The following is a 57,076-nucleotide window of genomic DNA, read 5'->3' as shown; positions in this document are numbered from 1 at the left end:
CTGCGCTGGGTGCTGCCGCCATTCTCCCTGCGCCGGCATTTGCCACCCTCTCGACCCCCCGTCCGCGTATTTTGACGCTGAATAACCTGCATACCGGTGAATCGCTCAGGGCGGAGTTTTTCGATGGCAGAGGCTATATTCAGGATGAATTAGCAAGACTTAACCATTTTTTCCGTGACTATCGCGCGAATAAAATTAAGTCCATCGATCCAAATCTGTTCGATCATCTTTATCGGTTGCAGGGACTACTTGGCACCAACAAACCTGTCCAGCTTATCTCTGGCTATCGTTCCCTTGATACCAACGATGAGCTTCGCGCACGAAGCCGTGGTGTAGCGAAACACAGCTATCACACCAAGGGGCAGGCGATGGATTTCCATATTGAAGGTATTTCGTTAAGCAATATTCGCAAAGCGGCGTTATCTATGCGCGCAGGTGGTGTAGGATATTACCCACGTAGTAACTTTGTGCATATTGATACCGGTCCCGTAAGGCACTGGTAACGAAAGGAGCGTCATGAACTATCGTATTATTCCGGTTACCGCGTTCGCGCAGAACTGTTCTCTTATCTGGTGCGGGCAAACCCGGCTGGCGGCGCTGGTCGATCCTGGCGGCGATGCTGAACGTATCAAAGCGGTGGTGGCGGAGGCTGGCGTCACGCTGATGCAGATCCTGCTGACGCATGGCCACCTCGATCACGTTGGCGCCGCGGCTGAACTGGCGCAGCATTATGGCGTACCGGTTATTGGTCCGGAAAAAGAGGATGAGTTCTGGCTGGAAGGATTACCGGCGCAAAGCCGGATGTTCGGCCTGGAGGATTGCCAACCGCTGCGTCCGGATCGCTGGCTCAATGAAGGCGATGTGGTCAATGTGGGGAATGTGGCGCTGCAGGTGCTGCACTGCCCGGGCCATACGCCGGGCCATGTGGTCTTTTTTGATGACGCCTCCCGACTGCTGATCTCCGGAGACGTGATTTTCAAAGGCGGGGTGGGACGCAGCGATTTTCCGCGCGGCGACCATGGGCAGCTGATTGCGGCTATCAAGGAAAAGCTGTTGCCGCTGGGCGATGATGTGACCTTTATTCCCGGCCATGGTCCGCTGTCGACGCTGGGTGAGGAACGCCGTAATAATCCGTTTCTGCAGGATGAGATGCCGGTCTGGTAACAGACATGACGCGAACACATAAAAAAGGCCGCATTCGCGGCCTTTTTCTTTATACCGAATACTATCGCTTACAGTACGGCGACGATGGCTTCGCACAGCGGCGCCATATTGTCAGGCGTCATCCCGGCCACGTTGATACGTCCGGAAGCTACCGCATAGATGGCGAACTCTTCACGCAGGCGCAGCACCTGCTCTTTAGTCAGGCCGCTGAATGAGAACATGCCGTTCTGCTGGCTGATAAAGCTGAAGTCGCGGCTCGCGCCTTTCTCCTGCAGGGTATTGACGAACAGCAGACGCATACGCTGGATGCGCTGGCGCATATCGGTCAGTTCCTGCTCCCAGATTGCCCGCAGCGCATCGTTGCTCAGAATGGTGGCGACCACGGAGGCGCCGTGCGCAGGCGGGTTGGAGTAGTTGGCGCGGATCACCGACTTCATCTGACTGAAAGCGCGGTCTACAGTCTCCTGATCCGCGGCGACCAGAGTGCAGGCGCCGACGCGCTCGTTGTACAGGCCAAAGTTTTTCGAGTAGGAGCTGGCGACCAGCAGCTCTTTATGTAGAGCAGCAAAAGCGCGTAGCCCTTCAGCATCTTCTTCCAGACCGCGGGCGAAGCCCTGGTAGGCGAAATCGAACAGCGGTAGCCAGCCTTTTTCCACCGACAGCTGCGCCAGCTGCTGCCACTGATCGAGCGTCGGATCGATACCGGTCGGGTTGTGGCAGCAGCCGTGGAACAGTACCACGTCGCCCGCCTGGGCTTCGTTCAGGCTGGCCAGCAGACCATCAAAGTCCAGCGCGTGGTTAGCCGCGTCGTAGTAAGCGTATTCGCGCACTTCCAGCCCGGCAGAGGTGAATACGCTTTTATGGTTCGGCCAGCTCGGATTACTTACCCACACACGTTTCACGTCGGTGTTTTTGGCGAGGAAGTCTGCGGCGACACGCAGCGCACCGGTACCGCCCGGTGTCTGCGCGGTGCGGGCGCGTTTATCAGCGATAATCGCATTGCCTTTACCGAACAGCAGCTCCTGGGTGCAGCGACCAAATTCAGGAATACCATCGATGCCCAGATAGTTTTTAGTCGTTTCATTTTCCAGCAGATACTGCTCTGCTTTTTTGACGCTGGTCAGAACGGGCGTTTTACCGGTTTCATCCTTGTAAACACCAATTCCGAGGTTAATTTTTTCAGGGCGGTCATCGGCACGAAACAGATCGGCCAGACCTAAAATCGGGTCGGCTGGGGCGGCGGTAATGTTCTCAAACATGACGAGGTTCCATTGTGATTACTGAAGGGAAATCCGCTATCAGGTTAACGGGAGAATAACGAATTGCCAACCGTTTGCGACAAAAAGCGCGAAGGTTTTCGAAAGAGACGATCTTTGTCTCACGAATACAGAAAAGCAGGACCGAAGTCCTGCTTTGAAGGCATATCACGAAGGGGTGTACTGCAGATTAGAACTGGTAAACGATACCCACGGCCGCCTGGTCGTCAGTGGCGACACCAGCCGCTTTGGTGTAATCGTTGTCGTCCAGCTGGTTGAATTTATACGCAGCGTAGACGTTCATGTTCTTGTTAAAGTAGTACCAGGTACCCACTTCGATGTATTTAACCAGATCCGCATCGCCGCCGGAGAAGCCAGCACGCGACTGCAGGTCCTTGCCTTTGGTCTGTACGTAGCCGATGGACGGACGCAGGCCGAAGTCAAACTGATACTGTACAACTGCTTCAAAGTTCTGAGTTTTACCAGCGAAGTGGTTATCTTCTTCCGGAGTCATGTTGTAAGTCTGGGAGTACATGACGGCCGCATAGATGTTGTTAGCGTCATATTTTGCAGAGGTCGCCCAGGCTTCGGCTTTGTCGCCATTGCCGTCAGCTTTCTGATCCACGCTACGGTTAGAGCTGGAGTAGCCTGCAGACAGTGCGATACCGTTGTCGAACGCGTAGGTGGCTGCGGTGCTGAAGCCGTCGCCATTCTGCTTGCGAATCGCACGGTCGTGGTCGTTTTTACCCTGGTACTGCAGCGCGAAGCTCAGACCGTCAACCAGACCGAAGAAGTCGGAGTTACGGTAGGTTGCGACGCCGTTGGTACGACCGGTCATGTAGTTGTCGGTGTAGTTCCAGCCGTCACCGCCCCATTCAACCAGCATATCGGTTGCCGCTTCGACGTCGTAGATCGCGCCGTAGTTACGGCCATAGTCGAATGAACCGTATTCGCCCGCTTTCAGGCCTGCGAACGCCAGACGGGTTTTTGTGGTCTGGGAACCTTCAACATTGGACGCGTCCATGTTGTATTCCCACTGGCCGTAGCCGATCAGCTGATCGTTGATCTGAGTTTCGCCTTTCAGGCCGATACGGGCATAGGTGGTATCGTCGCTGCTGGTGTCGCCATTGGTGGTCCAGACGTGCTCGCCGACCATTTTTCCATAGAAGTCCAGTTTGTTGCCGTTTTTGTTATAGATTTCTGCAGCGTTGGCTGCACCGGCTACCAGCAGGGCAGGGATCACCACTGCCAGAATATTGCGCTTCATCATTATTTATTACCCTCATTAATATTTTTTATATGAACACGTGCCACTGCCGTCAATAAGTTCTGTCAATAAAAACTTACAGAACCATTGATGAGAGTTTGGTGTCTGAAGGCATCTTTCCATCCGCGACAACGTTTCGCTAGCCGGAAAATGCTACGAATATCTCATATGAGTAACAAAACGAAAAATCATGTAACTAAATGTGTATTTAACGGAACTTTGTGAGCTTAATCAAAATTCCGTTCCACCGGATAAGGGCAAACGCCATTACTTATCTATCTATATGAATTATTTATGATTAATTTGGCTAAGCGGCAATTCGTTCATTTTGTGTATTGAATTCGTATTCTTTTTATTCAGTCTCTGTCTTTGCAAGATGTGCGGGTAAAGGTCAAAAAATGAGCAAATTTATCAGCGGTTTTGCTCAGTTATGAACATAAAGTGCGATCTGCATCACCAGGATGCACCGAAACAGTGCGTAACATAATTGTGATTTCCGGATCTTGATGTTTAAGGTTGTTGAATTTTACTAACAGTAATTGACATAAAAAAAGGCCAGCTTGCGCTGGCCTTTCAGATTGATGTCAGAAAAATTTAGAATGTCGCGTTGCGCGGCGTCCGCGGGAACGGAATAACATCGCGGACGTTCTGCACGCCGGTCACGTAAGCGATGAGGCGTTCGAAGCCCAGACCGAAGCCGGAATGCGGCACGGTGCCGTAGCGACGCAGGTCGCGATACCACCAGTAGTCTTCTTTGTTAAGACCCATCTCTGCCATACGCGCGTCAAGCACGTCGAGACGCTCTTCACGCTGGGAACCGCCGATAATCTCGCCGATGCCCGGCGCCAGAACGTCCATTGCCGCGACGGTTTTACCGTCTTCGTTAAGGCGCATATAGAACGCTTTAATGTCTTTCGGGTAGTTTTTCACCACCACCGGCGCTTTGAAGTGCTCTTCGGCCAGGTAACGTTCGTGCTCAGAGGAGAGATCCACGCCCCAGTACACCGGGTTCTCGAACTGTTTGCCGCAGTTTTCCAGAATGGTGACGGCGTCGGTGTAATCCACCTGGGCAAAATCAGCGGTGATAAAGCGCTGCAGACGGTTGATAGCGTCTTTATCCACGCGCTCGGCGAAGAACTGCATGTCGTCCGCACGCTCTTCCAGTACCGCTTTGAAGACGTACTTGAGCATCGCTTCCGCCAGGCCGGCAACGTCGTTCAGGTTGGCGAAGGCCACTTCCGGCTCCAACATCCAGAATTCCGCCAGGTGGCGGCTGGTGTTGGAGTTCTCGGCGCGGAAGGTCGGGCCGAAGGTATAAATCTTCGACAGCGCACAGGCGTAGGTCTCGCCGTTCAGCTGGCCGGAAACGGTCAGGAACGACTCTTTACCGAAGAAGTCTTTGTCGAAATCGACTTTGCCCTGATCGTTACGCGGCAGGTTTTCCAGATCCAGCGTCGACACGCGGAACATTTCGCCGGCGCCTTCGGTATCGGAGGCGGTGATCAGCGGGGTGGAAACCCAGAAGAAGCCCTGTTCGTTGAAGAAGCGGTGCAGCGCCTGCGCCAGGGTGTGACGCACGCGGGCTACCGCGCCAATCAGGTTGGTGCGCGGACGCAGGTGCGCTACTTCACGCAGATACTCGATGCTGTGGCGCTTGGCCGCCATCGGGTAGGTGTCCGGGTCTTCCACCCAGCCGGTCACTTCCACGCTGGTCGCCTGGATCTCAAAGCTTTGACCTTGACCCTGAGAAGCTACGACTTTACCGGTGACAATCACCGAGCAGCCGGTGGTCAGACGCAGCACTTCCTGATTGTAATTGGGCAGAGAATTATTAATAACGGCCTGTACAGGATCAAAGCAGGAACCGTCATAGACGGCGAGGAAAGAAAAGCCAGCTTTAGAATCTCGGCGGGTACGCACCCATCCGCGGACCGTGACTTCGCTGTCAACGGCAACGCGGCCCTGGAGTACGTCGGCTACAGGCACAACGCTCATAATAATCTCTCTATGTAGTCCAATAAAAAAGTCTCTTCCCCCAACAGCGGGGGGATATCTATGTTACCTGTCATCTTCCATCAGACAAGTAGATTTCGCACAGGGAAGGGTGGATTTCGGAAATAAATACACCTCCGGGGCGTTCTTTGGCTCACCATTTCGACTTTTACACGACTTACTCGATAATGACCGTCATTTCCTGCTTCGCATTTTGCATCGACACGATGGTCCGGAAAGACTTGATATTTCCCGAGGCAAAAAAGAGTTCACGGGTTAGCGCTTCGTATTCCGCCATATCACGGACGTTGATCACGAGCAGGAAATCGAAGTCGCCAGTGACATAGTAGACCTGCTGCACTTGCGGACAGGTTACGAAACGCTGTTTATCCTCCTCAAGCAGATCGAGACGTTCATTCTCAATGGTCACCTGCACCATAATGGTGATTGGTCTTCCCACTTTACTGGCGTCCACTAAGCTAACACTGCCTTTAATCACCCCTGCATCCTCCAGTGCAGCGATACGCCGATTGACTGCCGAAGGAGACAGGCTGATCCGATCGGCGATCTCCCGTTGCGACAAGCGATTATTACGCTGCAAGAGCGTAAGAATTTTTTTATCCCATGCGTCAAGTTTCATCATATATCTCGTCCTGAAAGCCTGTGATCAACCTCACTAATGCAACGTTGTTGCGTGTGAATGATAAAACAGAGTGAAAATTGCGGCGCGATGGGCAACTTTGCGCCAATTAACCGCCGGGCGCAGTGTACCATCACAGGCAGTGGGAAAGCGGTATATCGCGACAAAAAGCCTCTCACATTCTGACTTAACCAATTTAAAGCGACCGTCCTGTCCCAGGCCGCACGGATCCGTGCACCCGTCGTTTAGGCGGAATGGTCGCAAATAACGTTATCGTCGCAGGACGATATGAAAATAGAGGTGCCTGAATAGTGGACACAATTAAATATCAACTTAACGCCCGGCGGCAGCCCTATGGCCAGGGAGCAGACTTGAGTCTGCTGAATGAAAGCGTGGGGAACGAAGTGCTGGCATTCCATCAAAAATTTCCTGATTACCGGGTCACGCCGCTGCGTAAGCTGGAATTTTTAAGCCAGCGGCTGGGGCTGGGATCGATCCATATAAAAGATGAAGCGCAGCGATTCGGTTTGAATGCGTTTAAAGGATTAGGCGGATCTTATGCGATGGGGAAATATCTCGCCGCTCTGCTTGAGCGAGATATTAATACGTTGAGCTTTGCCGAGCTTAATTCACCAGTGATTAAGGCGCGTATCAAGGACATCGTATTTGTGACTGCTACCGACGGTAACCACGGACGTGGCGTGGCGTGGGCGGCTGAGCAGCTTGGGCTGCGTGCGGTGGTGTATATGCCAAAGGGCTCGTCGCCGGTACGCGCGCAGAATATTCGCCGGCATGGCGCCGAATGCACGATTACTGAACTGAACTACGACGACACAGTTCGGCTGGCGGCCAAAACCGCGCGCGAGCAGGGATGGGTTCTACTCCAGGATACCGCCTGGCAGGGCTACGAGCAGATCCCCACATGGATCATGCAAGGCTATATGACCCTCGCTGTTGAAATCTGGCAGCAGCTGGCAGAAAGCGGAGCGCCGATGCCGACGCATCTGTTTTTACAAGCCGGGGTCGGGTCGTTTGCCGGTAGCATCATGGGATATTTCATCGAAAAGATGCAGCAGCAGGCTCCCACCATCATCATCGTTGAGCCGCACAAGGCGAACTGCCTGTATCGCTCGGCAACCATTAATGACGGACTGCCGCACAGCGTCGGCGGGGATATGTCAACTCTGATGGCCGGGCTTGCCTGTGGTGAACCTAACATCACCAGCTGGCCAATGCTCCGCGACCATGCCACCTGTTTTATTTCCACCGACGATTGTCTGGCGGCCAACGGCATGCGCCTGTTGGCCGCTCCGCGACCAGGTACTGACGAACCTTTTGTCTCCGGGGAATCCGGCGCTATTGGCACAGGAGTGCTTTATGCGCTGATGACTCAACCGGCGTATCGCGAGCTTGCCGAATCGCTGCGCCTGAATGCCGATGCACAGGTTCTGTTAATCAGCACGGAAGGAGATACATCACCCGATGTCTATGAAGACATCGTCTGGTTTGGCCGTAATGGTTGAGCGCTATCGACAATAACAAGGGGGCCATCTTACCTACCCTACAAGCCCTCGGTATGACAAGCGTTCTGACTCATAACGAAAACATACGCGCTTTCGCGTCATGCATAGAGAGAACCTGACTGATGAATACTGAAAATATAATTATCAATAAAGGATGTTCCGATCCCGCAAAGTGGCATAGCGAAGATACCGTTTGGGTCCTTGGCCTGTTCGGTACCGCCATTGGCGCCGGGGTGCTGTTTCTGCCGATTAATGCCGGAATTGGCGGCTTCTGGCCGCTGCTGATTGTTTTTGTCCTCGCTTTTCCTATTACTTATCTGGCTCACCGCGGTCTGGCGAGATTCATTTACTCTTCCAATACGCCGGAAAGCAGTATTACCGATGTTATTGGCGAGCATTTTGGCGCGCTGGCGGGAAAAGTATTTACCGTCATCTATTTCTTCGCCGTCTATACCATTCTGATTATGTATGCGGTGGCTATCACCAACACCGCGCAGAGCTTTATCACCCACCAGTTGGCGATGGCCGAGCCTCCCCGGTCGCTGGTGGCCATCGTTCTGATCCTCGGGCTGATGTTTATCGTCCGTTTCGGACAGCGTTTGATAATGCGGGTGATGAGCACCCTGGTTTATCCCTTCATCATCTCGCTTATTTTTATGGCACTTTTTCTGATTCCGCACTGGAACGGCGCAATTTTGCAAACCGTAAGCTTCAGCGCCACGGGCGATGGGCAGGGGATCATGTTATCCCTGTGGATGACCTTCCCGGTACTGGTGATGTCGTTTAACCACTATCCCATCATTTCGCCGATGGTGGTGCGCCAGAAGCAGCGTTACGGTCTGGTGCTCGCTGAGGGTAAATGTGCGCAGATCCAGCGCTACGGTATCCTGCTCATGACGGTGGTGGTGCTGTTTTTTGTTCTCAGCTGCGTGTTAAGCCTGTCGCCGCAGCAACTGGCGGAAGCCAAAGCCCAGAATCTGTCGATTTTGTCCTATCTGGCCAATCAGTACGATACACCGATTATTGCCTGGCTATCGCCGATTATCGCCTTTGTCGCTATTACTAAATCATTTCTTGGCCACTACATCGGCGCCTATGAATCGCTGCGCGACCTGATTCTGGAGGCCGCCGCCGCACGCGGTAAAAAACCAGGTATTCGCCTCGTCGACGCGGTCATCCTGGTGTTTATGGTGCTTACCTGCTGGTTCGCCGCGTACAAGAACCCCAGTATCCTCGGTATTATCGAATGCATCAGCGGCCCCACCGGGGCGGCAATTCTGCTGCTGTTGCCTATGTACGCCATTCATAAATTACCGGTGCTTGCCCCCTGGCGCGGTAAAGCGAGCAACGTTTTCGTCACCCTGATCGGTCTTATCACCGTATCTGCCATTTTTTACGGCATGTTCCAATAACCACCATTATTAGCGAGATGTTATATGAGTCATTATCTGCAGATTAACGGCCAACGGCTTATCGATTCCCTGTATGCACTTGGCGAACATGGTGCGCTGCCAGGCGGCGGCGTATGCCGCCTGGCAGCGACTGCCGAAGATAAAGCCGGCAGGGACTTTGTTGTAGCCCGCATGAAGGCGCTGGGCCTGAGCGTGTCAATTGATGCTATCGGCAATGTCACCGGCGTTTATCACGGCGAGGAGACGTTGCCGATGGTGATGATGGGGTCACATATCGATACCGTCGCCACCGGTGGGTTATACGATGGCAACTACGGCGTTATGGCCGGCCTTGAGGTGATTGCCACCCTCCAGGATGCCGGGATCCGCACCCGACGACCGTTGGCGGTAACCTTCTTCACTAACGAGGAGGGGGTGCGATTTCAGCCCGATATGATGGGCAGCGTGGTGTTTGCCGGCGAGTATCCGTTGGCGCAGGCGCTCGCGGCAAAAGATCTCGACGGTATCACGCTCGATGAAGCGCTGCGTAACATTGGTTATAAAGGCGAACGTCAGCCGGGAGATATGGCGGTAGATAGCTACGTTGAGCTGCATATCGAACAGGGACCAATTCTTGATAAAGAGCAGATTGATATTGGCGTGGTTACCGGCGTACAGGGTATTTCGTGGCAGGAATTTACCCTGAGAGGCGTATCGAATCATGCGGGTACTACCCCAATGTCCATGAGACGTGATGCCGGGCTGGCGGCTGCGAAAATCGCTGTTTTTGCCCGTGAGCTGGCGCTAAGCCTTGGTGGTAATCAGGTAGCTACCGTTGGACATTTCAGCGTGAAGCCTAATCTAATCAACGTCATTCCCAACCATGTCGTCATGTCAGTGGATCTCCGCAATACCGATAATGCGATCTTATGTCTGGCGGAGCAGCAATTGGCCGAATTTGTCGCGAAAACGTCGCAGGAAGAGGGCGTGGAGATAACCAGCCGCTCACTGGTGCGCTTTAATCCGGTCATTTTTGCCGATGAGATCGTCAATGCGGTGGAAGCCGAGGCGGAGCGTCAGGCGCTCAGTTACCGACGTTTGCCAAGCGGCGCCGGACACGATGCACAATTTATGGCGTCGGTATGTCCCGCCGGGATGATTTTTGTCCCCTGCGTCGATGGCATTAGCCATAACGTCAAAGAACATAGCGCAGCCAAAGATCTGATTGCTGGCGCCAATGTGCTGCTGCAGGTGGTTTTACAGCGCGCCCAGCGTATGGACTAATGTTTACAGGAGCAGAGAATGAATCAGCAACAGCTAAAGCAGCAGCTTATCGCCTGGCGTCACTATTTGCATGCCCATCCGGAAAGCGCCTTCGAGGAGCAGAATACTTCACGGTTTATTGCCGAAAAGCTCGAAGCTATGGGCATTGAGGTGCACCGCGATATTGGCAAAACCGGGGTGGTGGGGAGATTGAAATGCGGCGACGGGAAGGGCGTTATCGCTATTCGTGCCGATATCGATGCCATTCAATTGACCGAACAGGGAGACTGGTCTTACCGCTCCATGACCGCCGAGCGGATGCACGGCTGCGGACATGATGGTCATACCTGCATTGCGCTGGGCGCGGCGCAGTTGCTATTGCAGCGGCAGAATTTTAACGGCACGGTCTGCTTTGTTTTTCAGCCTGCTGAGGAACCTGGCTATGGCGCCAGAGCGATGATGGACGATGGCGTTATTGAACGCTTTGGCATAGAGGAAATCTACGGTCTGCATAATATGCCGGGTATGAAAGCCGGGACTATCGCCACGCGAGTCGGTGGCATTATGGCCAGTGAAGATAACTTTATTATTCGTATTAAAGGGCAGGGAGCGCATGCGGCGCGGCCGCATATGGCGAAAGATCCGCTGGTCATTGCGGCGGAAATCATCCTGGCTTTGCAGACAATTGTTTCGCGAAATGTTGATCCGAACGTGCCAGCGGTCATTTCCTGTACTGAACTGCACACCGATGGCATTCGCAATGCGATTCCGACGCACGTCGAAATCAAAGGGGATACGCGCAGCTTTGCACCGGAGGTACAGATGCTGCTCGAAGAACGAATGCGTACCATTAGCGAAGCGATTTGCGCGATGCACGGTGCGACGTGCCAGTTCAGCTATACCCATGAATTTGCGCCAACGGTGAACTGGCAGCAATGCGTTGATGTAGCGGTCACCGCTGCGATTAACGTGGTAGGGGCTGAGAAGGTGGACGGCAACGTCGCACAGATGATGATTTCGGAAGATTTTGGCGCTTTTCTGCAAAAAATCCCCGGCTGTTTCATCTTTTTAGGCAACGGCGATAGTTCAGATGCTCAGGGCAATACACCGTTGCATAATGCCTGCTACGACTTTAATGATGAGATATTGCTAACTGGCGCGGAGTATTTTGCCGAGGTCGTCAGAACCCGTCTGCCGCAGGAGTGATATTGATTGGCCCGATAGCAGAATGCCGTCGGGCCATGTTTTTTAGCTTGCCTTTTTAATCGGCGGCAGGTCGAAAGCCTCGCGCAGGGCGCGGACGAAGGCCTTATCGTGGCAGATGGTTTTCCCCGGGCTGTCGGAGAGTTTCGCCACCGGCTTGCCGTTACATTCCACCAGCTTAATCACGATATTGAGCGGTTTAACCTGCGGCAGATCGCAGGGTAAACGGGTGCCGATCCCAAAGCTGAGCTTCACCCGCGAGGCGAAGTGGCGATACAGATCGACGGCTTTCGCCAGGTCGAGATTATCGGAGAAGACCAGCACTTTGCTCAGCGGATCGATACCCAGCTTCTGATAATGGGCGATAGCTTTTTCTCCCCATTCCACCGGGTCGCCGGAATCGTGGCGCAACCCCTGATAGCGGGTGGCGAATTCCGGACCGAAATCGCGCAGGAACGCATCCATAGTGATGCAGTCGGTCAGCGCGATCCCCAGCTGGTCGGGATACTCTTCCAGCCAGGCGGCAAGGGCCGCCCGCTGGCTGCTGGCAAGGCTGGGGCTGATCTGCTGGTGGGCCTGGAACCACTCATGGGCCTGGGTACCCATCGGGGTTAAATTCAGACGGCGCGCCAGATCGTAATTGCTGGTGCCGACAAACCATGGTTCCTGCTGCAGACGCCGCACAATACCTTCCTGCACCTCGCGTGAAAAACGACGGCGGGTGCCGAAGTCCATCAGACGGAAGGCGCTCATGTCGAGGTCAGCGGTCATGGTGGCGAAGTCGCCTAGCTTATGTTCCAGCGTGTTGAGCGCCTGATCGACGCCCATCTCTGGTGAACGATAGCGATGGACCAACTCGCTTATCACCGCCAGCAGCGGGACTTCCCACATGATGGCTTCCCGCCATGGGCCGGTAAGGCGAATGTTCAGCTTACCATTGTCATTGCTGACCGTGACCTGGCTCGGGTCATAGCGAAAATCGCGCAGCCAGTTGAGGTAATCCTGGCGAAAAAAGGGAAGGGTGGACAGCCAGCGATATTCATCATCCCGCAGCCTCAGGTCGCGCATGGACTCCACCTGCTCGCGGATCGCGTCGGCATAGATGCCGAGCAGGTCGTCTCCGCGGCAGCGAAACTCCGCCGCCACATGCACATCGCCGTAGCGGTGGAAGACAGCCTGCTGCATGTGCAGCTTATAGGCATCCGTATCAAGCAGCGAGTGCAGTACAGGAGAAGTGAATTGTGTCATGGTGCGCAGTAGCATCCTCTCACTGGAGCGTTCCATCGAAACCAACGCGGAAAATGGAGGCGGAGTATACCTTTATTACCCGACTCTGTCCCGCGATGGCGAGCAATGGTGACGCTGACGGTCATTTGCGAGGCCTAGTTTAATATATTGAACATGGATCACACCACAAGCTTTGCGTCGGGTCGAGGGAATTTCGTGCCGCGAGTGTTAACAAAATGTAGCGATTTCCGTGTTTCACGTTGAAAAGATGAAGATTCTGCATAGCGCGATTGACACAACAGGAATAGACTGGGACGACACTTTACCGAAGATGCTAAAGGTTTTTTATGACACAACAGCCCCAAGCCAAATACCGCCACGACTATCGTGCGCCGGAGTATCTGATTAGCGATATCGATTTGACCTTTGACCTGGATGCCGCAAAAACCGTTGTTACGGCCGAGAGCAAGGTCTCCCGCCACGCGGCTGCGTCTGATGTGCCATTGCGCCTGGACGGCGAAGATCTGACCCTGATCGCTCTGCAGGTGAACGGCCAGCCGTGGAGTGACTATAAAGAAGAAAACAATCAGCTGGTGATCGGCGGCCTGCCGGAGCATTTCACCCTGACCATCGTCAATGAGATCAGCCCGGCGGCGAACACCGCGCTGGAAGGCCTGTATCAGTCAGGCGAAGCGCTGTGCACCCAGTGCGAAGCGGAAGGTTTCCGCCATATCACCTGGTATCTGGACCGTCCGGATGTGCTGGCGCGCTTTACCACCAAAATTATCGCCGATAAAGCGAAATACCCGTTCCTGCTTTCCAACGGCAACCGTATGGCGGAAGGGGAGCTGGAGAACGGTCGTCACTGGGTACAGTGGCAGGATCCGTTCCCGAAGCCGTGCTACCTGTTTGCGCTGGTGGCCGGTGATTTTGACGTCCTGCGCGATTCATTCCGCACCCGCTCTGGCCGCGAAGTGGCGCTGGAGCTGTACGTCGATCGCGGCAACCTCGATCGCGCGCCCTGGGCGATGACCTCGCTGAAAAACTCTATGAAGTGGGATGAGGAGCGCTTTGGCCTCGAGTACGACCTCGATATCTATATGATTGTCGCCGTCGACTTCTTTAATATGGGTGCCATGGAGAACAAAGGACTCAACGTCTTTAACTCCAAATATGTTCTGGCCCGTACCGATACCGCCACCGATAAAGACTACCTCGATATTGAGCGCGTGATTGGTCATGAATATTTCCATAACTGGACCGGCAACCGCGTCACCTGTCGTGACTGGTTCCAGCTCAGCCTGAAAGAGGGGCTGACCGTGTTCCGCGATCAGGAGTTCAGTTCCGACCTCGGCTCACGGGCGGTGAACCGCATCAACAACGTGCGCACCATGCGCGGGCTGCAGTTTGCCGAAGACGCCAGCCCGATGGCGCACCCGATCCGTCCGGATATGGTTATCGAGATGAACAACTTCTACACCCTGACGGTCTATGAAAAGGGTGCCGAAGTGATCCGCATGTTGCACACCCTGCTGGGTGAAGAAAACTTCCAGAAAGGGATGCAGCTGTACTTTGAACGCCATGACGGCAGCGCCGCCACCTGCGACGATTTCGTGCAGGCGATGGAAGATGCCTCTAACGTCGACCTGTCGCACTTTCGCCTCTGGTACAGCCAGTCCGGTACGCCAATCGTCACCGTGCATGACGACTATAATCCGGAGACCGAGCAGTATACGTTGACCATCAGCCAGCGTACGCCGCCGACCGCCGAGCAGGCCGAGAAGCAGCCGCTGCATATCCCGTTTGCCATTGAGCTGTACGATAACGAGGGCAAGGTGATCCCCCTGCAGAAGGGCGGTCACCCGGTACACCCGGTGCTTAATGTGACCCAGGCCGAGCAGACGTTTGTCTTCGATAACGTTTATTTCCAGCCGGTGCCGGCGCTGTTGTGCGAATTTTCAGCGCCTGTGAAACTGGAATACAAGTGGAGCGATCAGCAGCTGACCTTCCTGATGCGTCACGCGCGGAATGATTTCTCGCGCTGGGATGCGGCGCAGAGCCTGCTGGCGACTTACATCAAGCTGAACGTCAACCGCCATCAGCAGGGACAGCCGCTGTCGCTGCCGGTGCACGTAGCGGATGCCTTCCGCGCCATCCTGCTGGATGAGAAGATTGATCCGGCGCTGGCCGCTGAGATCTTAACCCTGCCGTCAGCCAACGAAATCGCCGAGATGTTCGCGATTATCGATCCGATCGCCATCGCCGCCGTGCGCGAAGCGCTCACCCGCACCCTGGCGAACGAACTGGCGGACGAATTCCTCGCGGTTTATAACGCCAATAAGCTCGACGCTATCGGGTGGAGCACGCCGATATTGGTAAACGTGCTCTGCGCAATACCTGCCTGCGCTATCTGGCGTTTGCGGAACCGACGCTGGGCGATAAGCTGGTGGCGACGCAGTATCACCAGGCAGATAACATGACCGACGCGCTGGCCGCCCTGTCGGCGGCGGTTGCCGCTGAGTTGCCGTGCCGCGATGCGCTGCTGCAGGAGTACGATGACAAATGGCATCAGGACGGTCTGGTGATGGATAAGTGGTTTATCCTGCAGTCCACCAGCCCGGCAGCCAACGTGGTGGAAACCGTGCGCGGTCTGCTGAACCACCGTTCGTTCAGCATGAGCAACCCGAACCGTGTGCGCTCGTTAATCGGCGCTTTCGCCAGCAGCAACCCGGCGGCGTTCCATGCTGAAGATGGCAGCGGCTATCAGTTCCTGGTGGAGATGCTGACCGAGCTTAACCAGCGTAACCCGCAGGTGGCGTCGCGCCTGATTGAGCCGTTGATTCGTCTGAAGCGTTATGATGAGAAGCGACAGGCGCTGATGCGCGCCGCGCTGGAGCAGCTGAAGGGGCTGGAAAATCTTTCTGGCGACCTGTTCGAGAAAATCAGTAAGGCGCTGGCGTAACGGTGGCATAACCCCGGGCTGCGGCGCGCCTTGCGCCCTGTCCGGGTTACCCGTTAGCGCGGTGATGTTGTCGGGCGGCGCGATGTTTACCCGACCTGGAATACACGGCTGATTTGGCGTTGGTAGCACGGCTGTGCAACGCGCGAGCCGGGGACATGTCGGATGACGATATGCCCCCGTTCAGACAGCAGACAGTTACGCCGGTCAGCCATGACTAAACAAACGCGGCGCACGCTCGCTGTCGCCGCGTTTCATCACCCGATCCAGTACTTCAGCCTCCAGCTCGGCCAGCTTCGCCGAACCGGTGCGCCGCGGTCGCGGGATATCCACGCTTAAATCGAGGCCAATCTTCTTCTCTTCAATTAACAGTACCCGATCGGCCATGGCCACCGCTTCACTGACGTCGTGCGTGACCAGCAGGACCGTAAAGCCATGCTCCTGCCACAGGGAGACGATCAGCTCCTGCATCTCCAGACGGGTGAGGGCATCCAGCGCCCCCAGCGGTTCGTCCAGCAGCAGCAGGCGCGGGCGATGGATCAGCGCGCGGGCCAGCGCAACGCGCTGCTTCTGCCCACCCGACAGCGCGGCCGGCCACTCCTGTGCGCGGCTTTCAAGTCCGACGCTGGCCAACGCCTGCAGGGCGGCGTCGCGCCAGGCGCCTTTTAACCCCAGCCCCACGTTATCAATCACTGTTTTCCACGGCAGCAGGCGCGCATCCTGAAACATCATCCGGGTGTCGTCCTGGATCGCCGCCAGGGGCGTCGCGCCAGCCAGCAGTTCGCCGGCGTTTGGTTTTTCCAGACCTGCCAGCAGGCGCAGCAGGGTACTTTTGCCGCCGCCGCTGCGGCCTACCACCGCCACAAACTGGCCGCTGGGAATATGCAGATCCAGCTCGTTAAGAATGGTGTTGTCGCCATAGCGTTTCGTCACCCCGTTCAGCAGCAGCGGGATACCTGGGTTGAGACGGGCAGTGTTCATGCGTTAGCCTCCTGAAGATGATACGCCGGATTCCAGCGCAGCCAGAGCCGTTCCAGCAGCTGGGCGCAGACGTCGGCCAGTTTGCCAAGGATGGCGTAAAGGATGATCGCCACTACCACCACGTCGGTTTGCAGAAATTCACGCGCGTTCATCGCCAGATAACCGATGCCGGCATTCGCCGAGATAGTTTCGGCGACAATAAGCGTCAGCCACATCAGACCAAGGGCAAAACGCACGCCGACCATAACTGAGGGCAGGGCGCCGGGTAATATCACGTGACGGAACAGGGCGAAGCCGGATAAGCCATAGCTGCGCGCCATCTCAACCAGCCCACGGTCAATATTGCGGATCCCGTGCCAGGTGTTGATATAGATCGGGAACAGGGTGCCCAGCGAGACAAGGAAGATCTTGGCGGTCTCATCGATGCCGAACCACAAGATCACCAGCGGGATCAGCGCCAGATGCGGGACATTGCGCAGCATCTGGATCGAGGTATCCAGCAGACGCTCGCCCCAGCGAGACAGGCCGCTGATCAGGCCGAGTATTAGCCCGATCGAGCCGCCGATGGCGAAGCCGACCAGCGCCCGCCATGAGCTGATGGCCAGATGCTGCCACAGCTCACCGCTGGCCGAGAGGGTCCAGAACGCTTTCAATACCCCCTCCGGCGAGGGCAGCACCCGCGTCGACAGCCAGCCGACGGACGAGGCCAGCTGCCAGACAATGACCGTCCCTACCGGCAGCAGCCAGGGGGCGAGGCGTAACAACAGGGGATGGGTTGATTTTGCCATCACGGTCTCCTCAGCTTTGCGCTACTTTACGCGGAATAAACTCGTTGGCGACCGCTTCCCCCTGCAGACGCAGGTTTTGCGGCTGCGGGATGGACGGCACCGCGACGTCAAGCAGGGGGAACAGCAGCTCTCCGACCCGGTACGCCTCTTCCAGATGCGGATAGCCGGAAAAGATAAAGCTATCGATACCCAGCGCGGCGTATTCATTGATCCTTTCGGCAACGGTGGCGGCATCGCCCACCAGCGCGGTCCCGGCGCCGCCGCGCGCTAAACCCACGCCAGCCCACAGGTTGGGGCTGATTTCCAGCTTATCGCGTCGCCCGTTGTGCAGGGCCGCCATCCTTTGCTGGCCAACGGAGTCGGTTCTGGCGAAAGCCGCCTGGGCGCGGGCGATCGTCTCGTCGTCAAGATGGGAGATAAGGCTGTCCGCCGCCTGCCACGCTTCCTCGTTGGTTTCCCTGACGATCACGTGCAGACGGATGCCAAAACGCACCTGGCGACCATGCCGGGCGGCTTTCTCTCGCACCTGAGCTATTTTCTCTGCCACCTGGGCCGGCGGTTCTCCCCAGGTAAGATAAAGATCGACCTGCTCAGCGGCCAGCTCCTGCGCTACCTCAGACGAGCCGCCGAAATAGAGGGGTGGACGCGGCTGCTGCAGTGGCGGAAACAGCAGTTTGGCGTCGCGAACGCGCTGATGCTTGCCGTTAAAGGTGACGGTTTCTCCCTCCATCAGCTTGCGCCAGATGTGGGTAAATTCAGCCGAGGCCTCATAGCGCTCGGTGTGGTCGAGGAAGACGCCGTCGCCTGCCAGTTCGGCAGGATCGCTGCCGGTGACCAGATTGAACAGCGCCCGGCCGTTTGACAGCCGGTCCAGGGTCGCCGCCTGACGCGCGGCCACCGTCGGCGATACCACGCTTGGCCTGAGAGCGACAAGGAACTTCAGCCGCTGCGTCACCGGGATCATTGAGGCCGCGACCAGCCACGCATCCTCACAAGAGCGTCCGGTCGGGATCAGCACGCCGGTGAAGCCCAGCCGATCCGCCGTCTGCGCGATTTGCTGCAGATAGCCATAATCGACCGGACGGGCACCCTCTTCGGTACCCAGATAACGACCATCACCATGGGTCGGTAAAAACCAAAACATATTCAGACTCATGATTTCGCTCCTTGTGTGGCGGTGGGCTGCCAGATGCGGGCCCGGATATCAACTTTTTTTGGCACCAGCTTGTTCTCGTAGAACAGGTCTGCCGTCTGCTGCTGGCGAGCGGCGGTTTCGGCGCTCACCGGGGTAACCGCGGTGGGGGGACGATGGTCCAGATAGCTGGCGATCACCGCCTCCGGTAAGCCCATCGTTTTCGCCAGCAGCGTAATACTTTGCGCGCGTTGGCTGTGGGTCAGGGCATCGGCCTGAGTAAAGGTGTCGAGTACGCCTTCAATGAAAGCGCCATTGCGTTCAGCGTAGGGCCGGGAAGCAAGATAGAAGGATCCCGTCTGTTTCAGATCGGTTCCGTCAGTGAGTACCCGGGCGCCGCCCTGCAGCAGCGCGGCGGAGTAGTACGGATCCCAGATGGCCCATGCGTCGACATTGCCCTGCTGGAAGGCGGCGCGCGCATCGGCGGGAGCAAGGTAAACCGGCTGAATATCGCTAAATTTCAGACCTGCGAGCTGCAGGGCGCGCAGCAGCAGATTGTGGGAGCTGGAGCCTTTCTGGAAAGCGACCTTTTTCCCTTTTAACTCAGCAACGTTATGAATCGGGCTGTCCTGCGCCACCAGGATCACCTCCGCCTTGGGCTTGGGCGGCTCCGCGCCGATATAGACCAAATCGGCGCCAGCCGCCTGGGCAAAGATAGGCGGAATATCGCCGGTACTGCCGATATCAATGCTGCCGACGTTCAGCGCCTCCAGCATCTGCGGACCGGCCGGGAACTCAATCCACGAGATATGGGTTTGCGGATAGCGCTGCTCCAGCAGCTGATGGCTCTTCGCCAGCACCATGCTGACGCTGCCTTTTTGGTAGCCGATGCGCAGAGCGTCAGGTACCGCCGGGGCGGCGTGACCCAGCGAAGAGAATAGCAGCAGTCCGCCCAGAGTCAGGGCGCGGAGAGGATTAAGCATGCTCCACCCCACGCAGAGATGTTAACGACGGCGCACGGCTGCTGGGGCGATGCAGCGCCTGCCAGAAGGTCTCCAGGGCGTCATCAAGGCGCCGCTGCAGATTCGCGGTAAACTGCGGCTTATGCTGGTAATCGGTCACCTGGCTGTCATCAGCGAAGACGCCATGGAGGATCTCCTGGGCCTTGAGGGCATTCAGCACTGGCTTCAGCGCGTAGTCCACCGCCAGCATGTGAGCGATGGTCCCGCCGGTGGCGAGCGGCAGCACGATTTTGCCCTCCAGCGCTCGCTCAGGCAGCAGGTCGAGCAGCGTTTTCAGCGCGCCGGAGAACGAGGCTTTATACACTGGCGTGGCGATGATCAGGCCATCAGCCCCGGCCAGCTGTTCATTGAGCGTCTGCAGCGCCGGGTTGTCAAAACGAGCGTACAGGAGGTCTTCCGGGGCAAAGTTCTGCAGATGCCAGTGGCAGACTTCGATATCGGCGGCGGTGAGCGTCTCTCTGGCGTATTCCAGCAAGGCGCTGGAACGGGAAGGGTAACGCGGGCTGCCCGCAAGCGTAATGACGCGCATCTCTCTCTCCTTATAACTAAATGTTTGCATTTATCTATAATTGATAACATTTATAGTGAGTGTGACAGAGGGCCATTATTTCCCTAAATGATTTATCCGCGGTTAGATAGCCGAAAAGCGCATAATGGCGCGCGGGGTAGGTAATCGTTTGCGCTGATGGGGGATTTTTTGTCGCAGGTCAATTCCCTTTCCGCAACAGATCGCACATAATACGCCCCCGGTTTGCACACCGGGAATCCAGGAGAGTTCATGTACTACCCCTTCGTTCGTAAAGCCCTTTTTCAGCTCGATCCTGAGCGCGCTCATGAAGTTACCTTTCAACAATTACGCCGTGTCACCGGGACGCCGCTGGAAATGCTGGTTCGCCAGAAGGTACCGGCCAGGCCTGTCACCTGCATGGGGCTAACCTTTAAAAACCCGCTGGGTCTGGCGGCCGGGCTGGATAAAAATGGGGAATGCATTGACGCGCTGGGCGCGATGGGGTTTGGTTCGATCGAGATCGGCACCGTGACGCCGCGTCCGCAGCCGGGCAACGATAAGCCAAGGATCTTCCGTCTGGTTGATGCCGAGGGATTGATCAACCGCATGGGCTTTAATAACCATGGCGTCGATAACCTGGTTGAGAATGTGAAAAAGGCGCATTTTGACGGCGTGCTGGGTATCAATATCGGCAAAAATAAAGATACGCCGGTTGAGCACGGGAAAGATGATTACCTGATTTGTATGGAAAAAGTCTATCCGTACGCCGGGTATATCGCCATTAATATCTCCTCGCCGAATACCCCAGGGCTGCGCACGCTGCAATACGGCGAAGCGCTGGATGATTTACTCTCCGGTATTAAAAATAAGCAGCTCGAGCTGCAGCAGAAGCATCAAAAATATGTCCCGGTCGCCGTAAAGATCGCGCCGGATCTTTTGCCTGAGGAATTGATCCAGGTTGCCGATAGCCTCGTGCGTCATAATATTGATGGCGTGATTGCAACCAATACCACCCTCGATCGTTCCCTGGTTCAGGGAATGAAACATTGCGATGAGACCGGCGGGCTTAGCGGTCGTCCATTACAATTAAAAAGCACTGAAATTATCCGTATGCTCTCCGCTGAGCTGAATGGCCGTTTGCCTATCATCGGCGTGGGCGGCATTGATTCGGTGATTGCCGCGCGGGAAAAGATCGCCGCCGGGGCATCGCTGGTGCAGATCTATTCTGGATTTATTTTTAAAGGTCCGCCGCTGATTAAAGAAATTGTTACCCACATCTAATCTTTTCCTCCTCTGAATCCCACCCAGGGCTTTATTTCCGGCCCTGGTTGTTTTATATTCCCTCACTGTTGCTTATTTAAACATTTTAGACTTTTCTTAATTTTAGAAAATATTCTGCGGTAAGTCGCAACAACTTTGCAGAGGCGTATGAAAGGGGACAGGGGGAAAAATGCGGATTAAACCTGACGATAACTGGCGTTGGTATTACGATGAAGAGCACGACCGCATGATGCTCGATCTGGCCAATGGCATGTTATTTCGCTCGCGCTTCGCCCGGCGCATGCTGACTCCGGATGCCTTTGCCCCTTCGGGATTTTACGTTGATGACGCCGCGCTCTATTTCTCTTTTGAAGAAAAATGTCGCGATCTCGAGCTATCGAAAGAGCAGCGGGCGGAATTAGTCCTTAACGCGCTCACCGCCATCCGTTTTCTCAAACCGCAGATGCCGAAAAGCTGGCACTTTATCGCCCATACCCATCACTGGCAGCCGAGCGGCGGCGACGCCGCCTGCGTTTGGCTGAGCGATACCGGCGAGCAGGTGAATTTACTGGTGGTGGAGCCGGGCGATAACGCCGCGCTCTGTCTGTTGGCTCAGCCGGGTCTCACCCTTGCCGGCCGCGTCATGCAGCTGGGCGATGTCATTAAAATTATGAATGACAGACTGCAGCCGGCGCAGAGCGCGGTCAGCTACAGTCTGGGGCAGGCGGTTTAAGGCGCCAGGCGTAGCGCTGTTTTCGGTACACAGCTGCAGGAGAGAATAGTGCCATCTCCGGCAACCGCGTTTTTCTTTAACGGACTCACTTCTCCCTCTTCCAGCCGGATGCGGCAGCTGCCGCAGATCCCCGCCCGACACGAATAGGGTACGCGAATGCCCTGTTGTTCCAGTTGCTCCAGCAGCACCTGCTGGTTATTGCCGGTAAACTGTTGACCCTGCCATTCGATGGCAACCGTAGCCTGCTGCTGCGCCTCGGGAGCCGGGGTATCGTCGCTTTCACCTGCCCCGTAGGCTTTCGCCGGGCCGCGGGTAAGGATTTCCACTTCATCTCCCACCCGGATCACCCCGCTGTAGCGGGCAATCAGGTTCTGGCCAAAATCGACATCGCCATTGTCCAGCGCGGTACGAAAACGCTTTAAGGTTTCCAGCGGCTCCCCGGCGGGATGCTTCTGACCGCGCTCCGGGCTGACGGTGGTAAAAATGCAGCGGCTGCACGGCTTAGCGACGTCAAACACCACCTCGCCGATGCGGATCACTTTCCAGCTATCTTCATCCCAGGCCGCCGCGCCGGTGACCACAAGGTTAGGGCGAAACTGTTCTATGCTTACGCTGGCCGGGCAGCGCTGTTGCAGATCGCGCAGGGAGGCCTCGTTAGCCAGCAGGTAAGGGTAGCCGTCGGCGAAGGAGAGCGGCACCGCATCATGGCGCTTTACCCGGCGGGTTAGCTGCGGCCCCAGCCAGCGCAGCTGGACATCGCGCTTGAAAAAGCCGCTGAGCCACTGGTTAACGGCGGCGGGCGCGATGAGGGCGGTAAAATGGTTGCCCCAGACTTCGGTCGGCTCGGCCTGCGTGGCGAAATCGCTAAAACGCACCACGGCGCTGCTGCCGTCCGGTGCGGTCAGGTGAAGGCCATCATGCAGCGGCGCCGGAATAAATTTCACCATTTGCGGAAACTGGCGAGCGGTAATAAAGGTCCCGTCGGTTTCGGTGACCATAAACAGGCGATCGAAGGCTAGGCCGCTGATATCAGCAAAGGCGTGGGTCAGGCCCATGCCGCGCATGGATTTAACAGGATGAATAAAAAGTCGCGATAGCGTTACCATACGCTGCCTCCGGGTTCCAAAAATAAGCCTATAACTTTATGACATAGGGCACATATTGGCTATAATGCGCACCAATTTTCTTTAAGTAAAAGTGACGATATGAATTCTCTGTTTGCCAGTACGGCTCGTGGGCTGGAAGAGCTGTTAAAAACTGAACTGGAAGGGCTTGGCGCGACGGACTGCCAGGTAGTCCAGGGCGGGGTCCATTTTCAGGGGGATACGCGCCTGCTGTATCAAAGCCTGATGTGGAGCCGGCTGGCTTCGCGCATCATGCTGCCGCTGGGCGAATGTCGCGTATACAGCGATCTGGATCTGTACCTCGGCGTACAGGCCATTCCGTGGACGGAGATGTTCAACCCTGGCGCCACCTTCGCGGTGCATTTTAGCGGCCTCAATGACGAGATCCGTAACAGCCAGTACGGCGCGCTGAAGGTTAAAGACGCCATTGTCGACAGCTTCACCCGTAAGAATCTACCGCGCCCGAACGTCGATCGTGAGTCGCCCGATCTGCGGATCAACGTCTGGCTGAACAAAGAGACGGCGCACATCTCGCTGGATCTGAGCGGCGAAGGCCTGCACCTGCGCGGCTATCGCGATGGTACCGGAATGGCGCCGATCAAAGAAAACCTCGCGGCGGCGATCGTCATGCGCTCTGGCTGGGTACCAGGTACGCCGCTGCTCGATCCGATGTGCGGCTCCGGTACCCTGCTGATTGAAGCGGCGATGCTGGCGACCGATCGCGCGCCGGGCCTGCACCGCGGCCACTGGGGCTTTGGCGGCTGGGCGCAGCACGATGACGCCATCTGGAAAGAGGTGAAGGCGGAAGCGCAAACCCGCGCTCGTCAGGGATTGGCAGCGTATGAGTCACGCTTCTACGGCTCAGACGTCGACGCGCGCGTAATCGAGCGCGCGCGCCGCAACGCCCGCCGCGCCGGCATTGGCGAGCTGATCGATTTTGACGTGAAAGACGTCGCCCAACTGAACAACCCGCTGCCGAAAGGCCCGTACGGGACGGTGATCAGTAACCCGCCGTACGGCGAACGTCTGGAAAGCGAGCCAGCGCTGATCGCTCTGCACAGCCTGCTTGGCCGGATAATGAAAAGTCAGTTCGGCGGCTGGAACCTGTCGGTATTCAGCGCTTCGCCGGAGCTGCTGAGTTGCCTGCAGCTGCGTGCCGACAAGCAGTTTAAAGCCAAGAACGGCCCGCTGGACTGCGTGCAGAAGAATTATCACCTGGCGGAGAGCGAAGGCGGCAAGCCGGCGATGCTGGCGGAGGATTTTGCTAACCGTCTGCGTAAAAACCTGAAGAAGTTTGAAAAATGGGCCCGCCAGGAAGGAATCGAATGCTATCGCCTGTACGATGCTGATCTACCGGAATACAACGTGGCCATTGACCGCTATGCCGACTGGGTGGTGGTCCAGGAGTATGCCCCGCCGAAAACCGTCGACGCGCATAAGGCGCGCCAGCGTCTGTTCGACATCATCGCTGCGATTATCGCCGTACTGGACATGGCGCCTAACAAGCTGGTGCTGAAAACCCGTGAACGGCAGAAGGGGAAAAACCAGTATCAGAAGATGGCGGAGAAGGGCGACTTTATTGAGGTACAGGAGTATAACGCGCGCCTGTGGGTCAACCTCACCGACTACCTGGATACCGGTCTGTTCCTCGACCACCGTATCGCCCGTCGCATGCTCGGCCAGATGAGTAAAGGTAAGGACTTCCTGAACCTGTTCTCCTATACCGGCAGCGCCAGCGTCCACGCAGGCCTCGGCGGTGCGCGATCCACCACCACGGTGGATATGTCACGCACCTACCTGGAGTGGGCGGAACGCAACCTGCGTCTCAATGGCCTGACCGGCCGCGCGCATCGCCTGATGCAGGCGGACGTGCTGGGTTGGCTGCGGGAGAGCACCGAGCAGTTCGATCTGATCTTTATCGATCCGCCGACCTTTTCCAACTCCAAACGAATGGAAGATGCGTTTGACGTCCAGCGCGATCACATTCGCCTGATGACCGATCTAAAACGTCTGCTGCGTAAAGGCGGCACCATTATGTTCTCGAATAACAAACGCGGTTTCCGTATGGATCATGACGGGCTGGCGGCGCTTGGCCTGAAGGCGCAAGAGATTTCGCAAAAAACGCTGTCGCAGGATTTTGCCCGCAACCGTCAGATCCACAACTGCTGGCTGATTACCGCAGCCTGAAAGGAATAAATAATGTCACTGATTAGTATGCACGGCGCCTGGCTTTCCTTCAGCGATGCGCCGCTGCTGGATAATGCCGAGCTGCATATTGAAGATAACGAACGCGTCTGCCTCGTCGGACGCAACGGCGCCGGTAAATCTACCCTGATGAAGATCCTCAACCGCGAGCAGGGGCTGGATGACGGACGCATCATTTATGAACAGGACCTGATCGTGGCGCGTCTGCAGCAGGATCCGCCGCGGAACGTTGCTGGTACGGTGTATGATTTTGTCGCCGAAGGGATCGCCGAGCAGGCGGCTTATCTGAAAGCCTACCATGACGTGTCGCATCAGGTGATGACCGATCCGAGCGACAAAAATTTAAATGAACTGGCGCGCCTGCAGGAGCAGCTCGATAACCTGGGACTATGGCAGCTGGACAGCCGCATTAACGAAGTGATTGAGCAGCTGGGCCTTGACGCCAATGCGCAGCTGGCGTCGCTGTCCGGCGGCTGGCTACGTAAAGCGGCGCTGGGCCGCGCCCTGGTCAGTGGGCCGCGCGTGCTGCTGCTGGATGAGCCCACTAACCACCTCGATATCGAAACCATCGACTGGCTGGAAGGTTTCCTGAAAACCTTTAAAGGCACGATTATCTTTATTTCGCATGACCGTTCCTTTATCCGCAATATGGCGACGCGCATTGTCGACCTCGATCGTGGCAAGCTGGTGACCTATCCGGGAAATTACGATCAGTATCTCCTCGATAAAGAAGAAGCCCTGCGGGTCGAAGAACTGCAGAATGCAGAATTTGACCGCAAGCTGGCCCAGGAAGAGGTGTGGATCCGTCAGGGTATCAAAGCGCGCCGGACCCGTAACGAAGGCCGAGTCCGCGCGCTGAAGGCGATGCGCCGCGAGCGCGGTGAGCGTCGGGAAGTGATGGGCAGCGCGAAGATGCAGGTTGAGGAGGCTTCCCGTTCCGGCAAAATCGTCTTTGAGATGGAAAACGTCAACTATCAGGTTGACGGCAAAGTGCTGGTGAAGAATTTCTCCGCACAGATCCAGCGCGGCGACAAGATCGCCCTGATCGGCCCCAACGGCTGCGGGAAAACCACGTTGCTGAAGCTGATGCTCGGCCAGCTGCAGGCCGACAGCGGGCGGATCCATGTTGGCACCAAGCTGGAGGTCGCCTACTTCGACCAGCACCGCGCGGAGTTGGATCCGGATAAAACGGTGATGGACAACCTGGCGGAAGGCAAACAGGAGGTAATGGTTAACGGTAAGCCACGTCATGTGCTGGGTTATCTACAGGACTTCCTGTTCCATCCGAAACGAGCGATGACCCCGGTACGTGCGCTTTCCGGAGGGGAACGTAACCGCCTGCTGCTGGCCCGGCTGTTCCTGAAACCCAGCAATCTGCTGATCCTTGATGAACCGACTAACGACCTCGATGTTGAAACGCTGGAGCTGCTGGAAGAGCTGATCGATGGCTATCAGGGGACCGTGATGCTGGTGAGCCACGATCGTCAGTTTGTCGACAATACCGTGACCGAGTGCTGGATCTTCGAAGGCGGCGGTCGTATTGGCCAGTACGTCGGCGGCTATCACGACGCCCGCGGTCAGCAGGCCCAGTCTTTGGCGCAAAAGCAGACGGTCGTTAAAAAAACACGGAAGTCGCTCAGCCAAAAGCAGAAACTGTCAAACGCGGCGGGAACAAACTAAGCTATAACCTGCAGCGCGAGCTGGAACAACTGCCGCAGAAGCTGGAGGCTCTCGAGGCCGAACTGCAGACGCTGCAGGATCAGGTTGCCGATCCCGATTTCTTCGGGCAACCGCACGATCGCACGCAGCAGGTGCTGGCGCAGCTGGCCGAAGCGGAGCAGGCGCTGGAAGCGGCCTTTGAACGCTGGGAATATCTCGAAGGATTAAAGAACGGCGCCTGAGCCGAGGAGTTGTCATGTGCGATCATCATCATGCTGCGCGACATATTCTATGTCCCCAATGTGATTTGCTGGTGGCTTTGCCGCAGCTTGAGCATCGCCAGAAAGCCGCCTGCCCGCGCTGCGGTACAACGTTAACCACCACGTGGGACGCGCCTCGCCAGCGTCCCACGGCGTATGCGCTGGTCGCGCTGTTTATGCTGCTGCTGGCCAACCTGTTCCCTTTTATCTATATGAAAGTGGGCGGCATCAGTAGCGAAATAGAGCTGCTGGAAATTCCCAACGTACTGTTTACCGAGGATTACGCCAGTCTCGGGACTTTCTTTTTACTCTTTGTTCAATTAGTGCCGGCGTTTTGCCTGGTCACCATTTTGCTGCTGGTTAATCGGGTCAGAATGCCTGCCGGCCTGAAGACGTTCCTTGCGCGAATTCTCTTTCAACTGAAAACCTGGGGCATGGCGGAGATCTTTCTTGCCGGCGTGCTGGTGAGCTTCGTCAAGCTGATGGCCTACGGTGATATCGGCATCGGTCTGAGCTTTGTTCCCTGGTGTATGTTTTGCCTGCTGCAGTTACGTACTTTTCAGTGCGTCGACCGCCGCTGGCTATGGGATGATATTGCCCTCATGCCGGCCATTACCCAGCCGCTGAAGGTCGGGGTGACCGGTATCCGTCAGGGGCTGCGCTCCTGTGCCTGCTGTACGGCGGTGTTGCCGGTCGATCAGACCGTCTGCCCGCGCTGTAACAGTAAAGGAACGGCGCGGCGCAAAAATAGCCTGCAGTGGACGCTGGCGCTGCTGGTGACGTCATTTATCCTTTATCTCCCTGCCAACATTATGCCGATCATGATCACCGATCTGCTGGGCGATAAAATGCCATCGACCATTATGGCCGGGGTGATTTTACTGTGGAGCGAAGGTTCATATCCGGTGGCGCTGGTGATCTTTATCGCCAGTATTATGGTGCCGACGCTGAAGATGATCGCTATCGCCTGGTTGTGCTGGAACGCCAACGGCAACGGCGCGCGAGATTCGGAGCGCATGCATCTGATCTATGAGGTGGTGGAATTTGTTGGCCGCTGGTCAATGATTGACGTTTTTGTCATCGCCGTGCTCTCTGCGCTGGTCCGCATGGGAGGGTTAATGAATATCTATCCAGCCATCGGCGCGGTCATGTTTGCGCTGGTGGTGGTGATGACCATGTTTTCAGCCATGACATTTGATCCCCGTTTACTGTGGGATCGTGAGCCAGATTCAAGCCATGAGGAAATACAACAACATGGAAAATAAGAGCGGAGAAGCGAAAGTGCAGAAGGTGAAGAACTGGTCACCGGTGTGGATCTTCCCTATCGTCACTGCGCTGATCGGGGCATGGATCCTGTTTTATCATTACAGCCATCAGGGGCCTGAGGTCACGCTGATCACCACCAATGCGGAAGGGATTGAAGGGGGAAAAACCCGGATCAAGAGCCGCAGCGTAGACGTTGGGGTGGTGGAGAGCGCGACGCTGACCGACGATCTCACCCACGTGGAAATCAAAGCCCGCCTCAATTCCGGGATGCAGAAGCTGCTGCACAACGATTCCGTCTTCTGGGTGGTAAAGCCGCAGGTTGGGCGCGAGGGGATCAGCGGTCTTGGGACATTGTTGTCCGGGGCCTATATTGAACTGCAGCCGGGAACGAAAGGTTCGGTGCCAGCGCAGTATCCGCTACTGGATTCTCCGCCGCTGGCCTCGCCGGATGCCAAGGGGATCCGTATTCTGCTGGAAAGCAGCAAGGCGGGCCAGCTGTCGCCGGGCGATCCGGTGTTATTCCGCGGCTATCGCGTGGGGTCAGTGGAAACCAGCACTTTCGACACGCAGAAACGTCGTATTACTTACCAGCTGTTCATCAATGCGCCGAACGATCGCCTGGTGACCACCAACGTTCGTTTCTGGAAGGACAGCGGGATCGCTGTAGATTTGACCTCGGCGGGGATGCGCGTCGAGATGGGCTCGCTGTCGACGCTGTTTGGCGGCGGGGTGAGCTTCGATATTCCTGAAGGACTGGACCTCGGGGAGCCGGTGGCGAATAAAACGGAATACCATCTGTTTGACGATCAGAAGAGCATCCAGGATTCAGTCTTTACCGAGCATATCGATTACGTCATGTTCTTCAAAGACTCGGTTCGCGGCCTGCAGCCGGGCGCGCCGGTGGAGTTCCGCGGTATCCGTCTGGGCACCGTCGGCAAAGTGCCGTTCTTTATTCCGGGGCTGAAGCAGCGTTTGAACGATGACTATCGTATTCCAGTGGAAGTGCGGGTTGAACCGCAACGGCTGATTAATCAGCTTGGCGGCGATCCGAATATTCGCGCCCACATTGACGATCTGATCAACCGCGGACTGCGCGGCTCGCTGAAAACCGGTAACCTGGTGACCGGCGCGCTGTATATCGATCTCGACTTCTATCCGAAGGCGCCCCCGCGCGGGAAAATACAGGAGTTTAACGGCTATCCGATTATCCCGACCATCAGCGGTGGACTGGCACAGATCCAGCAGCGTCTGATGGATGCGCTGGATAAGATTAATAACCTGCCGATTAATCCGCTGCTGGAGCAGGCGACCAGCACCCTGGCGCAGAGCGAGAAGACGATGCAGCACGTGCAGACCACGCTGGATAATCTGAATAAGATCACCTCCAGCCAGTCAATGCAGCAGCTGCCCGCCGATATGCAGACGACGCTGCGTGAGCTGAACCGTAGCATGCAGGGCTTCCAGCCGGGCTCTGCGGCCTACAATAAGATGGTGGCCGATATGCAGCGTCTGGATCAGGTGCTGCGTGAGCTGCAGCCGGTTCTGAAAACGCTAAATGATAAGAGCAATGCGCTGGTATTTGAGGCGAAGGATAAAAAAGATCCACAGCCGAAGGGAGCGAAATAATGAAAAAATGGTTACTGGCGGCAGCCGTATGCGTACTGACGGCGTGCAGTAGCGGCGGGGAAAGCAAGACATACTATCAGCTACCGGTTGTGCAGGGCGGCGCGCAGAGCGCCGCCAGTCAGGGGGCACGTCTGCTGTGGGTAGAGCAGGTCAGCATCCCGGATTATCTGGCGGGTAACGGGGTGGTCTATCAGACCACCGACGTGCAGTATGTGATCGCCAATAATAATCTGTGGGCCAGTCCGCTGGATCAGCAGCTGCGCACTACGCTGGTGGCAAATCTCAGCCAGCAGTTGCCCGGCTGGGTAGTGTCGTCCCAGCCGCTGGGGAGCGAGCAGGATACCCTCAACGTTGCGGTCAATGGCTTTCATGGTCGCTATGACGGGCGGGTTATCGTTAGCGGTGAGTGGCTGCTGAAGCATCAGGGACAGCTGATTAAGCGCCCGTTTAACATCGTCCTCAGGCAGGAACAGGATGGTTATGACGCGATGGTCAAGACCCTGGCGCAGGCGTGGAGCCAGGAGGCGGCTGCCATTGCCAGCGAGCTTAATCGTCTGCCATAAGTAAAATTCATCATAATGACCTGCCGCGCGGTTCACCTGGGCCGCGCGGCATTTTTTTTGCCAGGTCAGTTCGTTACCGGCGGCTGCGCCGAGCGAACAAAAAATGAACTCTTATATAGGTCACAAATATGACACTGGCGTGAATTTTGCGCATTGACGTTGCCTTCTTTTCGCGGTATTCGTAACCCGTGGCTGCACAATTTGCGACCACTGTTTTCTTTTCCACCAGATCAAAGAATGAGGGAAACGAGGCATGAAGAGACAAAAACGAGATCGCCTGGAACGGGCACACCAACGCGGATATCAGGCGGGTATCGCGGGAAGATCGAAAGAAATGTGTCCATACCAGAGCCTGAATCAACGCTCATGGTGGCTGGGAGGCTGGCGAGAAGCCATGGAGGACAGGGTACTAACGGCCTGACACTGTCTCTTTAAAAAAGAAGCCTCCGCATAGCGGGGGCTTCGCCTTTTAATCGCTACTGAATGTTATCAGAAAGCGGAAGTATCCTGGAACAGACCCACTTTCAGATCGTTCGCGGTGTAGATCAGACGATCGTCAACCAGCACTTCACCATCCGCAAGTCCCATAATTAGACGACGGTTAACAATGCGCTTGAAGTGGATACGGTAGGTGACTTTTTTCGCGGTCGGCAGAACCTGACCGGTAAATTTCACTTCGCCAACGCCCAGCGCGCGGCCTTTGCCTTCGCCGCCCAGCCAGCCAAGATAGAACCCGACCAGCTGCCACATAGCATCCAGGCCCAGGCAGCCCGGCATCACCGGATCGCCGATAAAGTGGCAACCGAAGAACCACAGGTCAGGATTGATGTCGAGTTCTGCCTCAACATAACCTTTATCGTAGTTACCACCGGTTTCGGTCATTTTGATGACGCGGTCCATCATCAGCATGTTTGGTGCCGGTAACTGCGGGCCTTTCGCGCCGAACAGTTCACCACGACCAGAGGCAAGAAGATCTTCTTTTGTATAGGATTCGCGTTTATCTACCATGTTTTCAGTAAGCCTTATTTTAAGTTCGGGACGCAGGATAGCTAACACGTGTAAGCTGAACAAGTCCGATCAGTTAGAACTTGTCCCACCTAACCAGCGTAGCGGCCACGGAAAACGATGGCGAGTCTCTTGCTGGGTCGCCTGCGCTATCCGCTCCTGAATGGTTTGTCGCAGCGTCTGTCCTTCACCGTCCCACATCAGCTGGGTCAACATCGGCAGCGCTTCGGTAATATCGTCAATGGCCCAGATAGCAAACTGGTTGTCGGCAACGGCCTGACGTAGCTCGTGGCTCAGGCTGAGATGACGAACGTTGGCGGCAGGGATAATCACTCCCTGTTTGCCGGTTAAACCGCGCTGCTGACAGATAGTGAAGAAGCCTTCAATTTTCTCGTTCAGGCCGCCGACCGGCTGCACGCGACCAAACTGGTCGACGGAGCCGGTGATCGCGATGCTCTGATTTATCGGTACATTGGCCAGGGCGCTGATTAAGGCGCAGAGTTCCGCCATGGAGGCACTGTCGCCATCCACTTCACTGTAGGACTGCTCAAAGGTCAGCGAAGCAGTGAAGGGAAGCTGCTGCTCCAGCTCCAGCTCGGACATCAGAAAAGCCTGCATGATCATCATGCCTTTCGCATGAATGTTACCGCCCAGCTCGGCTTTACGTTCGACGTCGATAAATTCGCCATCGCCAATGTGCACGACGCAGCTGATGCGTGAAGGTTCACCGAACGCGCGTGGATGACCGGGGAATTCGATCACCGACAGGGCGTTGATCTGCCCGACGCATTCGCCTTCGGTTTCAATCAGGATCTGTTCCTGCAGGATTTCATCCTGCATACGCTCCGCCAGGTAGCCTTCACGCCATACCCGGCGCGCCAGCATGGTCTGCATCGCTTCGCCGGTAATCTCCTCGCCTTCGCAGAAGGCGGCAGCCTCCCGCAGCTGGCGGGTTATCCATAGCGGACTGAGCGGCAGGGTCTCCTGGTCGCCGGTATAGCGCGTTCCCTCATCGATCAGCAGAGGCCAGGCATCGGCTGCCGGGCCCGGCAGCTCCAGCTGCTGCGCATTCTGCCATACCCACTGGCACCAGGCCTTTAGCGTGTCGGCGTCAGCAAACTGCAGAGTGTCTTCATACTCGCTATAGATCGCCTGCGCAGCCAGCTCCGGCTCCATTTCCTGGAAATCGGCCAGCGATTCGCGTTCGCCCACCAGGATGATTTTCAGACTCAGCGGCATGGAGGGAATGCTGACCGGCAGCGGACGCGATTCATCCATAGAAAGCCAGTCAAAGCGCTGACGAGTCACCATATTTTTCAGACGCACCCACAGCAGCGGTTGCGCCAGCAGTGTACGTAGCGAAAGCACAAGCACGCCGCCGTTGGCCTGATGGACCAGCCCAGGCTGGAGGGTGATTGCACCGTTAAACTGGCGTACGCAGCCAAACAGCTGTTCCGCTTCTACCCAATCGGCCATCACGACCGGGGCAGTGCTGGCGAAATTATCCTCAGCGCCCTGCGCCGGTGCGAGCGTCACCTGAGCGTCGGTTACCTTATAGCGGACGCCGTAAAGCGGTGCGGCAGGCTCGTGCAGAGTCCGGGTTTCAGCCGCCAGCCATTGCAGATATTCCGGCTCTTCAGGGGCTTTCACCAGCATGAAGGAGGAGACTGCCGGCGTGTACAGCAGCTGCTCAAGCCCATAGAACAAACGCGGCTGCAGATCGCCCGAGAGGGAGGGGGCCGGATGGGAAAGTTCAGCTTGAGCAAACAGCGCCTGGTAAGCTTCCAGATCAGGCGCAAGGTCGGTTCGGGTCAGTTTCGTAATGGTCAAAGTCGCTGTTTTTTAGTTAGATGTAAAGCGCGCAATTATACCTGATGCCGCGACCGAGCACACGGAGGATTATGGTTACCCTGATGATTACCCGGTCGCAGACTTCACGAATAATGATTTATATTCAGCACATCAGAAAAAAACTGATATCCTGAAATGAGTTACACGGTCACATTGAGATCGCAATGAAATATCAACAACTGGAAAATCTTGAAAGCGGCTGGAAATGGAAATATCTGGTAAAGAAGCACCGGGAAGGTGAGCTGATTACCCGCTACATTGAGGCCAGCGCTGCGCAAGCTGCGGTAGATGACTTGCTGACGCTCGAGAATGAACCTGTGCTGGTGCATGCCTGGATTGAGCAGCATATGAATCCGGCGCTGATGAACCGCATGAAGCAGACTATCCGCGCGCGACGGAAACGCCATTTTAACGCTGAGCATCAGCATACGCGTAAGAAGTCTATCGACCTTGAGTTTGTCGTTTGGCAGCGTCTTGCTGGCCTGGCGCAGCGGCGGGGCAAAACCTTGTCTGAAACCATCGTCCAGCTGATTGAAGATGCCGAGCACAAAGAGAAATATGCCAGCAAAATGTCGAGCCTGAAGCACGATCTGCAGGTACTGTTAGGGAAAGAATAGCCAGGTAGGATCGTCGACCCGCCTGCTGGTGGTTGCCCTGGCCGGGGGCTGCTTCACAGCTCTCAGCCGCTGAAGTGGGCGAGAGGGCATAAAAAAAACCCGCCGAAGCGGGTTTTTTTATCGGTTATAACTTAAGCCGCCGGCTGAGTTACAACTTCTTTGTAGCCTTTAACTTCGATCTCTACACGACGATCCGGAGCCAGGCAATCGATCAGGGCAGCGCGAGCTTTCACGTTGTCACAGGTGTTGCCAGTAACCGGGTTGGATTCACCCATGCCGCGAGCGGAGATTTTGCCAGCCGGGATGCCTTTAGCAACCAGGTAGTCAACAACGGACTGAGCACGTTTCTCAGACAGCTGCTGGTTGTAAGCTTCGGAACCGATGCGGTCGGTGTAGCCCAGAACAACAGCGGAACCGTCTTTCGGATCCATGTTGCTCAGCTGAGTGTACAGCTGATCCAGAGCCTGCTGACCTTCCGGTTTCAGGGTAGCTTTGTTGAAGTTGAACAGAACGTCAGACTTCAGGGTGAAGTGCTTGGTAGCCACTTCCGGAGCCGGAGCCGGAGCCGGAGCAACAACCGGTGCAGCATCTTCCTGACCGAAGCGGTAGGAAACGCCCAGGCTCAGCATGCCGTTATCAGGACGGGTACCCACAGTGCCCGCGTCGCCGATGTTGTTAACCCACTGGTATTCCAGACGGGTAGCGATGTCACGAGTAACAGCCCACTCTACGCCGCCAGCAAATACTGGGGAAACGCCAGTGTCGTGTTCGCTACGGGAAACGCCGGTAGAAGCGTAGTTGCCTTTGGAGTCAGCGCGCCAAACCATGCCGCCCAGACGGGTGTAGATGTCCAGATCGTCAGTGATCGGGTAACCCAGTTTAGCGGTCAGCTGAACGCCCTGAGCTTTGAAAGCACCGTTGTCAACGCTGCCTTTATATGCCATACGGCCCAGCCAGTCATAACCCATTTCGAAACCGAGGTACGGGTTAACCTGGTAACCACCGAACGCACCAGCACCAAGCTGATCGTTACGGGTCGGACCGTTGTTGTTCTGGAAACCGTTACCGTAGAAACCGGTGTCGTGATACTGGGACCAACCCAGTTTACCACCTGCATACCAGGTGTTATCTTTCGGAGCGGCCTGCGCTACGGTAGCGAAGCCAGCCAGTGCCACTGCAATCGCGATAGCTGTCTTTTTCATTTTTTGCGCCTCATTATCATCCAAAATTCGCCATGAAGTTACAAAAGACCTTACGGTTAAATCCTTCACCGGGGGCGTGACTTGTTGTTAACTATGCTGATACATGCAGCGTAAGCCGATCACCCCTGGCGATGTAAAGTCTACAACTTAGTTCGAAACTTACAAGTGTGAACTCTGTCAGGCATATGAAAAAAAAGGGTTGTGTACACAATATTTAACAAATATGGTTGATTTTCGTACACGAAAAAAAGACAGAAATCCCCGTGTGGCAGGCATTCCGCGAAAAAGACCATAAAAAACGCTGTACCTTTCCCAGCGGTAAAAAAAATTCCAGGAATAATCCTAATTTCACTCAATGATACAAATTTGAGTGAATTTTTAGCCCGCTGAGTTGTCTGCCGAGCGTGCCCTGATTTCGCACCGGGCGCATGATGAATCCCATCGCGGACCCTACCTGGGCAGCGTTAACGAGACGTTCGTGTTCGTCAGCGGTTAACTCCTCCGCCAGCCAGCAGATAACCACACTATAATTACCCGTGCGCAGGGCACGGATCATTGAGTCTATGGTATGGCTGGGAGAGAGCTGGCTAATTTGCATGACCTTGGACAGCGGCAGACCGGCGGACTGAACCCATTCGCGGCTGAGCTTTTGTTGCGGCGTGAGCCACAGCTGCCAGCGCGACTGTTGACCCAGCTGCTGTAATAAAGGTAGCAGCAATAACTGCGTCATCATGGGTTGATCTTCACGATAGACAATTTCACTGATCAGCCCATTGGTGTTCTGTTCGCCAGAACGATGAGCGTAGTGGCCTGCCGGAGCAGAAGCCTGTGCTGAACGGTTTGCGTGAGCTGAAGTAAACATAGTCTATCCCGCCTTTAGTTACTGTATGCATATACAGTATCTTCGCCAGGGGAAAAGATCAACCGCAATTTGCCATTTTGCTGCCGGGAATTTAATCGCTTCTCGTGGTTCCTTATCTGTCAAAAGAAGCCCCTGCATTATCCAATCCTTAACGCGCGCTAATGATTTCATTTCTCCCTGTCGATTGCTGCAACGCTTGCGATTTTCTGAAAGCGTCTCGCAAAACCGCATTCTGGTGAAAAAGTCGGCGAAAATCATCTTGCTGCTGCCCGGGAAGTCCCTTATGTTTTCTCTTAGCGGATCCGTTAACAACTTAAGTTTAATTACATGATTAACAAAGGAATGATCATGAGAAAACTAGTTTGTCCGCGGCTCCCGCAATTTCAGGCCTGCGTCTCACCGCTGGGTCAACTGCATACTCGTCCGCTCTTTGGCGGCTACAGCCTGGCTATTGATGATACGGTGTTTGCGATGGTGGCCGAGGGAAACATTTATCTGAAGGCCTGCGAGCAGAGCGCTGCTTATCGGGTGGAACATCGTAATCCTCTGTTAACGCTGCGCCGACACGGCCGCATAGTGCCGCTGAAGTATTATCAAATTGACGACACTTTATGGCGCGATGAGCAGCAGCTTTTTCGGCTATCGCTACTGTCGTGGCAGAGTGCGCAGCGCGAAAAGAACTACCGACGGGCGTCGGGCCGCCTGAAGGATTTACCCAATATCAGCTTTCATATGGAATTGCAGCTGATTCACGCGGGCATACCGGACGTTAGGACGTTGCGGGAAGTTGGTGCGCAGGAGGCATGGCTGAGGCTACGCGTAAATAATGCTTCTTTATCGCTGAGCGTATTGCTGGCGCTGGAGGGGGCGATTGCCGGGGTACATGCCGCCGCGCTCCCGACGCCACGGCGTCAGGAGCTTCTCGAATGGGCGGCTACCCGGTAGCGGAAAAGCCTTGTTATTCGGTTTGGGCGTGGACCCGTTGCTGCAGGCGGCAGATTTCAGGCAGCAGCGCCAGCAGCAGGCCAATCTGCTGTAAGACCAAGGGTTCCTTACTGTCCGCGCGCGGTTCCAGATGATGGATCCGGCTTTGCAGGCTGTTCAAAGCCTGTTGCACCCGCTGTTCATCCGCGGGGGTATGATGCAAGGCGTCATCCACATAACAGACTGCATCATCCAGCAGGGCGAGGATTTCCGGCGTGGACAGTTTTTCCCGATGCGCGCCAAGAGCGGAGATATAGCTGGTGAACGTGTGGTTAAGGCATAGCAGACGAAAGGCGGTTTCTCGCTGGGTGGCATCCGCGCGTGGTTCAGTCGATAAGTTCGAGACGACGGAGGCCAGCTCAGCATCACGGTTGTAGGCGTCACGACGCGCGACACGGTAGGCCAGCCGGTTGTCGCGGCCCTGATGATACTGCTCCAGAATCGCGTCCAGATAGCGGCAGTTCGCGTTCATTGCCCGGTCCAGCACCCGCGGCAGGTTGCGGAATTTCCAGTCCGGCCAGATGAAGCTGACCGCTGCCCAGGCGATGGCGCAGCCGATCAGCGTATCAATGATACGCGGCAGCGCGACTTCAAAGCCCTCGCCAAGCAGGTTAAAGCACAGCAGCACCAGCAGCGTAATAAACATCGTGGCATGGGCGTACTGCACGTTACGGAAGGCAAAAAACAGCACGCCGGTCAGGACGATCAACAGCAGTTGCCCTTCAACAGAGGGAACCAGCAGCAGGACCGGCAGGCCGATCGCCACCCCAACCAGCGTGCCGATAATCCTTAGCGCCAGGCGATGGCGGGTGGCGTTATAGTTCGGCTGACAGACGAACAGGCTGGTTAGCAGGATCCAGTAGCCATGCTGGAGCCCGGTAAACTGGATAAAGGCATAGCCGGCGCAGAGCACCAACGACATACGTACTGCGTGGCGGAAAAGGGCCGACTCTGGCGACATATTGCGCTGCAGGCGCAGCCAGATATCGCTCAGACCGCCGAGTCTGTCGTCGGCCAGCAGCGTCTCGGTATTACTCCCGGCAGGCGCGGTGGTTTGCACCGATTCAATGGTGGCCAGCTGAGCATCGATAGCGCGCAGGTTATTCAGTAAATACCCGAGGGCGTTGAGCTGCTCGTCGGATGCGCCGCCGGCGCGCACGCGCTCAAGTGCCGCATCGAGATGCATGAACGCCCGTTCAAAATGGGCATCATGCTGATAGGGTTCGCGTAACAGAATCGCCCGCGCCAGCTTCTGGCAGGCCTGCGCCTGCATCGAAAGCATACGCTGGAAACGGAACATCACATCGCTATAGCGAAATTGATCGCGTAGGGTTTGATACTGAATATGCGATGAGCTGGCGCGTTCATGAATATCCTGGGCCACAAAGTAGTACTGCAGGGTGCGGCGGGTGCCGCGCTGGCCCCGATCGCCTCGCAGTCGGGTTAGCAGCGAGACCTTGGTTTGGTTAAGCGTAGCTACCAGCTGGCCATTAGCGAGCGCCAGATCGTACAGCGGCGCCTGGCTCTCATCCTCAAGGTCAGGATCAAACAGCCGGGATTTGAGCTCAAGATAGCGGGCCAGCTGCTCATAGCTACGCGCCAGGTTGTCCTGCAATGGACGAATCGGAAAGATCAGGTGCCCGGACAGCGTCAGCAGGTTGTACCACACTGCCCCCGCCAGCAGGAACAACGGCTGCAGATACCAATGATCGTACAGCGTGACGCCGAGCATGGTGTAGATGGCGATAAGCAGGGCGCCGAAGGCAATGGTCGCATAGCGCTGACCGAGGCCGCCAAGCAAAATAAAGCCGATGGTAGACACGGTTAAACCAAGGGCAAACAGCGGCGGCCACGGAAACAGCAGCTCCACGGAGGCGGAGGCGATAAAAAAGCAAACCAAAGTAATGGCAAGATTACGCAGACGGCCAGCCAGACGGTCGTCAAGGTCGGTCAGAGCCGCAGCCACGACGCCGAGGGTGAGGGGGATGGTCAGTTTGACTTCGCCGATCCACCAGGGAAACAGCGTTGTGCCGCAGAGCGCGATAAAAATTCGTACGTTATAAAGCCAGGCGCTGTTCCAGGTGTAGCGGCGTAGCAGGGGGCTAATCATGTCCGTGTTCCGTTCGGTTACTGAAAGCGACGACGCGCATTGGCTTCACGCGCAGCACGCGCGGTTTCCACAGAAACGACCCGGCGACCCACCGGCCAGAGGGCGATGGCGGCGATTTTGAAATTCGCGATCCCCACCGGGATGCCTATGATAGTCAGGCACTGAGCTATACCGCTGAAAATGTGCATCAGGCAGAGCCACCAGCCGAAAAAAATGAACCACAGAATGTTCAGAACGGTACCGCCGGCGTTCAGTAGACCGTTTTTGCGCCCCGGCTCGAGCTCGTCAACATGAATCGCCTCGTTACCGTAGGGAAATAACGAAAGGCGAGTGATTTCCCAGCAGGAACGAGTCAGCGGCAGCGTGACAATCAGAATGATGCTGACCAGGGTGGCGAGTAGCCAGCCTAGAGTGGTGGCGAAACCGCCAAGGATAAAGTTCAAAATATTCAGAATGGTACGCATAAAGCCTCGGTTTTGCCCGGTGGATAATAAGACCTGATGATTGTAACGTTTTTTTGCGCTGGAGCACCTGGTCCGGGGCGGTTAAACTGAAAAACAATCCACCCTGATTGAAAATCGACATTATATGGAACTTAAAGCGACAACATTGGGCAAACGCATGGCTCAGCACCCTTATGATCGGGTGCAGCTACTGAACGCCGGGGTAAAAGTTTCCGGCGATCGTCATGAGTATCTTATCCCTTTCAATCAGTTATTGTCAGTGCATTGTAAGCGCGGTCTGGTCTGGGGCGAACTGGAGTTTGTGCTACCGGACGGGAAAGTCGTGCGTTTGCACGGTACCGAGTGGAGTGAAACGCAGCGCTTTTATCATCATTTACACACACTCTGGCAGCAGTGGAGCACGGAGATGAGCAATATCGCCGCCGGCGTGCTGAAGCAGCAGCTGGCGACGATCGAGCACACTCGCGCAGAAGGCAAGTGGCTAACCCGTCAGCAGGTGGCGGATGTTCAGGATAATATACGCCATGCGTTGACTGGTTTGCCGATGCCCACCAGTCGGCTTGATGCCTTTGATAACTGCCGGGAGCTGTGGCGGGAGTGTCAGCGCTGGTTAGGCGATATTGAAGCGACGCGTCTGGCCCATAACCAGGCCTTTACCGAGGCGATGCTGGAGCAATATCGCGAATTTTTTGATAGCGTTGAGTCGTCCCCGCTCAATGCGTCACAAGCGCGTGCGGTAGTGAACGGCGAGCGCTCCCTGCTGGTGCTGGCGGGAGCGGGCAGCGGTAAAACCTCGGTGCTGGTGGCGCGAGCGGGCTGGCTGCTGGCGCGAGGAGAAGCCGCGGCAGATCAAATTTTGCTGCTGGCATTCGGCCGCCAGGCGGCGCAGGAAATGGATGAACGGATCCGCGAGCGTCTGGCATCAGATGATATTACCGCGCGTACTTTCCATTCGCTGGCGTTGCATATTATTCAGCAGGGCAGCAAAAAAGTGCCCACTATCAGTAAGCTGGAAAGCGATACTGCGGCCCGCCACGCATTGCTGCTGAAAAGCTGGCAAAAGCAGTGCCAGGAGAAAAAAGCGCAGGCGAAAGGTTGGCGCCTGTGGCTGGAAGAAGAGATGGGCTGGCAACTGCCGGAGGGGGACTTCTGGCAGGACAAAAAGGTGCAGCGGCGGATGGCCAGCCGGCTTGACCGCTGGGTGAGCCTGATGCGCATGCACGGCGGCTCCCAGGCGGAGATGATTGCCGGGGCGCCGGAAGCGGTACGCGACCTGTTCAGTAAACGGGTGAAGCTGATGTCGCCTCTGATGAAAGACTGGAAAGCGGCGCTCAAGGCCGAGAATGCGGTCGATTTTTCCGGCCTGATCCATCAGGCGGTCAATATTCTCGATAAAGGCCGCTTCGTCAGCCCATGGAAACACATTCTGGTGGATGAATTTCAAGATATTTCGCCGCAGCGAGCCTCGCTGTTGGCCGCGTTACGCCGGCAGAATAGCCAAACCACGCTCTTTGCCGTCGGGGATGACTGGCAGGCGATCTATCGGTTCAGCGGGGCGCAGCTTTCTCTGACCACCGCATTCAACCACTATTTTGGCGAAGGGGATTGCTGTGCGCTGGATACCACCTATCGCTTTAACGGGCGTATCGGCGAAATAGCCAATGGCTTTATCCAGCAAAATCCGCATCAGTTAAGCAAACCGCTGAACAGCCTTATGGCAGGTGATAAAAAGGCCGTCACGCTGTTAGCCGACGACAAGCTGGACGATCTTCTGGATAAGCTGAGTGGTTACGTTAAGCCCGAGCAGCGCATCCTGCTGCTTGCCCGTTATCACCATCTGAAGCCTGAGGCGCTCAACAAAGCGGCGACGCGCTGGCCGCACCTGCAGCTTGATTTTATGACGATTCATGCCAGCAAAGGTCAGCAGGCTGACTTTGTCATTGTGTTGGGACTGCAGGAGGGGGAGGATGCGTTTCCGGCCCCGGCGCGCGAGTCGATTATGGAGCAGGCGCTCCTGCCGCAGCCGGAAGATTTTCCGGATGCGGAGGAGCGTAGACTGTTGTACGTGGCGCTCACCCGCGCTCGTCACCGGGTATGGCTGTTATTTAACAAGGCGCAACCTTCGCCGTTTGTCGAGATCCTGCAGGCGCTGGATGTGCCCGTGGCCAGGAAGCCGTAATCGCGGCTCGATTATTTCAGGCGCTCGGCAAGATAGCGTGGATAATCCGGGATCAGAATATCGAGCGGTTGACCGAAGTGCGGCGACTGGATAATAAAGTCAGCGGTGGAGACGTTAGTGGCGACCGGAATGTTCCAGACGGTGGCCAGGCGCAGCAACGCTTTGACATCCGGGTCGTGGGGAACGGCGTTCAGCGGATCCCAGAAGAAGATCAGCACGTCGATTTTGCCTTCTGAAATGAGGGCACCCACCTGCTGGTCGCCGCCCATCGGACCGCTCAGCATGGCATTAACCTCCAGGCCGGTAGCCCGGGAGACGAGATTACCGGTAGTGCCGGTAGCATACAAAATATGTTGCGCCAGCAGCGCCTGATGGCGAGCAACCCATTTCATCAGCATATCTTTGCAGTGATCGTGAGCCACCAGCGCGATATGTTTTTGCGCAGGCAGGGTACGTGTTGTCAGTTCCATATTTTCATTCCACATTTTGACCTGCAAACAGATTACTGAATGTGGCTGTCGCTGCAAGCATCGGGGATGAAAATTTTGCTGAATCTGTGGGTTAGGCTGGATGGCCCCCTGCTGCGGATTAGCATACACTTAGGTGAAATAGCAGGAGGAAACCATGAAAGAGAATGATATTGCTGGCATCCTGACCTCGACACGGACGATTGCGCTGGTCGGAGCCAGCGACAAGCCTGACCGTCCGAGCTACCGGGTCATGAAGTATCTGCTGGATCAGGGGTATCACGTTATCCCGGTTTCGCCGAAGGTGGCGGGCAAGACGCTGCTGGGACAACAGGGGTATGCGACGCTCGCCGACGTTCCGGAAAAGGTCGACATGGTTGATGTCTTCCGTAATTCAGAAGCGGCGTGGGGCGTAGCGCAGGAGGCGATAGCCATCGGCGCGAAAACGCTATGGCTGCAGCTGGGGGTGATCAATGAGCAGGCTGCGGTGCTGGCCAGGGAAGCCGGATTGAGCGTAGTGATGGATCGCTGCCCGGCCATTGAACTACCGCGACTAGGGTTGGCGAAATAAAATAAAACCCCGCGTTAGCGGGGTTTTATTTTAGTTGCGAAGGCGCGGCGCCTGCAGCTGCTGACGAATCGTTTTGGCCAGTTCGTCAAGGGACGGCTGTTCCGGGTGTTCGTCGCGGGTTTCGCTGCTCAGCTGCGCTTCTGCCAGATAGGTGTGAATCGGCTGGCCATCATCATCTTCCATCACCACATGGTACCAGGGCGCCGCGCGCAGTTCGTCATTGGCGGCAATTTCATCCTCTTCCGGCTCCGCGAGCGAATACTCGGGATCGACATCGACGATGACGCCCAGGTAGCCCAAGAGCGTATGGCGGACCTGTTGGCCGATACCGAATTTGCTGGCTATCATAGGCACCTCCTGGGAAACATGAATACTCCCTATATGAGGCTCATGTTTCGTTTTTCAAGTTACATGACGCGACAGGCAAACCCCTTCAGATACAGCCCTTCCGGGTAGGTTGCGATCACCGGGTGGTCGGCAGCCTGACGGAACTGTTCTATAAATTGTACATCACGCCCGGCATCAATTGCGGCATCGGCGATGATTTTCTGAAATAAATCGGTGGTCATCAGCCCGGAGCAGGAGAATGTCAGCAGCACGCCGCCGGGGTTCAGCAGCTGGATCGCCAGCATATTGATATCTTTATAGCCGCGGCAGGCGCCCATCAGCTGGCTTTTATTTTCCACGAACTTCGGCGGATCCATCACGATCACGTCGAATTTCTCTCCCTGATCGCGGTATTTACGCAGCAGTTTGAACACGTCGTCGCGCACAAACTCCGCTTTGGACAGATCCAGTCCGTTGATCTCCACGTTCTGGCGGGCAACGTCGAGCGCCTCCTGAGAGGTATCCACGCTGGTGACCTGGCGGCAGCCGCCCATCAGCGCCGACACCGCAAAGCCGCCGGTGTAGGAGAAGCAGTTCAGCACCCGTTTATCCGCGACATAGCGGCGGGTGGCCAGGCGGCTGTCGCGCTGGTCGAGGTAGTAGCCGGTCTTGTGCCCGCCCTGGATATCGACTAACAGCTTCATGCCGTGCTCGGTGATCGGCAGCAGCGCCGGGGGCAGTTCGCCCACCACTGGCCCCTGGGCCAGCTCCAGTCCCTCTTTTTTACGCACGGCGACATCGCTGCGATCGTAAATGGCGCAGTCCGGGAACAGGTTCTGCAGGGCGCTGATGATGGCGGCGCGCTGGTATTCGGCGCCTGCGCTGAGCAGTTGCAGCACGAAAAAGTTGCCAAAGCGGTCGATAGTGACGCCCGGCAGGCCATCGGACTCGCCGGCGATCAGGCGGTAGCTGTCGAGGCCATCGCGCTCGGCCAGCCAGGCACGCCAGGTTTGCGCCTGCTGCAGACGGCGTTCAAAGAAGGCGCTATCGATGGCTTCATTGCGGTCGAAGGTCCACACGCGGGCGCGGATCTGCGACGACGGCGAGTAAGCGCCGCGGGCCAGCCATTTTCCCTGATGGTCAACGATATCGATGGTTTCACCGCTGCGGGCTTTACCTTCCATGCGGGCGACGCCGCCGGAGAATATCCACGGATGGCGACGCAGCAGGGATTTCTCGCGTCCTTTGGCTAACACTAAGCGGGGGAATAGGGAATCTGTCATGGGGCTACCTTTAAGCAACGGGAATGTCGGCACCGAAAAATGGCGCGTAGATTAGCACACCTGGCGCACGCAAGCATCTTTCGCCCGGCAGGCACAGGTGAGCGTTTCGGCACAAAATGCAGGCGCTTCGGCACATTCAGCTGGTGCGGACTCTCATACCCTGTTTTCTCACCCCAACGAGGAGCAGACGATGAAAACAGGTATCCGCATGGCTGTGGCGATGGTAGCGGCTGTGAGCAGCGGCGCGATGGCCGCGCCGTTTAGCGTAAGCAGCAATGATATGCGTGACGGGCAGCCGCTGGCCCAGCAGCACTGGTTTGCCGGTTTCGGCTGTACCGGAGGCAATGTCTCTCCGCAGCTGGCATGGAAAAACGCCCCGGCGGGTACGCGCAGCTTCGCGGTCACCGTCCGGGATCCCGATGCGCCTACCGGCAGCGGCTGGTGGCACTGGACAGTGGTCAATATCGCCAGCAGCGTCTTTTCGCTGCCCGCTGGCGCGGGAGATAAAAACAGCGCTACACTGCCGGGCGGAGCGGTCCAGGGCCGCAACGATTTTGGCTATGCCGGCTTCGGCGGCGCCTGTCCGCCGGCGGGAGATAAACCGCACCGCTATCGCTTTACGGTATGGGCGCTGGATGTCCCCACGCTGCCGGTGGATGCCGGGGCCAGCGGGGCGCTGGTCGGCTATCTGTTACATAGCCATGCTCTCGCCAGCGCACAGTTGACGGCGATGGCCGGGCGTTAAAATAAAAAGTTGGTCTGATGGAGAGTATCCACTTTCAGCATAACGCCTTAACCGCGGCGGAGATCACCACCCGACGGCTATGCAGACTGCATCGCGTGCGGCTGTTCTCCCCGGCGCTCTGTCGGGTGAAACGCGGCAGCAAAGTGATTGTGCAAGGGGAGAGCCGGGTGCTGGCGACTCCGCAACAGCTGATTGTTTTGCCAGCTGACGTGGAACTGGAGGTGATTAACCAGCCGGAGAATGGCCTCTTTTGCTCCGATCTGCTATCGCTGACGCCCGAGCTGCTGACGAGGTTTAAGACTCGTTATCTCAGCGAACCACCGCCAGGGCGCCTGACCTCGCTCTGCGCACCGGTGACGACAGAGCTGGCGTTTATGTGGCAAAGCGTTCTGCAGGCGGTGCGGGAGGGATTGTCCGTCGCGCTGCAGCAGCACCAGACCATGGGACTGCTGCTGGCCCTGTATGAGGCTGGCTATGCGGGCCCGCTGCTCGTCGAGCGGCAGCAGGATCTGTCGGCGCAGGTGCGGCAGCTGATTATGCTGTCGCCGGCGCAGGCATGGAGCGTGTCGCGGGTGGCGAAAATGCTCTTTCTCGGCGAGTCCACGCTGCGCCGTCGGCTGCAGCAGGAATCGCAGAGTTTTCGCCAGATCGTCGAGGAGGTGCGGATGGCCCACGCCCTGGGGCAGCTGCAGACCACCTCGCGGCCAATAGGCGAAATTGCGCAGAACAGCGGATATCAGTCGGGATCGCGCTTTACCGCGCGCTTCCGTCAGCATTATGGTTTACTGCCGAAGCATGTACGCTGAGCGAATTTGCTATCCTCAGCGTATAGCGTGAGCGAAAAGGAGATGATTATGGCCAGTATCTGCACAATGGCATGGGTTTACGGTTCGGTTCAGGGCGTGGGATTTCGCTATTCCACGCAGCGGGAAGCGCTGCAGCTGGGGGTGACCGGTTATGCCCGTAATCTGGATGACGGCGGGGTGGAAGTGCTTGCCTGCGGCGAGGCGGAGCAGGTGGAAAAACTCATCGCCTGGCTGAAAGCCGGGGGGCCGCGCAGCGCGCGGGTTGACCGAGTGTTAACCGAGCCCCATCAACCCACCCGCAGCTGGGACAAATTCGCGATCCTCTATTAGATGCACTTCACCGGCTTCGGCAAGCCGGCGATTTTGGTCGCCTGTTTGGCGGGTCCTTTCGGGAACAGGCGATAGAGATAGCGGCTGTTGCCTTTCTCTTCGCCAAACTTGTTGGCCATCGCCTTGACCAGCATACGGATCGCCGGAGAGGTGTTAAATTCAAGGTAAAACTCGCGCACAAAGCGCACTACTTCCCAGTGTTCAACGGCGAGCGTTATCCCTTCCTGCGCGGCAATGACTTCCGCCATCGCCTCGCTCCACTGGGTGGTATCTTTCAGATAGCCTTCGCTATCCGTTTCAATTTCGTTGCCTTCAAAAATAAACATGATTTTTCACATACCGCCTGAAACTGGCCGCAGTGTAGCAAAAAAAAAGGCCCCGCATAAGCGAGGCCTCTGTTAAGCAGGGGAGCGGTTAGTCCCGGCTGGCGAAGCCCAGGATGCTCAGCAGGCTGACAAAGATGTTGTACAGCGAGACATACAGACTGACCGTCGCGCGGATATAGTTGGTTTCACCGCCGCGGATAATGTTGCTGGTCTCGAACAGGATGGCGCCCGAAGAGATCAGGATGAACACCGCGCTAATCGCCAGGTGCAGCGCCGGCAGCTGCAGGAACAGGTTAGCGACCATACCAATCAGGACGACCACCACGCCGGCCATCAGCATCCCGCCAAGGAATGACATGTCTTTACGCGTCGTCAGCACATAGGCCGAGCAGCAGAAGAAGACCAGCGCCGTGCCGCCCAGCGCCAGGCCGATTAAATCGCCCATGCCGGCAGAAAGATACGCGTTCAGCATCGGCCCAAGGATATAGCCGAGGAACCCGGTGAAGGCGAAGGCGGAAATAATCCCGGTGGGTTTATTCGCCGTTTTGTAGGTCAGGAACATCAGACCGTACATCCCCACGAGGGTCAAAATGAGACCCGGCGAAGGGAGCATCAGCACTGTGCTGGCGGTGGCGGTGATAGCGGAAAACGCCAGCGTCAGGCTGAGCAGGAAGTAGGTGTTACGCAGAACCTTGTGCGTGCTGAGCAGCGAGGAACGGTCACGCGATGATGTAATTATGCGATCCATGAGTCACTCTCTTATGACAGATGTAATTAGGGATAAAGAATAAGAAAAACAAGCGTGAAGCCCTAATGCTTTTACCCATCTTTACTTAGTTTTTACCGCTTTTGCCTGGCATAAAATTCTATATAGATAGGGAAAAGCGATATATTTTCGCTTTTCGCGTCGCTGAGCCGATCGAAATCTTATAGGTCACTGAAAAATATTGCCTTATGGCAGTTCTGCGACTAAGTGTGGAAGAGGGGGATTACCCCGTACGTCAAAGGCAAAGGGAAATGACATTACACAAAAAAAATCACATCACCCGAACACTCCTGGCTGTCAGTATGCTGGCTATGAGCGGCGGGGCGCTGGCGGCGCAGGTGCCGCCGGGCACCCAGCTGGCGGAAAAGCAGGAGCTGGTCAGAAATAACGGCAGTGAACCGGCGTCACTCGATCCGCATAAAGTCGAGAGCGATGTTGAATTCAATATCATTAGCGATCTCTTTGAAGGGCTGGTTAACGTGTCGCCAGCGGGGGCGATCCAGCCGCGACTGGCGGAACGCTGGGAAAACAAAGACAACCTGTTATGGACCTTTCATTTACGCCCCGGTCTGACCTGGTCCGACGGCACTGCCATTACAGCGCAGGATATCGTCTGGAGCTGGCAACGGCTGGTCTCGCCGGCAACAGCCTCCCCCTACGCGAGCTACCCTGGCAATATGCATATCGCCAACGCCCGCGAGATTGCCCTCGGGCAAAAGGGACCCGAGACGTTGGGGGTGAAAGCGCTGAACGACACCACGCTGCAGGTCACTCTGACCCAGCCGAATGCCGCCTTCCTGGCGATGCTGGCGCACCCTTCGCTGGTACCGATCGACAAAGTGCTGGTGGAGCGGTATGCCGATAAATGGACCCGACCAGAGCATATCGTCACCAGCGGCCCGTATAAGCTGTCCCAATGGGTGGTGAATGAGCGGCTGGTGGCTGAACGTAATGCAAAGTACTGGGATAATGCGCATACCGTTATTAATAAAGTGACTTACCTGCCAATCTCTTCGGAGGCCGCCGATGTCAACCGCTACAAAGCAGGGGAGATTGATATTGTCTATACGGTGCCGATCAATCAGTTTGCGCAGTTGCAGAAAACCATGGGCGACCAGCTGGACGTTTCGCCGCAGCTGGCGACCTATTACTACGAATTCAATACTACCCGGCCGCCGTTTAACGACGCCCGTGTGCGTCGCGCGCTGAATATGGCGCTTGATAAAGATATCATTGCCGGAAAAGTGCTTGGCCAGGGCCAGCGCCCGGCCTGGCTGATCGGTCAGCCGGATATCGGCGGCGTGACGCTGCATAACCCGGACTACGCCAGCTGGCCGCGTGAGAAACGGATTGCCGAGGCGAAAAAACTGCTGGCGCAGGCGGGGTATGATGAAAGCCATCCGCTGGTCTTTACCCTGCTCTATAACACCTCTGAGTCGCACCAGCGTATCGCCATTGCCGCCAGCTCTATGTGGAAGAAAAACCTCGGCGTCGAGGCGAAGCTACAGAACCAGGAGTGGAAGACGATGCTGGATACCATGCATACGCATAACTTCGACGCCGTCCGCTACGCGTGGATTGCCGACTACGACGATGCCGCCACCTTCCTCAATACTTTCCGTACCGGTGATAGCGAGAACACCAGTCAGTACAGCAACCCTGCTTACGATGAGGCCCTGCGCAATGCGGCGAAAGCCTCCGACGTGGCGACCCGGGGCAAATACTATCAGCAGGCGGAAGATCTGCTGGCGCAGGATGTTCCCGCCATTCCGGTCTATCACTATGTACGTACTCATCTGGTGAAACCTTGGGTAGGGGGCTTCACGCCGGATAAGCTGGGGTATTACTACACCAAAGACATGTACATTAAAAAACACCCATCCGCCAGCGGCGATGGGCGTTGATTTTCTGTGCAAACTGCCTGAAATTCAGACGAATAACACAAAATTGTTTGTTTTTAAGGCAGTTGATCAAAATGATGCTTTACAGCATCCGCCGAGGTGTTTATAGTGCGCCTCACACCGGAAGTGTGGCCGAGCGGTTGAAGGCACCGGTCTTGAAAACCGGCGACCCGAAAGGGTTCCAGAGTTCGAATCTCTGCGCTTCCGCCATATAAAAGAAGGGGTTACCGAAAGGTAACCCCTTCTTGCTTTGTCCGGTCGGTCGTGCATGACCCGGACAGCGACCGACGACGTTTTCATTCCCACAGCGCTGACGGATATATAGCCCGTCGCATGGCAGGACTTTTCACAACGCCCGCTTATTCTTCGACAATCCGCGCCTTCGGTTTGCTCAGCAGGAGCATGACCAGCGCGACGTAGGGCATCGGCTTCCAGAAATAGTAGCCCTGCAGCAGATGAATATTCTGGCGATTAAGATAATCCCGTTGGGCCTCGGTTTCGACGCCCTCGGCAATGATGCGCAGTGACAGCGTCCGCGCCATCTCTATCACGCAGTCCAGCAGCTTGCTTGCCGGCGCCTCCCCAGTTACCCGGCCGACAAAACTCTGATCGATTTTGATATAGTCGAAAATCAGCTCGTGGAGACAGGAAAGCCCGGAATAGCCGGTGCCAAAGTCGTCCAGCGCGATGGAAAACCCGCGGGAGTGTAACGTATTGAGCTTGTCCACAACCGCCCCGTTGAGCAACAGCGGCTCCTGCTCCGTGATCTCCAGCATCAGCTTCACCGCTTTACCCTCAAAGCCGCGCTGATAGTGCAGGCAGTCATCGATAAACGTCGGCGCGTTAATATGTGACACGCTGATATTCAGGCCAATATGAAACCCATCCGGTAGTTTACTAAAGAGTGGTCTCATCTGCGCGTTGACCTGCGCCATCAGGCTGCGGGTTAGGGGAATAATTAAGCCGGTACGTTCGGCCAGCGGAATAAATTCCGCGGGCGAGCGCGCTGGCGTCGTGCTGTTTTGCCAGCGGGCGAGGTAAATACCTCCTGGTGTGGGTCCGCAGCCAGCGGCTTAACATCGCCATATCTGGCAATCATTTGGTTCTGCACCCAGAGTGCCAGCCCGTTGTCATCGGTATCGCTATATAGCGCATCGCGCAGATGGATGTCGCTGATCGTGACAATCACCCTGATCGGCGCTAAGCGCGTCTGATAGATCAGCACCGGCCGCTTATTGACCATCATTCTGGCCGGGAGCAGTAACAGAGGGTCATCAGGCAAAGACTCAGGGCTAAGTGTCAGGACCCGGTTGCCAGTTAATGACGAACACGCCCGCAAGAAATACCATCAGCGCCAGGGAAAAGGCAATCACTCGCAGCCGGTGGATGAAGAGACGGCGTTGTTTCTTGGCGATCGCACCGTCAGCCAGCCGGCGTGGCAGCCCGGCGCGATGGTGCGACTGACGGTCAGCGGCAAGGCGCGGGTATTTAGCGGCTAATCCCTGAGCAGGCGGCGCCGGCTATCGCCGGTGCCGCACAGAAAGCTAATCAGGCGGAGGATGAAGCCGATAGTATCCGCGCCACTGACCTCGTCGCCATGGAGTGGTAGTACGTTGGAACAATTCCGCGGGGTCAGTCCATCTCACCGCCGTTTTGCCGGTGTGCGCTTTACAAATCCAGCACTAACCGGCCGCCTTTAGCGCGTGAGCAGCAGATCAGCATACTCTGCTGGCTGGCTTTCTCTTCCTCGCTGTAATACTGATCGCGGTGGTCGGCTTCCCCCTCCAGAATCATCGTTTCGCAGGTGCCGCACACCCCTTCTCGGCACAGGCATTCGACCTTTGCCGCTTTGTTATTCTCGATCACCTGCAAAATGGTCATATCCTGCGGCACGGTAAATTCGCGTCCGGAACGCGCCAGCACCAGGGTAAATGCCTCTCCGCTTTTATCCTCAAGGATAAACTGCTCAAAGTGCAACTGTCTGGCGGGCACCTGATGGCGTTCGGCGGCGGCTTTCACCGCCTCGTTAAGCGCCGCTGGGCCGCAGGTATACACGTGGGTTCCTGGCTCGAGGTCGGCGAACAGGCGCGGTAGGTCGAGACGGCTGCCGAGCGCTGATACATGAACATTGACCCGATCGCGCCATGGCGCAGCGCGTAGCGTATCGACGAAAGCATTACTGTCGGCGTCGTGAAAACAGTAATGCAGCTGCCAGTCGGCCTGCCGCTGTTCCAGTTCCGGAATATGCGATAAGAATGGCGTAATGCCGATGCCGCCGGCGATCAGCAGATGTTTTCGCGCCTGTGGTTCGATGGCGAACAGATTGTTGGGCGTGGACACCGTCAGGGTATCGCCCGGGCGCACCCGCTGGTGCATAAAACGCGAGCCGCCTTTGGAAGGCGACTCAAGACGCACCGCAATCTGCCAGCTGGTGGTATCCAGCGGCGAGCTCATCAGCGAATAGGCGTTACTGTAGCGCTGCTCGCCATCCTGCATCTGGACGATAATATGGCTGCCGCCGCTGAATGCCGGCAGCGGGGCGCCGGTCGGCGACACCAGCGTAAAACGCTTCACAAGAGGGGTGATCTGTTCAACATCGCGAACGACCGCCTCAAACATTTGATAATCAGACATCGCTGAACTCCATCAAAAAATCCCGGCGTGGCTAGCGCCATCGCCGGGAGAGCACATTTACAACCCCTGGCAGAGATACTTCATCTCCAGGTAATCTTCGATTCCGTGTTCCGACCCTTCGCGGCCAAGACCGGACTGCTTTACCCCGCCAAACGGTGCGACTTCGTTGGAAATTAGCCCGGTATTGATACCGACCATGCCGTATTCCAGCTGCTCGGAGACGCGCCAGATACGGGCGGCATCGTTGCTGTAAAAATAGGAGGCGAGACCGTAGATGGTGTTATTCGCCTGCTCGATGACCTGCTGCTCATCGTCAAATTTCACCAGCGCCGCCACCGGGCCGAAAATCTCTTCCTGCAGCAGCAGTGACCCCGGCTGTACGTCGCCGATCACCGTAGGGGTGAAGAAATTACCGCCCAGCGGATGCGCTTTACCGCCGGTTAACAGCGTGGCGCCGCGGCTCAGGGCGTCGTCGAGCAGGGACTGCACTTTGCGCCCGGCGTCGGCGTTGATCAGCGGGCCAATCTGGACATCGGACTCGCTGCCATCGCCCACTTTCAGGGCGGCGACACGGGCGACGAACTTATCGCAGAATTGGTCGTAGACGGCGCGATGAATATAGAAGCGGTTGACGCAGACGCAGGTTTGCCCGGCGTTGCGGAACTTGGCGATCAGCGCGCCCTCGACCGCTTTATCGATATCGGCGTCGTCAAAGACGATAAACGGCGCGTTACCGCCGAGCTCTAAAGAGAGCTTTTTGATGGATTCCGCGCACTGGCGCATCAGCACGCGGCCAACTTCGGTCGAACCGGTAAAGGAGAGCTTACGCACCCGCTCATCGCCGGTGAACACCGCGCCAATCTCTCGCGACTGGCCGGTAACGACGTTAATGACGCCCTGCGGGATCCCGGCCTGATTCGCCAGCTCCGCCATCGCCAGCGCGGTAAACGGCGTTTCGTTAGCCGGCTTAATCACCATCGTACAACCCGCGGCCAGCGCCGGGCCGGCCTTCCGGGTGATCATCGCCGCCGGGAAGTTCCACGGGGTGATCGCCGCGCAGACGCCTACCCCCTGGCGGATCACCATCAGGCGTTTATCGGCGCCGGGGGAGGGGATTATCTCGCCGTTGGCGCGTTTCCCTTGTTCGGCAAACCACTCGATAAACGAGGCGGCATAGGCGATTTCGCCTTCCGCTTCCGCCAGCGGCTTGCCCTGCTCGGCGGTCATGATCTGCGCCAGCGCGGTTTTGTTTTCGAGGATCAGGCGGTGCCAGTTTTTCAATAGCGCGGCGCGCTGAGCGGCGGTTAATGCGCGCCAGTTCGGCAGCGCGGCCGCGGCGGCATCCACCGCCTGCTGCGCTTCCGCACGCCCCATATTGGGGATCTGGCCGAGCATCGCGCCGGTGGAGGGATTGCTGACGGCAAGCGTCGTGCCGTCGGCGGCGTCGCGCCAGCTTCCGGCAATCAGCGCCTGCTGGCGAAACAGATTTGAGTGAAATACGGACATGGCTAACTCCTTCAACAATTACGGCTGGAACACCTGGGCGACCAGATTGTGGAAATGCGCGATCCCGTGCTCGGAGATACCGCTGCCGCTGTTATCCGCCATAATGCGCCCCTGGCCGCGATAGCCGCGGGACTTCAGCCCCTTCTGCACGCTTTCCACCAGGCGTAAATCTTCCGGGCGGAACACGTCGCGATACCACTCAATCAGCGCTTTCTGATCGTCAGTCAGCTCTTCGTTGGTGAAATAGATGTCGTAATTCTGCAGAGTGGTCTCTTCATCCACCGGGAATTCATAGATAACGGTCATCATGCCCTTGATCGGCGTGACGTTGAACATGGTGCACGGCCACAGCCAGAAACCGTGAAACGCGGCGTCGGTACCCTCTTCGAATTTAAACGACTGCTCGGACGGTTTGGCGAAGCCATACTGCAGCGTCCATTTGCCGTGCATGGTGTGCCAGTAGCGGTCAACCTGGACGGAATCCGAGAAGCCCGGGTGCGCCGGACCGCAGTGGTAACATTCCAGATAGTTATCGACGATATTTTTCCAGTTCGCCGGGGTGAGGGTGGTAAAGCGCGCCGCCAGTTTCAGATCATGCACGTCCGGACAGGCTTCCAGCACTTTGTCCTGCAGCCCCGGTAGCTGCGTTTCCACACTCTCCGCTTCCGGATTCATATTGATAAACACAAAGCCGGCATACTCTTCCAGGCGAACCGGCACCAGCGTTGCCTTTTCGCTATCGAAATTCGCCACGTTTTCGCAGTTGCGGGCGTGGGCGAGATTGCCGTCCAGCTTGAAGGCCCAGGCGTGATAGGGGCAGGTAATCACGTTTTTGGCTTTGCCCTCGCCGCTCAGTAGCTGGTGGCCGCGGTGCGGGCAGACGTTATAGAAGGCGCGCAGAATGTTGTCGCGGCCGCGGACGATAACGATATTTTCGCCGATGATCTCCCGGGTAATGTAATCGTTCGGCCGGGCGACCTCGCTGCCGTGGGCGACGCAAATCCAGCTATTGGCGAAGATGCGCTCTTTCTCGTGCTCAAACGCCTGGCTGTCGGTATAAAAACGGGCCGGAATGGTCCAGGCATCCTGCGGATTAGCGCAAAAGTTAATCGGCAGGGTGAAGTCAGGGCTCAAATTGCTCATGTAGGGTCTACTTGTGATTATTGTCAGTAAGAGGTTTTACAGCGACTGGCCGTCGCCTTTGAGTACCGCGCCAACCGGCAGCGTCTCGGCTTTAATAATGGGCTCGGGGGTATGGGTTTCTATCTGATGGACCGGAACGTGGGCGTAGTCCTGTTTTAACCAGCGCACGAAGCCGCCGGTTTTAATCAGTAAAATGGCCAGGAACGGTAGGGCGGTCAGCACCACGGTGGTTTTCATGGTCTCAAGCGAAGCGCCGGTAAACAGAATCGACAGCGGGATGAGGGTGATCACCACGCACCAGAACAGGCGCATGCCGCGATCCGGATCCTCGCCTTCGCGCAGGTTGCGGGTACTGGTCGCCGCCATGGTGTAGGCCACCGCATCCATGTGCGAGGCGAGGAATACAATCATCACGAACAGATAGGCGGCGAGGAACAGCTTACCTGCCGGCAGCGACATCAGGACCTGCTGGACGGCGGTTTCGCCGCCGAGAGTCTGCATCACCTGTGGTACGTTAATCACGCCGTTAACGAACTGGTGCATGGCGTAGCTTTCCATCACCCCGAAGAAAAACCAGCAGCCGGCGGTGCTACCGAGGAGCAGTCCCCAGATCACCTCTTTGATTTTGCGCCCGCGGGAGACGCGGGTGACGAACATCGCCACGCCTGGGGTGTAGGAGATCCACCACAGCCAGTAGAAGACGGTCCAGTTGCGGGTAAAGGCGCCGTCGCCGAGCGGGTCGGTAAACAGGTTCATCTGCAGGAAGTTTTGGGTCGTCAGGCCGACGGCGTTAATGACGTTATTGGTGATGAATTCGGTCGGGCCAACCAGTAATACCACCAACGGCAGCAGAAACGCCCCCCAGCCGACCATTTTGCTCAGGCGCTGCAGGCCGTTGTTGATGCCAATCCACGAACTCATGCAGAAAATACCGCCGGAGAGCAGGATCACAAATGCCTGCACGGTGAAGTTATCCGGCAGTCCTGTCAGCGCTGACAGGCCGCGGGTGAAGGTGGCGGCGGTGACTACCAGCGAAATGGTTAACGCGCCGACGGTAGCGATCAGGAACATCAGATCGACCAGACGGCCCCAGAAACCTTGCGGATTAACGCCGGTGATCGCCGAAACGATCCCGGAGAGGCTGAGGCCTTTATTTTTCCGCACGTGGAAGTGATAGGCCATGATCAGCGAGGCGAGGGTATAGGTTGCCCAGGCGCTTACCCCCCAGTGGAAGAAAGAGTAAGGGATGCTGTATTCCAGCGCTTTCGGCGATTGCGGGGCAATGTTCAGGCCCGGGGTCTGGTAGTAATAAGCCCATTCGGCAACGCCCCAGTACAGCGTGGAGGAGCCGAGACCGGCGCAGATAAACATAAACAGCCATGAGAGGGTACTGTATTCGACTTTACCTTCGCCGAGACGGATATTGCCGTATTTGCTGGTGGCCAGATACAACACCAGTCCCAGCGCCAGCAGCACCAGTACCTGTACCGTGGAACCCAGCAGGCGGGTCACGCCGTTAAAAATCGAATCAGCTGCCTGCGCGGTTTGCTGGGGGAAGAGACTTAATGTAGCGGCGATGAAAACAATGGCCGCCAGGCTGATGGCAATCAGCGGCACATCTTTTTTCTTTACGTTGCTCAACATGAGTGATCTCCTGGGCATGATTGCCCGTCGGTGGCTTTAGCCTGTCGTTGTTATCACGCTGTAGGGTCAGGGTTCGTAGCAAGATGCTATTAACAATTGGATTATTTCTTCGTTACATGAATTAAACAATTGGCCGTTTCGTGAAGCAATAAAACACGAAACGGAAATAATAAAAGGTGAATTGGCGCAGGTTCTGTCCTTTCAGGAATTAATAAAGTTCACCGCTGTGATGCGGTTCACTTGTCAATCGTGGGGGATTCTGCATAGCGAAAAGAGAGGGGCGTTGGCGGACCAGGCGCGCGGGTTTTCCCGGGTAGCGGCTGCGCCTTACCCGGGCTACT

At 56.6% G+C, this 57,076-nt stretch carries 50 protein-coding genes, 1 tRNA gene and 2 pseudogenes (1 of these 53 cut by a window edge); 25 read left to right on the top strand and 28 right to left on the bottom strand.

From position 1 onward, the window contains the following. Together HMPREF3140_RS24515 and HMPREF3140_RS24510 are read left to right on the top strand one after the other, a co-directional pair. Window positions 1-503, top strand: the 3' portion of a protein-coding gene (locus HMPREF3140_RS24515; RefSeq protein ID WP_002898198.1) for a YcbK family protein. The gene continues 49 nt to the left of window position 1, outside the view; the window shows 503 of its 552 coding nt (coding positions 50-552); its start codon lies off the left edge, out of view; its stop codon occupies window positions 501-503. Between the two features lie 13 nt (window positions 504-516). Next, a complete protein-coding gene (locus tag HMPREF3140_RS24510; protein ID WP_002898200.1) occupies window positions 517-1,164 on the top strand; it encodes an MBL fold metallo-hydrolase in 648 nt (215 codons plus the stop codon). A 68-nt stretch (window positions 1,165-1,232) separates the two neighbouring features. Here HMPREF3140_RS24510 and HMPREF3140_RS24505 read toward each other — a convergent pair whose 3' ends face one another. The 4 genes from HMPREF3140_RS24505 to HMPREF3140_RS24490 form a co-directional block, all read right to left on the bottom strand. Next, on the bottom strand, window positions 1,233-2,423 hold the full coding sequence (locus HMPREF3140_RS24505; protein WP_002898202.1) for an amino acid aminotransferase: 1,191 nt from the start codon (window positions 2,421-2,423) through the stop codon (window positions 1,233-1,235). Window positions 2,424-2,610: 187 nt separating this feature from the next. Next, entirely contained in the window at window positions 2,611-3,690 is a 1,080-nt protein-coding gene (ompK35, locus tag HMPREF3140_RS24500; RefSeq protein WP_004141771.1) for a porin OmpK35, read from the bottom strand. A 591-nt stretch (window positions 3,691-4,281) separates the two neighbouring features. Next, window positions 4,282-5,682 carry an asparagine--tRNA ligase gene (asnS, locus tag HMPREF3140_RS24495; RefSeq protein WP_004183558.1) on the bottom strand — a complete coding sequence of 467 codons (1,401 nt, stop codon included), beginning with the start codon at window positions 5,680-5,682 and terminating at the stop codon, window positions 4,282-4,284. Between the two features lie 175 nt (window positions 5,683-5,857). Beyond that, window positions 5,858-6,319 (bottom strand): Lrp/AsnC family transcriptional regulator, encoded by a 462-nt coding sequence (locus HMPREF3140_RS24490; RefSeq protein ID WP_002898209.1) that lies wholly within the window; start codon window positions 6,317-6,319, stop codon window positions 5,858-5,860. Window positions 6,320-6,630: 311 nt separating this feature from the next. Between HMPREF3140_RS24490 and dpaL the strand changes: the two genes are divergently transcribed. From dpaL to HMPREF3140_RS24470, 4 genes are all read left to right on the top strand, one after another. After that, window positions 6,631-7,842 (top strand): diaminopropionate ammonia-lyase, encoded by a 1,212-nt coding sequence (dpaL, locus tag HMPREF3140_RS24485; RefSeq protein ID WP_071993187.1) that lies wholly within the window; start codon window positions 6,631-6,633, stop codon window positions 7,840-7,842. Window positions 7,843-7,964: 122 nt separating this feature from the next. After that, complete coding sequence (locus tag HMPREF3140_RS24480) at window positions 7,965-9,254, top strand: aromatic amino acid transport family protein (RefSeq protein WP_032411203.1); 1,290 nt, start codon at window positions 7,965-7,967, stop codon at window positions 9,252-9,254. 24 nt (window positions 9,255-9,278) lie between these two features. Then, window positions 9,279-10,517 carry a Zn-dependent hydrolase gene (locus tag HMPREF3140_RS24475; protein WP_004141764.1) on the top strand — a complete coding sequence of 413 codons (1,239 nt, stop codon included), beginning with the start codon at window positions 9,279-9,281 and terminating at the stop codon, window positions 10,515-10,517. Window positions 10,518-10,535: 18 nt separating this feature from the next. Then, complete coding sequence (locus tag HMPREF3140_RS24470) at window positions 10,536-11,702, top strand: M20 aminoacylase family protein (RefSeq protein WP_004179190.1); 1,167 nt, start codon at window positions 10,536-10,538, stop codon at window positions 11,700-11,702. Between the two features lie 42 nt (window positions 11,703-11,744). On the opposite strand, the gene pncB is transcribed toward HMPREF3140_RS24470, so the two are convergent. Beyond that, a complete protein-coding gene (pncB, locus tag HMPREF3140_RS24465; protein ID WP_070553146.1) occupies window positions 11,745-12,947 on the bottom strand; it encodes a nicotinate phosphoribosyltransferase in 1,203 nt (400 codons plus the stop codon). A gap of 326 nt (window positions 12,948-13,273) precedes the next feature. Here pncB and pepN point away from each other — a divergent pair. After that, window positions 13,274-15,888, top strand: a pseudogene (gene pepN / locus HMPREF3140_RS24455) (aminopeptidase N). Window positions 15,889-16,092: 204 nt separating this feature from the next. Here the strand turns inward: pepN and ssuB are convergent. From ssuB to ssuE, 5 genes are read right to left on the bottom strand one after another with little or no spacing between them, the layout of a single operon-like run. After that, complete coding sequence (gene ssuB, locus HMPREF3140_RS24450) at window positions 16,093-16,866, bottom strand: aliphatic sulfonates ABC transporter ATP-binding protein (RefSeq protein WP_004150838.1); 774 nt, start codon at window positions 16,864-16,866, stop codon at window positions 16,093-16,095. After that, entirely contained in the window at window positions 16,863-17,654 is a 792-nt protein-coding gene (gene ssuC / locus HMPREF3140_RS24445) for an aliphatic sulfonate ABC transporter permease SsuC (RefSeq protein ID WP_004141755.1), read from the bottom strand. Before ssuC ends, ssuB begins: the two co-directional genes overlap by 4 nt. A gap of 10 nt (window positions 17,655-17,664) precedes the next feature. After that, complete coding sequence (ssuD, locus tag HMPREF3140_RS24440) at window positions 17,665-18,810, bottom strand: FMNH2-dependent alkanesulfonate monooxygenase (protein ID WP_002898293.1); 1,146 nt, start codon at window positions 18,808-18,810, stop codon at window positions 17,665-17,667. Next, window positions 18,807-19,769 carry a sulfonate ABC transporter substrate-binding protein gene (locus tag HMPREF3140_RS24435; protein WP_032411205.1) on the bottom strand — a complete coding sequence of 321 codons (963 nt, stop codon included), beginning with the start codon at window positions 19,767-19,769 and terminating at the stop codon, window positions 18,807-18,809. Before HMPREF3140_RS24435 ends, ssuD begins: the two co-directional genes overlap by 4 nt. Further along, window positions 19,762-20,337 carry an NADPH-dependent FMN reductase gene (gene ssuE / locus HMPREF3140_RS24430; RefSeq protein ID WP_002898296.1) on the bottom strand — a complete coding sequence of 192 codons (576 nt, stop codon included), beginning with the start codon at window positions 20,335-20,337 and terminating at the stop codon, window positions 19,762-19,764. Before ssuE ends, HMPREF3140_RS24435 begins: the two co-directional genes overlap by 8 nt. 249 nt (window positions 20,338-20,586) lie before the next feature. Between ssuE and pyrD the strand changes: the two genes are divergently transcribed. Both pyrD and zapC read left to right on the top strand, forming a co-directional pair. After that, on the top strand, window positions 20,587-21,597 hold the full coding sequence (pyrD, locus tag HMPREF3140_RS24425; protein WP_002898303.1) for a quinone-dependent dihydroorotate dehydrogenase: 1,011 nt from the start codon (window positions 20,587-20,589) through the stop codon (window positions 21,595-21,597). Window positions 21,598-21,766: 169 nt separating this feature from the next. Then, on the top strand, window positions 21,767-22,309 hold the full coding sequence (zapC, locus tag HMPREF3140_RS24420) for a cell division protein ZapC (protein ID WP_070553145.1): 543 nt from the start codon (window positions 21,767-21,769) through the stop codon (window positions 22,307-22,309). Here zapC and HMPREF3140_RS24415 read toward each other — a convergent pair. Continuing rightward, window positions 22,306-23,415 (bottom strand): YcbX family protein, encoded by a 1,110-nt coding sequence (locus HMPREF3140_RS24415; RefSeq protein ID WP_032411206.1) that lies wholly within the window; start codon window positions 23,413-23,415, stop codon window positions 22,306-22,308. The genes zapC and HMPREF3140_RS24415 overlap by 4 nt on opposite strands. Window positions 23,416-23,514: 99 nt before the next feature. Here HMPREF3140_RS24415 and rlmKL point away from each other — a divergent pair, with 99 nt between their 5' ends. The 6 genes and pseudogenes from rlmKL (at window position 23,515) to rmf (ending at window position 31,433) form a co-directional block, all read left to right on the top strand. Continuing rightward, entirely contained in the window at window positions 23,515-25,620 is a 2,106-nt protein-coding gene (rlmKL, locus tag HMPREF3140_RS24410) for a bifunctional 23S rRNA (guanine(2069)-N(7))-methyltransferase RlmK/23S rRNA (guanine(2445)-N(2))-methyltransferase RlmL (RefSeq protein WP_032411209.1), read from the top strand. Between the two features lie 12 nt (window positions 25,621-25,632). Then, a pseudogene (locus HMPREF3140_RS24405) lies at window positions 25,633-27,539 on the top strand (ABC transporter ATP-binding protein). 14 nt (window positions 27,540-27,553) lie between these two features. Then, the gene (gene pqiA, locus HMPREF3140_RS24400; RefSeq protein ID WP_032411211.1) at window positions 27,554-28,822 is read left to right on the top strand and encodes a membrane integrity-associated transporter subunit PqiA; all 1,269 of its coding nucleotides are present in this window, start codon (window positions 27,554-27,556) and stop codon (window positions 28,820-28,822) included. Further along, window positions 28,812-30,449 (top strand): intermembrane transport protein PqiB, encoded by a 1,638-nt coding sequence (gene pqiB / locus HMPREF3140_RS24395; RefSeq protein ID WP_002898390.1) that lies wholly within the window; start codon window positions 28,812-28,814, stop codon window positions 30,447-30,449. Before pqiA ends, pqiB begins: the two co-directional genes overlap by 11 nt. Beyond that, window positions 30,449-31,012, top strand: a complete 564-nt coding sequence (gene pqiC, locus HMPREF3140_RS24390; protein ID WP_002898392.1) for a membrane integrity-associated transporter subunit PqiC — start codon at window positions 30,449-30,451, stop codon at window positions 31,010-31,012. Before pqiB ends, pqiC begins: the two co-directional genes overlap by 1 nt. Window positions 31,013-31,265: 253 nt before the next feature. After that, on the top strand, window positions 31,266-31,433 hold the full coding sequence (rmf, locus tag HMPREF3140_RS24385; protein WP_002898396.1) for a ribosome modulation factor: 168 nt from the start codon (window positions 31,266-31,268) through the stop codon (window positions 31,431-31,433). A gap of 68 nt (window positions 31,434-31,501) precedes the next feature. Here the strand turns inward: rmf and fabA are convergent, their stop codons facing one another. Together fabA and HMPREF3140_RS24375 are read right to left on the bottom strand one after the other, a co-directional pair. Continuing rightward, the gene (gene fabA / locus HMPREF3140_RS24380; RefSeq protein ID WP_002898398.1) at window positions 31,502-32,020 is read right to left on the bottom strand and encodes a bifunctional 3-hydroxydecanoyl-ACP dehydratase/trans-2-decenoyl-ACP isomerase; all 519 of its coding nucleotides are present in this window, start codon (window positions 32,018-32,020) and stop codon (window positions 31,502-31,504) included. A gap of 69 nt (window positions 32,021-32,089) precedes the next feature. Beyond that, entirely contained in the window at window positions 32,090-33,847 is a 1,758-nt protein-coding gene (locus HMPREF3140_RS24375; protein ID WP_032411213.1) for an AAA family ATPase, read from the bottom strand. A 185-nt stretch (window positions 33,848-34,032) separates the two neighbouring features. On the opposite strand from HMPREF3140_RS24375, the gene matP reads away from it, so the two are divergent. Beyond that, entirely contained in the window at window positions 34,033-34,485 is a 453-nt protein-coding gene (gene matP, locus HMPREF3140_RS24370) for a macrodomain Ter protein MatP (protein WP_002898404.1), read from the top strand. A 131-nt stretch (window positions 34,486-34,616) separates the two neighbouring features. Here matP and ompA read toward each other — a convergent pair whose 3' ends face one another. After that, window positions 34,617-35,687, bottom strand: coding sequence for a porin OmpA (ompA, locus tag HMPREF3140_RS24365; RefSeq protein WP_002898408.1), 1,071 nt, complete (start codon window positions 35,685-35,687; stop codon window positions 34,617-34,619). Window positions 35,688-36,039: 352 nt separating this feature from the next. After that, window positions 36,040-36,549 carry an SOS-induced cell division inhibitor SulA gene (sulA, locus tag HMPREF3140_RS24360; protein WP_002898418.1) on the bottom strand — a complete coding sequence of 170 codons (510 nt, stop codon included), beginning with the start codon at window positions 36,547-36,549 and terminating at the stop codon, window positions 36,040-36,042. A gap of 348 nt (window positions 36,550-36,897) precedes the next feature. Between sulA and HMPREF3140_RS24355 the strand changes: the two genes are divergently transcribed. Next, complete coding sequence (locus HMPREF3140_RS24355; protein ID WP_004150836.1) at window positions 36,898-37,494, top strand: TfoX/Sxy family DNA transformation protein; 597 nt, start codon at window positions 36,898-36,900, stop codon at window positions 37,492-37,494. A gap of 13 nt (window positions 37,495-37,507) precedes the next feature. Here the strand turns inward: HMPREF3140_RS24355 and yccS are convergent, their stop codons facing one another. Continuing rightward, a complete protein-coding gene (gene yccS, locus HMPREF3140_RS24350; protein ID WP_023316617.1) occupies window positions 37,508-39,643 on the bottom strand; it encodes a YccS family putative transporter in 2,136 nt (711 codons plus the stop codon). Between the two features lie 17 nt (window positions 39,644-39,660). Next, window positions 39,661-40,107, bottom strand: coding sequence for a YccF domain-containing protein (locus HMPREF3140_RS24345; RefSeq protein WP_002898425.1), 447 nt, complete (start codon window positions 40,105-40,107; stop codon window positions 39,661-39,663). Between the two features lie 124 nt (window positions 40,108-40,231). On the opposite strand from HMPREF3140_RS24345, the gene helD reads away from it, so the two are divergent. After that, window positions 40,232-42,286: a DNA helicase IV gene (gene helD / locus HMPREF3140_RS24340; RefSeq protein WP_009485779.1), complete on the top strand. Its 2,055-nt coding sequence runs from the start codon at window positions 40,232-40,234 to the stop codon at window positions 42,284-42,286. Window positions 42,287-42,297: 11 nt separating this feature from the next. Here helD and mgsA read toward each other — a convergent pair whose 3' ends face one another. Then, window positions 42,298-42,756 carry a methylglyoxal synthase gene (mgsA, locus tag HMPREF3140_RS24335; RefSeq protein ID WP_002898432.1) on the bottom strand — a complete coding sequence of 153 codons (459 nt, stop codon included), beginning with the start codon at window positions 42,754-42,756 and terminating at the stop codon, window positions 42,298-42,300. 154 nt (window positions 42,757-42,910) lie between these two features. On the opposite strand from mgsA, the gene HMPREF3140_RS24330 reads away from it, so the two are divergent. Further along, a complete protein-coding gene (locus tag HMPREF3140_RS24330; RefSeq protein WP_004144085.1) occupies window positions 42,911-43,324 on the top strand; it encodes a CoA-binding protein in 414 nt (137 codons plus the stop codon). A 30-nt stretch (window positions 43,325-43,354) separates the two neighbouring features. Here the strand turns inward: HMPREF3140_RS24330 and hspQ are convergent, their stop codons facing one another. Both hspQ and rlmI read right to left on the bottom strand, forming a co-directional pair. After that, entirely contained in the window at window positions 43,355-43,672 is a 318-nt protein-coding gene (gene hspQ, locus HMPREF3140_RS24325; RefSeq protein WP_002898441.1) for a heat shock protein HspQ, read from the bottom strand. A gap of 59 nt (window positions 43,673-43,731) precedes the next feature. After that, window positions 43,732-44,934, bottom strand: a complete 1,203-nt coding sequence (gene rlmI, locus HMPREF3140_RS24320) for a 23S rRNA (cytosine(1962)-C(5))-methyltransferase RlmI (protein WP_004141630.1) — start codon at window positions 44,932-44,934, stop codon at window positions 43,732-43,734. Between the two features lie 190 nt (window positions 44,935-45,124). Here rlmI and HMPREF3140_RS24315 point away from each other — a divergent pair, with 190 nt between their 5' ends. Genes HMPREF3140_RS24315 through yccX form a run of 3 tightly spaced genes read left to right on the top strand, consistent with a single transcriptional unit; the run spans window position 45,125 to window position 46,815 of the window. Then, entirely contained in the window at window positions 45,125-45,679 is a 555-nt protein-coding gene (locus tag HMPREF3140_RS24315) for a YbhB/YbcL family Raf kinase inhibitor-like protein (RefSeq protein ID WP_004210995.1), read from the top strand. 17 nt (window positions 45,680-45,696) lie between these two features. After that, window positions 45,697-46,485, top strand: coding sequence for an AraC family transcriptional regulator (locus HMPREF3140_RS24310; RefSeq protein ID WP_002898450.1), 789 nt, complete (start codon window positions 45,697-45,699; stop codon window positions 46,483-46,485). Between the two features lie 48 nt (window positions 46,486-46,533). Beyond that, window positions 46,534-46,815: an acylphosphatase gene (yccX, locus tag HMPREF3140_RS24305; RefSeq protein ID WP_004150835.1), complete on the top strand. Its 282-nt coding sequence runs from the start codon at window positions 46,534-46,536 to the stop codon at window positions 46,813-46,815. Here the strand turns inward: yccX and tusE are convergent. Together tusE and yccA are read right to left on the bottom strand one after the other, a co-directional pair. After that, window positions 46,812-47,141 (bottom strand): sulfurtransferase TusE, encoded by a 330-nt coding sequence (tusE, locus tag HMPREF3140_RS24300; RefSeq protein ID WP_002898457.1) that lies wholly within the window; start codon window positions 47,139-47,141, stop codon window positions 46,812-46,814. The genes yccX and tusE overlap by 4 nt on opposite strands. A gap of 88 nt (window positions 47,142-47,229) precedes the next feature. Continuing rightward, entirely contained in the window at window positions 47,230-47,889 is a 660-nt protein-coding gene (gene yccA / locus HMPREF3140_RS24295) for an FtsH protease modulator YccA (RefSeq protein ID WP_002898458.1), read from the bottom strand. A gap of 269 nt (window positions 47,890-48,158) precedes the next feature. Between yccA and HMPREF3140_RS24290 the strand changes: the two genes are divergently transcribed. Further along, window positions 48,159-49,811, top strand: a complete 1,653-nt coding sequence (locus HMPREF3140_RS24290; protein WP_004176629.1) for an ABC transporter substrate-binding protein — start codon at window positions 48,159-48,161, stop codon at window positions 49,809-49,811. A 119-nt stretch (window positions 49,812-49,930) separates the two neighbouring features. Further along, window positions 49,931-50,018, top strand: a tRNA-Ser gene (locus HMPREF3140_RS24285). A gap of 149 nt (window positions 50,019-50,167) precedes the next feature. On the opposite strand, the gene HMPREF3140_RS29005 is transcribed toward HMPREF3140_RS24285, so the two are convergent. Then, window positions 50,168-50,788: an EAL domain-containing protein gene (locus tag HMPREF3140_RS29005; protein ID WP_002898466.1), complete on the bottom strand. Its 621-nt coding sequence runs from the start codon at window positions 50,786-50,788 to the stop codon at window positions 50,168-50,170. Next, window positions 50,767-51,054, bottom strand: a complete 288-nt coding sequence (locus tag HMPREF3140_RS29435; RefSeq protein ID WP_004176625.1) for a hypothetical protein — start codon at window positions 51,052-51,054, stop codon at window positions 50,767-50,769. Before HMPREF3140_RS29435 ends, HMPREF3140_RS29005 begins: the two co-directional genes overlap by 22 nt. Before the next feature lie 64 nt (window positions 51,055-51,118). Between HMPREF3140_RS29435 and HMPREF3140_RS24270 the strand changes: the two genes are divergently transcribed. Then, window positions 51,119-51,307, top strand: coding sequence for a hypothetical protein (locus tag HMPREF3140_RS24270; RefSeq protein WP_004176624.1), 189 nt, complete (start codon window positions 51,119-51,121; stop codon window positions 51,305-51,307). Between the two features lie 169 nt (window positions 51,308-51,476). Here the strand turns inward: HMPREF3140_RS24270 and HMPREF3140_RS24265 are convergent, their stop codons facing one another. Genes HMPREF3140_RS24265 through HMPREF3140_RS24250 form a run of 4 tightly spaced genes read right to left on the bottom strand, consistent with a single transcriptional unit; the run spans window position 51,477 to window position 56,735 of the window. Continuing rightward, entirely contained in the window at window positions 51,477-52,442 is a 966-nt protein-coding gene (locus HMPREF3140_RS24265; protein ID WP_004183612.1) for a PDR/VanB family oxidoreductase, read from the bottom strand. Between the two features lie 57 nt (window positions 52,443-52,499). Next, window positions 52,500-53,948 carry an NAD-dependent succinate-semialdehyde dehydrogenase gene (locus tag HMPREF3140_RS24260; protein ID WP_032411215.1) on the bottom strand — a complete coding sequence of 483 codons (1,449 nt, stop codon included), beginning with the start codon at window positions 53,946-53,948 and terminating at the stop codon, window positions 52,500-52,502. Window positions 53,949-53,966: 18 nt separating this feature from the next. Further along, on the bottom strand, window positions 53,967-55,091 hold the full coding sequence (yeaW, locus tag HMPREF3140_RS24255) for a carnitine monooxygenase, oxygenase subunit YeaW (RefSeq protein WP_002898571.1): 1,125 nt from the start codon (window positions 55,089-55,091) through the stop codon (window positions 53,967-53,969). A 36-nt stretch (window positions 55,092-55,127) separates the two neighbouring features. Beyond that, on the bottom strand, window positions 55,128-56,735 hold the full coding sequence (locus HMPREF3140_RS24250; protein WP_070553143.1) for a BCCT family transporter: 1,608 nt from the start codon (window positions 56,733-56,735) through the stop codon (window positions 55,128-55,130). Between the last annotated feature and the right edge of the window lie 341 nt (window positions 56,736-57,076).

The sequence above is a fragment of the Klebsiella sp. HMSC16A12 genome, assembly GCF_001808265.1.
Lineage (GTDB): Bacteria > Pseudomonadota > Gammaproteobacteria > Enterobacterales > Enterobacteriaceae > Klebsiella > Klebsiella pneumoniae.
This window is presented reverse-complemented; position numbering and strand designations above follow the sequence as displayed.

What these genes read in the sequence shown, in the direction of transcription:
- HMPREF3140_RS24510 (WP_002898200.1), top strand. Translation starts at nt 517, where the DNA reads ATGAACTATCGTATTATTCCGGTTACCGCGTTCGCGCAGAACTGTTCT.
- HMPREF3140_RS24505 (WP_002898202.1), bottom strand. Translation starts at nt 2,423, where the DNA reads ATGTTTGAGAACATTACCGCCGCCCCAGCCGACCCGATTTTAGGTCTG.
- ompK35 (WP_004141771.1), bottom strand. Translation starts at nt 3,690, where the DNA reads ATGATGAAGCGCAATATTCTGGCAGTGGTGATCCCTGCCCTGCTGGTA.
- asnS (WP_004183558.1), bottom strand. Translation starts at nt 5,682, where the DNA reads ATGAGCGTTGTGCCTGTAGCCGACGTACTCCAGGGCCGCGTTGCCGTT.
- HMPREF3140_RS24490 (WP_002898209.1), bottom strand. Translation starts at nt 6,319, where the DNA reads ATGAAACTTGACGCATGGGATAAAAAAATTCTTACGCTCTTGCAGCGT.
- HMPREF3140_RS24480 (WP_032411203.1), top strand. Translation starts at nt 7,965, where the DNA reads ATGAATACTGAAAATATAATTATCAATAAAGGATGTTCCGATCCCGCA.
- HMPREF3140_RS24475 (WP_004141764.1), top strand. Translation starts at nt 9,279, where the DNA reads ATGAGTCATTATCTGCAGATTAACGGCCAACGGCTTATCGATTCCCTG.
- HMPREF3140_RS24470 (WP_004179190.1), top strand. Translation starts at nt 10,536, where the DNA reads ATGAATCAGCAACAGCTAAAGCAGCAGCTTATCGCCTGGCGTCACTAT.
- pncB (WP_070553146.1), bottom strand. Translation starts at nt 12,947, where the DNA reads ATGACACAATTCACTTCTCCTGTACTGCACTCGCTGCTTGATACGGAT.
- ssuB (WP_004150838.1), bottom strand. Translation starts at nt 16,866, where the DNA reads ATGAACACTGCCCGTCTCAACCCAGGTATCCCGCTGCTGCTGAACGGG.
- ssuC (WP_004141755.1), bottom strand. Translation starts at nt 17,654, where the DNA reads ATGGCAAAATCAACCCATCCCCTGTTGTTACGCCTCGCCCCCTGGCTG.
- ssuD (WP_002898293.1), bottom strand. Translation starts at nt 18,810, where the DNA reads ATGAGTCTGAATATGTTTTGGTTTTTACCGACCCATGGTGATGGTCGT.
- HMPREF3140_RS24435 (WP_032411205.1), bottom strand. Translation starts at nt 19,769, where the DNA reads ATGCTTAATCCTCTCCGCGCCCTGACTCTGGGCGGACTGCTGCTATTC.
- ssuE (WP_002898296.1), bottom strand. Translation starts at nt 20,337, where the DNA reads ATGCGCGTCATTACGCTTGCGGGCAGCCCGCGTTACCCTTCCCGTTCC.
- pyrD (WP_002898303.1), top strand. Translation starts at nt 20,587, where the DNA reads ATGTACTACCCCTTCGTTCGTAAAGCCCTTTTTCAGCTCGATCCTGAG.
- zapC (WP_070553145.1), top strand. Translation starts at nt 21,767, where the DNA reads ATGCGGATTAAACCTGACGATAACTGGCGTTGGTATTACGATGAAGAG.
- HMPREF3140_RS24415 (WP_032411206.1), bottom strand. Translation starts at nt 23,415, where the DNA reads ATGGTAACGCTATCGCGACTTTTTATTCATCCTGTTAAATCCATGCGC.
- rlmKL (WP_032411209.1), top strand. Translation starts at nt 23,515, where the DNA reads ATGAATTCTCTGTTTGCCAGTACGGCTCGTGGGCTGGAAGAGCTGTTA.
- pqiA (WP_032411211.1), top strand. Translation starts at nt 27,554, where the DNA reads ATGTGCGATCATCATCATGCTGCGCGACATATTCTATGTCCCCAATGT.
- pqiB (WP_002898390.1), top strand. Translation starts at nt 28,812, where the DNA reads ATGGAAAATAAGAGCGGAGAAGCGAAAGTGCAGAAGGTGAAGAACTGG.
- pqiC (WP_002898392.1), top strand. Translation starts at nt 30,449, where the DNA reads ATGAAAAAATGGTTACTGGCGGCAGCCGTATGCGTACTGACGGCGTGC.
- rmf (WP_002898396.1), top strand. Translation starts at nt 31,266, where the DNA reads ATGAAGAGACAAAAACGAGATCGCCTGGAACGGGCACACCAACGCGGA.
- fabA (WP_002898398.1), bottom strand. Translation starts at nt 32,020, where the DNA reads ATGGTAGATAAACGCGAATCCTATACAAAAGAAGATCTTCTTGCCTCT.
- matP (WP_002898404.1), top strand. Translation starts at nt 34,033, where the DNA reads ATGAAATATCAACAACTGGAAAATCTTGAAAGCGGCTGGAAATGGAAA.
- ompA (WP_002898408.1), bottom strand. Translation starts at nt 35,687, where the DNA reads ATGAAAAAGACAGCTATCGCGATTGCAGTGGCACTGGCTGGCTTCGCT.
- sulA (WP_002898418.1), bottom strand. Translation starts at nt 36,549, where the DNA reads ATGTTTACTTCAGCTCACGCAAACCGTTCAGCACAGGCTTCTGCTCCG.
- HMPREF3140_RS24355 (WP_004150836.1), top strand. Translation starts at nt 36,898, where the DNA reads ATGAGAAAACTAGTTTGTCCGCGGCTCCCGCAATTTCAGGCCTGCGTC.
- yccS (WP_023316617.1), bottom strand. Translation starts at nt 39,643, where the DNA reads ATGATTAGCCCCCTGCTACGCCGCTACACCTGGAACAGCGCCTGGCTT.
- HMPREF3140_RS24345 (WP_002898425.1), bottom strand. Translation starts at nt 40,107, where the DNA reads ATGCGTACCATTCTGAATATTTTGAACTTTATCCTTGGCGGTTTCGCC.
- helD (WP_009485779.1), top strand. Translation starts at nt 40,232, where the DNA reads ATGGAACTTAAAGCGACAACATTGGGCAAACGCATGGCTCAGCACCCT.
- mgsA (WP_002898432.1), bottom strand. Translation starts at nt 42,756, where the DNA reads ATGGAACTGACAACACGTACCCTGCCTGCGCAAAAACATATCGCGCTG.
- HMPREF3140_RS24330 (WP_004144085.1), top strand. Translation starts at nt 42,911, where the DNA reads ATGAAAGAGAATGATATTGCTGGCATCCTGACCTCGACACGGACGATT.
- hspQ (WP_002898441.1), bottom strand. Translation starts at nt 43,672, where the DNA reads ATGATAGCCAGCAAATTCGGTATCGGCCAACAGGTCCGCCATACGCTC.
- rlmI (WP_004141630.1), bottom strand. Translation starts at nt 44,934, where the DNA reads ATGACAGATTCCCTATTCCCCCGCTTAGTGTTAGCCAAAGGACGCGAG.
- HMPREF3140_RS24315 (WP_004210995.1), top strand. Translation starts at nt 45,125, where the DNA reads ATGAAAACAGGTATCCGCATGGCTGTGGCGATGGTAGCGGCTGTGAGC.
- HMPREF3140_RS24310 (WP_002898450.1), top strand. Translation starts at nt 45,697, where the DNA reads ATGGAGAGTATCCACTTTCAGCATAACGCCTTAACCGCGGCGGAGATC.
- yccX (WP_004150835.1), top strand. Translation starts at nt 46,534, where the DNA reads ATGGCCAGTATCTGCACAATGGCATGGGTTTACGGTTCGGTTCAGGGC.
- tusE (WP_002898457.1), bottom strand. Translation starts at nt 47,141, where the DNA reads ATGTTTATTTTTGAAGGCAACGAAATTGAAACGGATAGCGAAGGCTAT.
- yccA (WP_002898458.1), bottom strand. Translation starts at nt 47,889, where the DNA reads ATGGATCGCATAATTACATCATCGCGTGACCGTTCCTCGCTGCTCAGC.
- HMPREF3140_RS24290 (WP_004176629.1), top strand. Translation starts at nt 48,159, where the DNA reads ATGACATTACACAAAAAAAATCACATCACCCGAACACTCCTGGCTGTC.
- HMPREF3140_RS29435 (WP_004176625.1), bottom strand. Translation starts at nt 51,054, where the DNA reads ATGATGGTCAATAAGCGGCCGGTGCTGATCTATCAGACGCGCTTAGCG.
- HMPREF3140_RS24265 (WP_004183612.1), bottom strand. Translation starts at nt 52,442, where the DNA reads ATGTCTGATTATCAAATGTTTGAGGCGGTCGTTCGCGATGTTGAACAG.
- HMPREF3140_RS24260 (WP_032411215.1), bottom strand. Translation starts at nt 53,948, where the DNA reads ATGTCCGTATTTCACTCAAATCTGTTTCGCCAGCAGGCGCTGATTGCC.
- yeaW (WP_002898571.1), bottom strand. Translation starts at nt 55,091, where the DNA reads ATGAGCAATTTGAGCCCTGACTTCACCCTGCCGATTAACTTTTGCGCT.
- HMPREF3140_RS24250 (WP_070553143.1), bottom strand. Translation starts at nt 56,735, where the DNA reads ATGTTGAGCAACGTAAAGAAAAAAGATGTGCCGCTGATTGCCATCAGC.